The sequence below is a fragment of the Arthrobacter sp. Y3223151 genome (assembly GCF_059091125.1).
This window is the reverse complement of sequence record NZ_JBNHGI010000011.1, coordinates 1-55,418: the sequence shown is the minus strand read 5'-3', so window position 1 is coordinate 55,418 and position 55,418 is coordinate 1. Positions and strand designations below refer to the sequence as shown.

56 protein-coding genes, 2 tRNA genes and 1 other RNA gene (1 of these 59 running past the window's edge) are annotated in these 55,418 nt (G+C 67.0%); 24 read left to right on the top strand and 35 right to left on the bottom strand.

What is annotated here, in order from left to right:
• The 3 genes from AC5RUP_RS14105 to mptB all read right to left on the bottom strand — a co-directional run.
• Positions 1–278, bottom strand: partial view of an ABC transporter permease gene (locus AC5RUP_RS14105; protein WP_494153188.1) — the beginning only. The gene continues 571 nt to the left of window position 1, outside the view; only the first 278 of its 849 coding nucleotides appear in the window; it begins with the start codon at positions 276–278; its stop codon lies off the left edge, out of view.
• A gap of 85 nt (positions 279–363) precedes the next feature.
• Positions 364–792 carry a DUF3224 domain-containing protein gene (locus tag AC5RUP_RS14100; RefSeq protein ID WP_494069605.1) on the bottom strand — a complete coding sequence of 143 codons (429 nt, stop codon included), beginning with the start codon at positions 790–792 and terminating at the stop codon, positions 364–366.
• Positions 793–829: 37 nt separating this feature from the next.
• Positions 830–2,362: a polyprenol phosphomannose-dependent alpha 1,6 mannosyltransferase MptB gene (gene mptB / locus AC5RUP_RS14095; RefSeq protein ID WP_494153189.1), complete on the bottom strand. Its 1,533-nt coding sequence runs from the start codon at positions 2,360–2,362 to the stop codon at positions 830–832.
• Between the two features lie 210 nt (positions 2,363–2,572).
• Between mptB and orn the strand changes: the two genes are divergently transcribed.
• The 3 genes from orn (at position 2,573) to def (ending at position 4,096) form a co-directional block, all read left to right on the top strand.
• Positions 2,573–3,187, top strand: coding sequence for an oligoribonuclease (gene orn / locus AC5RUP_RS14090; RefSeq protein WP_494153190.1), 615 nt, complete (start codon positions 2,573–2,575; stop codon positions 3,185–3,187).
• Between the two features lie 151 nt (positions 3,188–3,338).
• A tRNA-His gene (locus AC5RUP_RS14085) sits at positions 3,339–3,411 on the top strand.
• Between the two features lie 112 nt (positions 3,412–3,523).
• The gene (gene def / locus AC5RUP_RS14080; RefSeq protein WP_494153191.1) at positions 3,524–4,096 is read left to right on the top strand and encodes a peptide deformylase; all 573 of its coding nucleotides are present in this window, start codon (positions 3,524–3,526) and stop codon (positions 4,094–4,096) included.
• Between the two features lie 68 nt (positions 4,097–4,164).
• Here the strand turns inward: def and AC5RUP_RS14075 are convergent, their stop codons facing one another.
• The 5 genes from AC5RUP_RS14075 to rnpB form a co-directional block, all read right to left on the bottom strand.
• Complete coding sequence (locus AC5RUP_RS14075) at positions 4,165–4,365, bottom strand: hypothetical protein (RefSeq protein ID WP_494012272.1); 201 nt, start codon at positions 4,363–4,365, stop codon at positions 4,165–4,167.
• Positions 4,366–4,564: 199 nt separating this feature from the next.
• Positions 4,565–6,025 (bottom strand): glyceraldehyde-3-phosphate dehydrogenase, encoded by a 1,461-nt coding sequence (locus tag AC5RUP_RS14070; RefSeq protein ID WP_494153206.1) that lies wholly within the window; start codon positions 6,023–6,025, stop codon positions 4,565–4,567.
• Positions 6,026–6,284: 259 nt separating this feature from the next.
• Entirely contained in the window at positions 6,285–7,319 is a 1,035-nt protein-coding gene (locus tag AC5RUP_RS14065; protein ID WP_494153192.1) for an acyltransferase family protein, read from the bottom strand.
• Positions 7,320–7,383: 64 nt separating this feature from the next.
• Positions 7,384–9,315, bottom strand: a complete 1,932-nt coding sequence (locus AC5RUP_RS14060; RefSeq protein ID WP_494153193.1) for a L,D-transpeptidase family protein — start codon at positions 9,313–9,315, stop codon at positions 7,384–7,386.
• A gap of 216 nt (positions 9,316–9,531) precedes the next feature.
• Positions 9,532–9,923, bottom strand: an RNA gene (rnpB, locus tag AC5RUP_RS14055) — RNase P RNA component class A.
• Positions 9,924–10,048: 125 nt separating this feature from the next.
• On the opposite strand from rnpB, the gene AC5RUP_RS14050 reads away from it, so the two are divergent.
• Entirely contained in the window at positions 10,049–10,813 is a 765-nt protein-coding gene (locus tag AC5RUP_RS14050) for a YaaA family protein (protein ID WP_494153194.1), read from the top strand.
• Positions 10,814–10,902: 89 nt separating this feature from the next.
• Here the strand turns inward: AC5RUP_RS14050 and AC5RUP_RS14045 are convergent, their stop codons facing one another.
• Together AC5RUP_RS14045 and AC5RUP_RS14040 are read right to left on the bottom strand one after the other, a co-directional pair.
• On the bottom strand, positions 10,903–11,643 hold the full coding sequence (locus AC5RUP_RS14045; RefSeq protein WP_494153195.1) for a zinc ribbon domain-containing protein: 741 nt from the start codon (positions 11,641–11,643) through the stop codon (positions 10,903–10,905).
• A gap of 74 nt (positions 11,644–11,717) precedes the next feature.
• Positions 11,718–12,761, bottom strand: a complete 1,044-nt coding sequence (locus AC5RUP_RS14040; RefSeq protein WP_494153196.1) for a Nif3-like dinuclear metal center hexameric protein — start codon at positions 12,759–12,761, stop codon at positions 11,718–11,720.
• 97 nt (positions 12,762–12,858) lie between these two features.
• On the opposite strand from AC5RUP_RS14040, the gene msrA reads away from it, so the two are divergent.
• The 5 genes from msrA to AC5RUP_RS14015 all read left to right on the top strand — a co-directional run bounded on the left by msrA (position 12,859) and on the right by AC5RUP_RS14015 (position 16,856).
• Entirely contained in the window at positions 12,859–13,383 is a 525-nt protein-coding gene (gene msrA, locus AC5RUP_RS14035) for a peptide-methionine (S)-S-oxide reductase MsrA (RefSeq protein ID WP_494069615.1), read from the top strand.
• An 84-nt stretch (positions 13,384–13,467) separates the two neighbouring features.
• On the top strand, positions 13,468–14,403 hold the full coding sequence (gene cysK, locus AC5RUP_RS14030; protein WP_494069616.1) for a cysteine synthase A: 936 nt from the start codon (positions 13,468–13,470) through the stop codon (positions 14,401–14,403).
• A 47-nt stretch (positions 14,404–14,450) separates the two neighbouring features.
• Positions 14,451–15,038: a serine O-acetyltransferase EpsC gene (gene epsC / locus AC5RUP_RS14025; RefSeq protein WP_494148979.1), complete on the top strand. Its 588-nt coding sequence runs from the start codon at positions 14,451–14,453 to the stop codon at positions 15,036–15,038.
• 48 nt (positions 15,039–15,086) lie between these two features.
• Entirely contained in the window at positions 15,087–16,073 is a 987-nt protein-coding gene (locus AC5RUP_RS14020; RefSeq protein WP_494153197.1) for a diaminopimelate dehydrogenase, read from the top strand.
• A 258-nt stretch (positions 16,074–16,331) separates the two neighbouring features.
• Positions 16,332–16,856, top strand: a complete 525-nt coding sequence (locus AC5RUP_RS14015; RefSeq protein WP_494153198.1) for a DUF1360 domain-containing protein — start codon at positions 16,332–16,334, stop codon at positions 16,854–16,856.
• A gap of 174 nt (positions 16,857–17,030) precedes the next feature.
• Here the strand turns inward: AC5RUP_RS14015 and gnd are convergent, their stop codons facing one another.
• The 6 genes from gnd to AC5RUP_RS13985 all read right to left on the bottom strand — a co-directional run bounded on the left by gnd (position 17,031) and on the right by AC5RUP_RS13985 (position 21,819).
• Complete coding sequence (gene gnd / locus AC5RUP_RS14010) at positions 17,031–18,467, bottom strand: NADP-dependent phosphogluconate dehydrogenase (RefSeq protein WP_494153199.1); 1,437 nt, start codon at positions 18,465–18,467, stop codon at positions 17,031–17,033.
• 126 nt (positions 18,468–18,593) lie between these two features.
• On the bottom strand, positions 18,594–18,806 hold the full coding sequence (locus AC5RUP_RS14005) for a hypothetical protein (RefSeq protein WP_494153200.1): 213 nt from the start codon (positions 18,804–18,806) through the stop codon (positions 18,594–18,596).
• 1,025 nt (positions 18,807–19,831) lie between these two features.
• A tRNA-Val gene (locus AC5RUP_RS14000) sits at positions 19,832–19,904 on the bottom strand.
• A gap of 192 nt (positions 19,905–20,096) precedes the next feature.
• The gene (locus AC5RUP_RS13995) at positions 20,097–20,930 is read right to left on the bottom strand and encodes an NAD-dependent protein deacetylase (RefSeq protein ID WP_494153201.1); all 834 of its coding nucleotides are present in this window, start codon (positions 20,928–20,930) and stop codon (positions 20,097–20,099) included.
• Positions 20,931–20,935: 5 nt separating this feature from the next.
• A complete protein-coding gene (locus AC5RUP_RS13990; RefSeq protein WP_494153202.1) occupies positions 20,936–21,400 on the bottom strand; it encodes a peroxiredoxin in 465 nt (154 codons plus the stop codon).
• Positions 21,397–21,819 (bottom strand): DUF3052 domain-containing protein, encoded by a 423-nt coding sequence (locus AC5RUP_RS13985; RefSeq protein ID WP_493986977.1) that lies wholly within the window; start codon positions 21,817–21,819, stop codon positions 21,397–21,399. Before AC5RUP_RS13985 ends, AC5RUP_RS13990 begins: the two co-directional genes overlap by 4 nt.
• A 385-nt stretch (positions 21,820–22,204) precedes the next feature.
• Here AC5RUP_RS13985 and aceE point away from each other — a divergent pair, with 385 nt between their 5' ends.
• From aceE to fabF, 6 genes are all read left to right on the top strand, one after another.
• Positions 22,205–24,946, top strand: a complete 2,742-nt coding sequence (gene aceE, locus AC5RUP_RS13980) for a pyruvate dehydrogenase (acetyl-transferring), homodimeric type (protein WP_494153203.1) — start codon at positions 22,205–22,207, stop codon at positions 24,944–24,946.
• Positions 24,947–25,073: 127 nt separating this feature from the next.
• Positions 25,074–26,405, top strand: coding sequence for a PucR family transcriptional regulator (locus AC5RUP_RS13975; protein ID WP_494158665.1), 1,332 nt, complete (start codon positions 25,074–25,076; stop codon positions 26,403–26,405).
• A 96-nt stretch (positions 26,406–26,501) separates the two neighbouring features.
• Positions 26,502–27,467, top strand: a complete 966-nt coding sequence (locus tag AC5RUP_RS13970) for an ACP S-malonyltransferase (RefSeq protein ID WP_494158664.1) — start codon at positions 26,502–26,504, stop codon at positions 27,465–27,467.
• On the top strand, positions 27,464–28,531 hold the full coding sequence (locus AC5RUP_RS13965) for a beta-ketoacyl-ACP synthase III (RefSeq protein WP_494154721.1): 1,068 nt from the start codon (positions 27,464–27,466) through the stop codon (positions 28,529–28,531). Before AC5RUP_RS13970 ends, AC5RUP_RS13965 begins: the two co-directional genes overlap by 4 nt.
• A gap of 111 nt (positions 28,532–28,642) precedes the next feature.
• Complete coding sequence (locus tag AC5RUP_RS13960; RefSeq protein ID WP_127514824.1) at positions 28,643–28,888, top strand: acyl carrier protein; 246 nt, start codon at positions 28,643–28,645, stop codon at positions 28,886–28,888.
• 105 nt (positions 28,889–28,993) lie between these two features.
• Positions 28,994–30,229: a beta-ketoacyl-ACP synthase II gene (gene fabF / locus AC5RUP_RS13955; RefSeq protein ID WP_494069627.1), complete on the top strand. Its 1,236-nt coding sequence runs from the start codon at positions 28,994–28,996 to the stop codon at positions 30,227–30,229.
• A 110-nt stretch (positions 30,230–30,339) separates the two neighbouring features.
• Here the strand turns inward: fabF and AC5RUP_RS13950 are convergent, their stop codons facing one another.
• From AC5RUP_RS13950 to AC5RUP_RS13920, 7 genes are all read right to left on the bottom strand, one after another.
• A complete protein-coding gene (locus AC5RUP_RS13950) occupies positions 30,340–30,843 on the bottom strand; it encodes a DUF3145 domain-containing protein (protein WP_493977382.1) in 504 nt (167 codons plus the stop codon).
• 250 nt (positions 30,844–31,093) lie between these two features.
• Positions 31,094–32,047: a tyrosine recombinase XerC gene (locus tag AC5RUP_RS13945; protein WP_494131675.1), complete on the bottom strand. Its 954-nt coding sequence runs from the start codon at positions 32,045–32,047 to the stop codon at positions 31,094–31,096.
• 91 nt (positions 32,048–32,138) lie between these two features.
• Entirely contained in the window at positions 32,139–33,335 is a 1,197-nt protein-coding gene (dprA, locus tag AC5RUP_RS13940; RefSeq protein WP_494153682.1) for a DNA-processing protein DprA, read from the bottom strand.
• Between the two features lie 47 nt (positions 33,336–33,382).
• The gene (locus AC5RUP_RS13935; RefSeq protein WP_494153681.1) at positions 33,383–34,921 is read right to left on the bottom strand and encodes a YifB family Mg chelatase-like AAA ATPase; all 1,539 of its coding nucleotides are present in this window, start codon (positions 34,919–34,921) and stop codon (positions 33,383–33,385) included.
• The gene (locus AC5RUP_RS13930) at positions 34,921–35,277 is read right to left on the bottom strand and encodes a YraN family protein (RefSeq protein WP_494153680.1); all 357 of its coding nucleotides are present in this window, start codon (positions 35,275–35,277) and stop codon (positions 34,921–34,923) included. Before AC5RUP_RS13930 ends, AC5RUP_RS13935 begins: the two co-directional genes overlap by 1 nt.
• A 520-nt stretch (positions 35,278–35,797) precedes the next feature.
• On the bottom strand, positions 35,798–36,535 hold the full coding sequence (locus tag AC5RUP_RS13925) for a DUF8548 family protein (protein ID WP_494153679.1): 738 nt from the start codon (positions 36,533–36,535) through the stop codon (positions 35,798–35,800).
• Positions 36,536–36,563: 28 nt separating this feature from the next.
• A complete protein-coding gene (locus AC5RUP_RS13920) occupies positions 36,564–36,767 on the bottom strand; it encodes an ATP-binding protein (protein WP_494153678.1) in 204 nt (67 codons plus the stop codon).
• Positions 36,768–37,047: 280 nt separating this feature from the next.
• Here AC5RUP_RS13920 and AC5RUP_RS13915 point away from each other — a divergent pair, with 280 nt between their 5' ends.
• Positions 37,048–38,196, top strand: a complete 1,149-nt coding sequence (locus AC5RUP_RS13915; RefSeq protein ID WP_494153677.1) for an NAD(P)/FAD-dependent oxidoreductase — start codon at positions 37,048–37,050, stop codon at positions 38,194–38,196.
• A 66-nt stretch (positions 38,197–38,262) separates the two neighbouring features.
• On the opposite strand, the gene AC5RUP_RS13910 is transcribed toward AC5RUP_RS13915, so the two are convergent.
• Positions 38,263–40,737, bottom strand: a complete 2,475-nt coding sequence (locus AC5RUP_RS13910; RefSeq protein ID WP_494153676.1) for a GcvT family protein — start codon at positions 40,735–40,737, stop codon at positions 38,263–38,265.
• 144 nt (positions 40,738–40,881) lie between these two features.
• On the opposite strand from AC5RUP_RS13910, the gene AC5RUP_RS13905 reads away from it, so the two are divergent.
• The 8 genes from AC5RUP_RS13905 to AC5RUP_RS13870 all read left to right on the top strand — a co-directional run bounded on the left by AC5RUP_RS13905 (position 40,882) and on the right by AC5RUP_RS13870 (position 48,099).
• A complete protein-coding gene (locus tag AC5RUP_RS13905; RefSeq protein ID WP_494153675.1) occupies positions 40,882–41,502 on the top strand; it encodes a TetR/AcrR family transcriptional regulator in 621 nt (206 codons plus the stop codon).
• Positions 41,503–41,667: 165 nt separating this feature from the next.
• Positions 41,668–42,231: a helix-turn-helix domain-containing protein gene (locus AC5RUP_RS13900; RefSeq protein ID WP_494153674.1), complete on the top strand. Its 564-nt coding sequence runs from the start codon at positions 41,668–41,670 to the stop codon at positions 42,229–42,231.
• Positions 42,232–42,301: 70 nt separating this feature from the next.
• A complete protein-coding gene (locus AC5RUP_RS13895; protein ID WP_494153673.1) occupies positions 42,302–43,423 on the top strand; it encodes an ABC transporter substrate-binding protein in 1,122 nt (373 codons plus the stop codon).
• A complete protein-coding gene (locus tag AC5RUP_RS13890) occupies positions 43,423–44,352 on the top strand; it encodes an ABC transporter permease (RefSeq protein ID WP_494153672.1) in 930 nt (309 codons plus the stop codon). Before AC5RUP_RS13895 ends, AC5RUP_RS13890 begins: the two co-directional genes overlap by 1 nt.
• Positions 44,349–45,146 (top strand): ABC transporter permease, encoded by a 798-nt coding sequence (locus tag AC5RUP_RS13885; RefSeq protein WP_494067019.1) that lies wholly within the window; start codon positions 44,349–44,351, stop codon positions 45,144–45,146. Before AC5RUP_RS13890 ends, AC5RUP_RS13885 begins: the two co-directional genes overlap by 4 nt.
• Positions 45,136–46,248 carry an ABC transporter ATP-binding protein gene (locus AC5RUP_RS13880; protein ID WP_494153671.1) on the top strand — a complete coding sequence of 371 codons (1,113 nt, stop codon included), beginning with the start codon at positions 45,136–45,138 and terminating at the stop codon, positions 46,246–46,248. The genes AC5RUP_RS13885 and AC5RUP_RS13880 overlap by 11 nt, the downstream gene beginning before the upstream one ends.
• Positions 46,249–46,259: 11 nt before the next feature.
• On the top strand, positions 46,260–47,663 hold the full coding sequence (locus AC5RUP_RS13875; protein ID WP_494153670.1) for an NAD(P)/FAD-dependent oxidoreductase: 1,404 nt from the start codon (positions 46,260–46,262) through the stop codon (positions 47,661–47,663).
• A 73-nt stretch (positions 47,664–47,736) separates the two neighbouring features.
• The gene (locus tag AC5RUP_RS13870) at positions 47,737–48,099 is read left to right on the top strand and encodes a cupin domain-containing protein (RefSeq protein ID WP_494091229.1); all 363 of its coding nucleotides are present in this window, start codon (positions 47,737–47,739) and stop codon (positions 48,097–48,099) included.
• Between the two features lie 4 nt (positions 48,100–48,103).
• On the opposite strand, the gene AC5RUP_RS13865 is transcribed toward AC5RUP_RS13870, so the two are convergent.
• From AC5RUP_RS13865 to AC5RUP_RS13815, 11 genes are all read right to left on the bottom strand, one after another.
• Positions 48,104–48,427 carry a DUF2469 domain-containing protein gene (locus AC5RUP_RS13865; protein WP_493999960.1) on the bottom strand — a complete coding sequence of 108 codons (324 nt, stop codon included), beginning with the start codon at positions 48,425–48,427 and terminating at the stop codon, positions 48,104–48,106.
• A 33-nt stretch (positions 48,428–48,460) separates the two neighbouring features.
• On the bottom strand, positions 48,461–49,159 hold the full coding sequence (gene rnhB / locus AC5RUP_RS13860) for a ribonuclease HII (protein WP_494067023.1): 699 nt from the start codon (positions 49,157–49,159) through the stop codon (positions 48,461–48,463).
• A complete protein-coding gene (gene lepB / locus AC5RUP_RS13855) occupies positions 49,156–49,977 on the bottom strand; it encodes a signal peptidase I (RefSeq protein WP_494154895.1) in 822 nt (273 codons plus the stop codon). The genes rnhB and lepB (AC5RUP_RS13855) overlap by 4 nt, the downstream gene beginning before the upstream one ends.
• Positions 49,978–49,982: 5 nt before the next feature.
• A complete protein-coding gene (gene lepB / locus AC5RUP_RS13850) occupies positions 49,983–50,612 on the bottom strand; it encodes a signal peptidase I (protein ID WP_494154896.1) in 630 nt (209 codons plus the stop codon).
• Positions 50,613–50,725: 113 nt separating this feature from the next.
• Positions 50,726–51,085, bottom strand: coding sequence for a 50S ribosomal protein L19 (gene rplS, locus AC5RUP_RS13845; RefSeq protein WP_493941266.1), 360 nt, complete (start codon positions 51,083–51,085; stop codon positions 50,726–50,728).
• Between the two features lie 233 nt (positions 51,086–51,318).
• Positions 51,319–52,188, bottom strand: a complete 870-nt coding sequence (gene trmD, locus AC5RUP_RS13840; RefSeq protein WP_494158663.1) for a tRNA (guanosine(37)-N1)-methyltransferase TrmD — start codon at positions 52,186–52,188, stop codon at positions 51,319–51,321.
• Positions 52,189–52,737, bottom strand: a complete 549-nt coding sequence (gene rimM / locus AC5RUP_RS13835) for a ribosome maturation factor RimM (RefSeq protein WP_494154844.1) — start codon at positions 52,735–52,737, stop codon at positions 52,189–52,191.
• A gap of 110 nt (positions 52,738–52,847) precedes the next feature.
• Entirely contained in the window at positions 52,848–53,087 is a 240-nt protein-coding gene (locus AC5RUP_RS13830) for an RNA-binding protein (RefSeq protein WP_494154845.1), read from the bottom strand.
• Positions 53,087–53,515 carry a 30S ribosomal protein S16 gene (gene rpsP / locus AC5RUP_RS13825; RefSeq protein ID WP_494067028.1) on the bottom strand — a complete coding sequence of 143 codons (429 nt, stop codon included), beginning with the start codon at positions 53,513–53,515 and terminating at the stop codon, positions 53,087–53,089. Before rpsP ends, AC5RUP_RS13830 begins: the two co-directional genes overlap by 1 nt.
• 229 nt (positions 53,516–53,744) lie before the next feature.
• Complete coding sequence (locus AC5RUP_RS13820) at positions 53,745–54,230, bottom strand: hypothetical protein (RefSeq protein WP_494131690.1); 486 nt, start codon at positions 54,228–54,230, stop codon at positions 53,745–53,747.
• A 69-nt stretch (positions 54,231–54,299) separates the two neighbouring features.
• Positions 54,300–55,187, bottom strand: a complete 888-nt coding sequence (locus AC5RUP_RS13815) for a VOC family protein (RefSeq protein ID WP_494091222.1) — start codon at positions 55,185–55,187, stop codon at positions 54,300–54,302.
• Positions 55,188–55,418: the final 231 nt, after the last annotated feature.

Here is a 55,418-nt window from a genome sequence, read left to right as displayed (position 1 = left end):
AACACGCCGATCACCACATACATCGGGAAGTTCTCCGGCCGACTGTCCCCCTGCAAGATACCGAAGATCGCGCCGTACAGGAGAGCGTTCAGTGTGGGTTTGATGAACACCCAGAGCATGCCCAGTCGGTTGCGCTGGTTCGACGCCTCGATCTTGCCCCTCGCCATGGCGATGGCGAAGTCACGACGGGCCCATGCTTCCGCGAGGTAGCGGAAAAGTGGTGGCCGGGCACCGACTCGGTGGAGGCGGTTTTCACTCGCATATTCGGCAAGGCTCATGCCAGGTAGTTTCCCTTACTTACAGGTGTATGGCGGCGTCGCCATCCCTGAGGGACCGGCGGTGCACCTACCGAGTTTAGATGATTCAGCCCCGAACCGTGGATTCGCCCTCCCGGAAGAACACGCGCAGTTCAAGGCTGTGTTGGCCCGCGGCGTCCTGGACGTAGATGGCTTTCCCCCCGATTCCCTCCAGCGCTCCCGTGCCCGAGCCTGGAATGATGTGCCCGTCACTCGCGGCGGCCTCGCCCTCCGCGAGGCCCCAGTGCTGGATCACCATCGTGCCTTCGCGGCCGTCCACGGAGCCCGTGAACACTTCGGATGCAACGTATCCGGCACCGGTGCTGTTACCGGCCATCAGCAGTTCTGCCCGGCTGGTGCCTGTGATCAATCCGTCAAATACTTTGGTTACGCGGACCCGGCTCAGGTCCGAGCTCGTTCCCTCGACTTCGTAGGGTTCCGGCACCCAATCGGTGACGTCGAAGTCGGCGGCGATGATGTGTTCGGCGTCGGTCATGATGCCCTGTTTCTCCTAGATCGGTTAGCCGAGCGCGTCAGAAGAGTCGCTGGTCATGCGAGTCGGCGTATTTCTTGCGGAAGAGTTTGCGGGTTTTCGGATCCAGAAACACCAGGTAGAGCGCGAAGGCGACCGCCACGATGCAGGCGAGGAGCCGCGCCATGTCGAGGTCGAATTCGATGTAGGGGAAGATGTCCAGCTGATCGGTGATCGCGTAGATCATCAGGAAGGACGTCACGGCGTAGACGGTCCGTACTTGCCAGTCGTTCCGGATCCCTGTGGCCGCAAACAGCGGCAGCAGCCACACGATGTACCAGGGCTGGATCATCGGACCAAGCAACACCACTGCCGCCAGTGCCAGCGCGAGCCGACGAACAATCCGGTCGTAGCTGCCGCGGAACATGGTGTAGAGGACAATCAGCACGGCCACGATCCTGCCGCCCGTGAAGACGGCAGACTGCACCATCGCGCCGTCGAGCCCCAATCCTCCCGAAACCAGTCCCAGGAAGATCCCCAGCAGCCCGACCGGGGCATACCAGATCATCAGGCCGGCTCCCTGCTGGCTGAGGGCCCCGACCCAGCCGAATCCCAGCCCGTTGATCACCCCCAAAACAGCCAGCAGCCCGAAGGAAATTCCGGCCGTCAGCGCCCAGTAGCCGAATTTGCGCGGCCAACTGGCGCCCTTGCCAGCCCACAGCAGGCCGACAAACGGCAGGAAGATCAGGGTGATCGGTTTGATGCCAATGGAGAGTGTCACCAGCAGGATGCCCAGCAGGACCCGTCGGTTCGCCGCGTAGTAGAGACCTGCAAGTGCCAGCCCCAGCATCAGGGCGTCGTTGTGGATGCTGGCGATGAAGGTGGTCAGGAACAACGGATTCGCGCAGGCCAGCCACAACGCCCGGTTGGGGTTGATGCCGTGCAGTTCGGCGAGCTTCGGTCCGTAGTAGACGCACAGTGCGGCACCGGCGATGGCGAGGATCCGGAACATGATGATGGAGTATTCCGGGTGGCCGCCGGTGAGCCAGACGATGAATTCTTCCATCCAGAGAAAGATCGGCCCATAGGGCGTGGGGCTGCGTGCCCAGAGGTCGTCGGCTCCGGTCTGCAGATAGTTCTGCAGTTGGTCGTACCCGTCCACGTACGGATTGAGGTTGTTGACCATGACTTTGCCTTGGGCAATATAGGCGTAGACGTCACGGCTGAACAGCGGGATACACAGGGCCATCGGAGTGCCCCAGGCAACGATGGCGGTGAGCGTTGCCCGCCGCGCGGACTCGCCCCAGACGGTGAACTGCTGGCCGAGGCGCAGCCAGGCCCGGACCAGGATCATGCCTCCGAGGGCGAGCAGGATCACCGAGAGGATCACACCGGCCAGTTCCACCCGCAGGAAGATCAGCAGCGGCCAGCGCCTCAGTTCGGACACCGAGGCCAGCCACCCCACCCCCAGCGACCCGAGGAACATCATGATCGAGCCGATGGCACCCTCGAGGATGCTCCGGGTAGACCGTTCCTTGACGACGCTTCCGCTGCGTGAGCTGGAAGGTTCAGTCGCGGGTCTCTGGGCAGTCATCTTCTCGGCGGTCCAATCACTCCGGGGTCAGTACACCTGGTCCGGTGCGGCGCGTGCCGCGGGGGTGGTCTGCACGCCTCGGAACGGTCAGTCGAAGGCAGCGTGGGAGGCACGCCTGCTTGAGGTGCTCTCTGCATGTTAGCACCGGGCCGGCGGCATTCCCTGCCGCCTGGCCCGCGCGCCAGCACGCCGACGCGATACATTTATCGGGTGCCAATCTCTAATGAACATATTGTCTGGATCGACTGCGAAATGACCGGACTGGATCTCGAAGCCGACGCGCTCATCGAGGTCGCCGTCCTGGTCACAGACTCGGAACTCAACATCCTGGGGGAAGGAGTCGACGTCGTCATCAAGCCCACCGCCGAGGCCCTCGCCCAGATGAACGACTTCGTCCGCACCATGCACACCACCTCCAAACTGCTGGACGAACTCCCGCACGGCATGACGATGGCCGAGGCCGAAGACAAGGTGATGGAATACATCACCGCCTGGGTTCCCGAACCCCGCAAGGCGCAGTTGGCAGGCAACTCCGTTGGCACGGACCGGACCTTCCTGGCCCGCGACATGCCCCGCGTCATTGATCACCTGCACTACCGGATCATCGACGTTTCCACGATCAAGGAACTCTCGCGCCGCTGGTTCACCCGGGCCTACTTCCAAGCGCCGGCCAAGAGCGGCGGACACCGGGCACTGGGCGACATCAAGGACTCCATTAATGAGCTCCGGTACTACCGGCAGGCCGTCTTCGTCCCCTCCCCCGGCCCGGATTCGGCCACCGCGAAGAAGATCGCCGCAAACATCGGCGCCACATCCGGGGACTAGGATGTTAGCTGCGCCACTTTCGCTGCGGGAATCGCCCAAAGTGGCAAAAGCCAGATGAAAAGCATGTAAACTAGTCTGCGTTGCCTTACTGGTTGGAGACCGGCAGGAACCGCTGGAGCGGGGCCCGTCGGGAGGAACAAGAGGGCACGTGGTGGGTATAGCTCAGCTGGCAGAGCGCCTGGTTGTGGTCCAGGAGGTCGCGGGTTCAATCCCCGTTACTCACCCGAAGGTCCGGCAGCAGCCGGCAGGCAGAGCCGTCCCGACGCCGGGGCGGCTCTTCGCATGTCCGGCCGCGACGGCGGCGCCCCGCGCTGACATCCTGAGCGAAGGAGAGAAATGACCGTCCGCCCCGTCACTATCACCGGCGAGCCCGTGCTGCACCGCCGTGCAGCCAAGGTCGAGAATTTCGACGATGAGCTCCGCGCGATCATCGCTGACATGTTCGAGACGATGGACGAGGCCCACGGCGTGGGACTGGCGGCTCCGCAAATCGGAGTGGGACTGCGGATCTTCACCTACGAATTCGCCAACGACGACGACGTCCCACCGCGGGGCGTGCTGGTCAATCCCACCCTGGTTCTCGGCAAGGTTTCCGGTGCGGAACCCGACCCCGACGAGGAAAACGAGGGCTGCCTGTCCGTGCCCGGGCACAGCTATCCCCTGAAGCGGGCCGAGTGGGCCCGCGTCCGGGGGTTCGACGCAGACGGCAGCCCCGTGGATTTCGAGGCGACCGGCTGGTTCGCCCGGGTGATGCAGCACGAGTACGACCATTTGGACGGCAAGCTGTACATCGACCGGCTCAACGACCGGTGGGGCAAGCGCGCCCGCAAGAACATCAAGAAGGAAGGCTGGGGTGTCCCCGGCAACACGTGGCTGCCGGGAGTCGACCCGGACCCGTTCGGCCACTAGCGTCCGCCCTGTGGGGAAGCGAGATCTTTATCCTTCGAGGTCTCAAGCCCCCAGCGGCACGATTCGGGTCAGCTGTCCGTGAGACTGGACCGGTGATCCTTTTCGCAGCGGTGCAGATCTTCCAGCGCGATGTCCCGAAGCCGTTTGAGTTCGTCGATGCGCTTCGACGTCACATTGCCGCGGGCGTACGCGTCGTGCGCCGCGTCCAGCAGCCGCTGGGCCTCCTTGTAATTGACCTGCGCCCGTTCCCAACGCGTCATCTCTACCATGCGGCCATTGTAGGAACGGCGTCGCCGCAAAGCCATAGCGGCGGCGGCAGTGCGGGCGCCCACAGCCGGCTTGGCTGTTTGGATCGCTACGCACACAAAACCAGCATGAGGTTCCCGAAGCCACCGGCCGGTTAACGACGGAAGCCGGGGGCATTCGCATGCCGCCGGCCCCGCCGTCGTTAGTGCCGTCTCAGGGCGATCAGACCGTCTCGGCCACCGGTTCCAGAACGGCCGGGAAGATCTTCGGGTTGACGCCCGCGATCTCCTCGAGCACGCGAACCACCTGGCAGCTGTAGCCGAACTCGTTGTCGTACCAGACGTAGAGCACGGCGTTCTTGCCGCTGGCAATCGTGGCCAGGCCGTCCACGATGCCGGCACGGCGGGACCCGACAAAGTCGGTGGAGACGACCTCGGGCGAGTCGATGTAGTCGATCTGCTTCCGCAGGTCCGAGTTCAGCGACATGCCGCGCAGGTACTCGTTCAGGCTCTCCTTGGTGGCGTCCTGTTCCAGATTGAGGTTCAGGATGGCCATGGAAACATCCGGAGTGGGGACGCGGATGGCGTTGCCGGTGAGCTTGCCTTCCAGTTCCGGCAGGGCCTTGGCCACTGCCTTGGCCGCGCCGGTCTCGGTCAGCACCATGTTCAGCGCGGCGGAGCGGCCGCGGCGGGAACCCTTGTGGAAGTTGTCGATCAGGTTCTGGTCGTTAGTGTAGGAGTGCACCGTCTCCACGTGGCCGTGGGCAATGCCGAACTTGTCGTTCAGCGCCTTCAGGACCGGGGTGATGGCGTTGGTGGTGCAGGAGGCGGCGGAGACGATCTTGTCCTCGTCGGTGATGTCTGCATGGTTCACGCCGTGCACGATGTTCTTCAGGCCGCCCTTGCCGGGAGCGGTGAGGAGCACGCGGGATACGCCCGGGCACTGAAGGTGCTGGGACAACCCGGCCTCGTCGCGCCACTTGCCCGTGTTGTCCACCACGATGGCGTCCTTGATGCCGTACTGGGTGTAGTCGACGGATGCCGGGTCGTTGGAGTAGATGAACTGGATCAGGGTGCCGTTGGCCTGGATGGTGTTGTTTTCTTCATCCACGGAGATCGTGCCCTCGAAGGGGCCGTGCACCGAGTCGCGGCGCAGCAGGCTGGCGCGCTTGACCAGATCGTCGTCGCTGCCCTTGCGGACGACGACGGCGCGCAGGCGCAGGCCGTGGCCCCCGCCGGCGTGGCCGACCAGGATCCGGGCCAGCAGCCGGCCAATGCGGCCGAAGCCGTAGAGCACCACGTCGGTGCTGGTGCGCTCGTCGGCGCCGCGCTTGCCGACGATGTCCGCGAGCTCGGTGCGCACGAAGTCCTTCAGCTCGGCGCCGTCACCCTCGTTCTTGAACTTCACCAGCAGGCGGGCCAAATCCACCGAACCCGCGCCGAGGTCCAGTTCGCTCATCGCCTGCAGCACGGGGAAGGTCTCTTCCAGCGGCAGTTCGGCGTCGTCAATCTGGCGGGCGAAGCGGTGCGCCTTCAGGATGCCCACCACGGACTGGTTGATTAGGCTGCGCCCGTGGATGGAGGTGACTACGTTGTTTTCGCGGTACAAGCGCCCGATCACGGGAATCATCGCTTCGGCAAGTGCCTCGCGGTTGGTCCACGTATCCAGGGCCGACTCTGACATCTGGTTCACAGAATTACCTTCCTACATCAGCCGGGTTCTCCCTCGAGCCCGGTTGTCACCGCCGTGGATTTTCACGACGACGCCGGTTGGCTGGACAGTCTGTCCGGCCGCACGGCACGCCACCGCCAAGTGCCGGCGGGAAGCTTGCGGATCTGCTGGTTTCCGTCGCCGACTTCTTGATCGGCGGCGGCTCACGCCTATCCGTTACCCATTCTAGAGACTACGCGGAGCAGGGACGCACCGTTACAGGTGAACTGCCTCACGTTCGGATGCGTTGGCCTTTTGGGCCGCTGGTCTCTTCGACCGTCCCTGAGTAGCCCCTAACGACATGTGCGGATGCGCGTAGAATGGCGTTCTCGAAGGCGGGCAAAGCCAGCAACATGACGGTTGCTGCGGTCACCGCAAGGCTGAGGGCCAAGACCCCGATGCTCCCCCACACCCCTTGAAGCGGGGGAAGGAACGCTCCTGTGGCCAGGACAAGGAATCCGTGCAGCAGATAGATGGCCAGGCTGTGCCGACCCCACCGTGCGAGCGTGCCGTCCCGATCCGCGGACACGCTGGCGAGGGCACATATTGCCACGGCCGCCACAAGAAGTAGTCCCATTCTCGTCGCGATCCCTGCGGCATCCCCGACTTCCAGCCTTGCGAAGCCGAAGGAGCCGTAGAACCACTGGTGCGGAATCTCCAGGCTGTACACCAGCCACCAGCCGGTCAGGGCTGCCAGGAGCGCAATCCCTTTCCACGCCGTCGGCGCCGCCGCCAGCGCCGCCACCAGACGCTTGCCGTAGGCAGCGCCCAGGACGAAGAACGGCAGGAACACCAGCGTCCGGGATGCCGACAGGGTATATCCGAGCTCGTCCAAGCTTCCGGCACACACTGCAATGGCGATCGCCGAAAGGACCGCAGCCCGGGGGAATCGCAAAACAACGGGGAGGAGCAGAAGCCACCACACCATGCCCAGCAAAAACCACAGGATCCAGAACGGAGTATCAAGGGAGAAGTTCCGGTCGAGATCCAGCAGCCGGACGAAAACAAAATACGCGGCCTGGAAGGCCACCAGAATCACCGCGAACGTTCCAAGGCGCTGACCCAGCCGCGTGGTCTTGGCCGTCACGCCGGCCAGGAACACGAAGGCCTGTATGTGGAACATATAGATCCCGGTCAGCGCCAAGCGCGTCCCGTCCGCGCGCCAGCTACCGGTAGCTTCCAGGAAGTGCCCAAGAACTACTGCGAAGATCAAGAGTCCCTTGGCCGTGTCCAGTCGGTGGTCTCGCAAAGGCGGCGTGGCAGGCATCCGGACATCCTACAGGCGGTGTTCCCTCCGCTCAGGGACGCACCACCGTCGACCGTTTCAAAAATCAGGCTTTGAAGATGTCCTGCCGGACTCCCATGATGATTCTGTCGCCGGGGTCGGCGGTCTTGAGGTAGCGGACCACGTTCTGGAGGTCCAGGGCGATGCAACCCGCCGTCGGAACCGGGTTGGCGTGCAGGAAGATGGCGAACCCCGCGCCCTGCTTGATGGTTTGCCCCGGTCCGCGGTTGTAGTCGATCACAGCGCCTTGGCGGTAGTCGCCGGTAGGCAGTCGCATGAAAAACCACATGTTTTCGTCCGGCCACCGTTCGTAACCCACAGAACGGGCCTCGTAGTACTTGTTGTAGGAGGAGCCGGGCGTACCGGACCATCTGGACCGTTTGTTCAGCTTCTTGTACTTTAGGTCGGTGCCGGGATTCCCCTCGCCGAATGCTTCATGGACAGTGAAACTGCCCTGTGGGGACCAACGGTACTGGGTGTGTCCAGAAGCCACTCCCGGCCGCCTGAACCCCTTGAGTCCCACCGTCGCCTTGCCCGTTTTCCATTCCTGCTTATAGACGGATCCAACCCGCACGCAGTTGATGAAGCTGGCCTTGGAGGTTCCGTACTTTTCGGCGATGGTGAAGGAGATGCGATTGGCCCAGTTGTGGGTGTAGCGGGTTTTATGGGCGCCGATCGCCCAACATTCATTCTTTGGGTACATCTCGGCGCCCACCCGAGCCGCCACCAAAGAGCCGCCCTGGAAAACCTGCGTGGTCTTGCCGCTGCGTTTCACAGCGTCTTGTAGGGGGTAGCCCAGACTACCGTTCTGGCTGCCGCGGGCCTTCCAGCTGTCATTCATCTGTGCAGTGAGAAATTTGGCGCCCGTAGAGGGCGAGTACGCGATCGTCCCCTTTTGGAAGAACTGGACACATCCCTTGGACTTGAGGCCGCATTTCGGGTCGGCCGTCGGGTAGCCCATAATTCCACGTTCATGGCTTGCGGCCGCGAACCTCTTGTAGATCGGGTGCTGGAGGTCGGTGCTTCGCGCACCGGTTTTCGCCGTCCAGTAGATGCCGATGCGCTTGGTGCTCCTGGATGACGGCTTGTAGGTACGGACACACCCGTTGTCCACCAGGCGGCAGTTGAAGTCGTTGACGGCAATCAGGTTGTGCAGCTTCGCCTTCGCTTCGATGGCCTTCTTGCCGGCGACGATGTGCGGGGGCGTGTAGCTGATGGTGCCGCCCTGGAATTGCTGCGAGGCGCTCTTGTCGGAGGCAACTTTCATATCTGCGATGGGATAGCCGTACTTGCCGTTTTCGTACTTGGCCGCTTGGAATGCCTTGTAAATCGGGTGCTTAAGGTTTACGGCGTAAGCTCCCGTTGCCGACGACCAGTAGATACCAATCCGCGCCGCCCCACCGCTGTCCGTGTAGGTGCGGACGCAGCCGTTGTCCTTAAGCGTGCAGCGGAAGTCATTGACCGGGCTGAGCTTCAAGGCCACGGCCTTCGCGGCGATTTCCTTCTGCCCTGCTGCTGCAAGCGGCGGCTCTGCCACCGGCTCTTCTGTCCCGGGAGTTTCCTGCGGGTCGCTCTGCTGCACGAGCGTCTTGGAACGCTCCCCTGGTGCTTTGCCCGATTCTGTGGGTAGCACCGACGGCGTCGGGGTCGCGGGAACGGCTCGCTCCTCGGACGCGCCGTCGGACGGGTCCGCCGGAGTCGAAGGCGAAGAAACGACGTTGGTTGGTGTCGGCTGGGGTTCCGGACTCGTTTCGCCGCCCGGGGCCTCGGTCGGGACGGGGCTTTCGCCGTCGTTCGGCAAGGTGTCCGCTGTTGGATCAACGGGAGCGGGTACTTGGGAAGACTGGACGGCCGGTGCCGCCTCCCCGGAAGCGAAGGCTGGCAGCGTCGAAGCGAGCAGCGTCGTGAGGACTGCTGTTGTCAGGCCAACGCGCAGCATGGAGCGCAGCGAAGCAGGCGACAGCGAAGGGCGGTTCATAGTTCCCCCGGCGAGAGATGCAGGCTGGCGATGGAACCAGCTGAGACTGTACCGACCACTGTCGTCTTCGGCCCGCGATATGTAAGGAGAACGCCCTTGAAGTGATCTCGGGCTGCGACAGCCACTCGCTCTGGCTCTGGAAGCCCGGCCAACAACCGGGGGCGAGCGGGCCGGGAACCGGGCCTGAAGCATCTCCCCCAGCGCCTACCAGGGGGTGGGACGGGTTGGTCTGTAAGCCGGGTTCTGTCACCTGCAGCAGTTGCCCGCCGCAGGGTGGCGATCATCCATCTAGGAGCACCGTTGCCGGTACCCTCAAGCGGCCTACCCGGACACTCGGGCGAGCAGCCCTCGATCGTGCCCTGTCTGGCCTTGCTCCGGGTGGGGTTTACCTAGCCGTCCCGGTCGCCCGGGTCGCTGGTGGTCTCTTACACCGCCGTTTCACCCTTACCAGGCCCTGCCGGAGCAGTCCTGGCGGTCTGTTTTCTGTGGCACTTGCCTGCGGGTTTCCCCGAGTGGGCGTTACCCACCACCCTGCCCTGTGGAGCCCGGACTTTCCTCGGCGGACTCGTCCTCGCGGACCAGCCCGACGCGATCGCCCAGCCAACCCGTCCCGCCTTCAGGATACGGCCTGCCTGCCCGCCACCCGTAATCTGCCACACCTGCCGGTTCCCTTCGGGGGCGACGGCGGGGGGGCCTTTCGTTGGGCGGCGGCGTCCGACGGTAGGCTCTTACGGTGCTGATTCTTCTTCCGCCTTCCGAAGGGAAGACCGCTGCCGTCAAGGGACACCCGTTCGAGCTGCAGGACCTGCAGTTTCCGGAGCTGAACCCGGCCCGCGAGGAGGTGCTGGCGGCCCTGGCCCATGTGAGCCGGAGCCCGGAGGCCCTCGCCCGCCTGGGCGTGGGAGCCTCGCTGGCCGCGGAAGTGGAACGCAACACCCGGCTGCACGACGAACCGTCCGCCCCGGCACACACCGTCTACTCCGGTGTGCTCTACGACGCCCTCGGCTACCGATCCATGACCGCGGCACAAAAACGCAAGGCGGACGCCGCCGTCGTCATCATCTCGGCGCTGTGGGGCGCTATTGGTTTTGCCGACAGCATTCCCGCCTACCGGCTGTCCATGTCCGTGGGCCTGCCGGAAACAGGGAAGCTCGCCTCCTATTGGAAGAAGCGACTCCCCCAGGCGCTGGCCGCCCATGCGGAGGGCCATCTGCTGGTGGACTGCCGCTCGAGCACCTACGCCGCCGCGTGGACTCCCGACCCCGCCCGGACGGTCGTGGTCAACGTCTTCCAAGAGCGGAAGGGCAAGCGCACCGTGGTCTCGCACTTCGCCAAGCACACCCGTGGCGAACTCGCCCGGCACTTGGTCACGAGGCGCGGCAGGGCGCCCGAGACGCCGGCCGCCTTGTTGAAGGCAGCGCAGGAAGCCTGGCAGGCGGAACTCGTCGAAGGCACCGACCGGAAGGCGCACGCGCTGAACATCGTGCTGAGCGAGTAGACCGTTGTGGCAGCTTTGACGCGTTGGCTTTGTCAGCGGCGTCGCGCAACCTCTGGCAGGGAGCAGCGCCCCGCCTCCCATAGCAGGGGCTAGCTGCCCCACTCCTCCGAGCGGATCAGGATGCAGCCGGAGTCGGGGCAGAAGACGATGTCGTCCGGTGCGGCCTTGCGGATGTCGGCCAGGTCGCCGGGGCTGAGCTGCATGCCGGAGCCCTCCGACTTGCCGTGGAACAACCGGGCGGCGCCGATGCCCCGGTGGGCAAGAGTCTTTTCGTACACGGCCAGCAGGGAGGCCTCGAAGCTGCCGGCCACTTCCTGGCGTTCAGCGGCTGCGGCGGCACGTTCGCTTTCGATGCCGGCGAGCTCTTCGTCGCGGGCGCGCTCCAAGCCGGACAGTTCTTCGCGCAACTGGTCGTTGGCCTGCTGGTGCTCGGCGTGGCGGGTGCGGAGCCCCTCCAGGCGCTCCATCACTTCCAGCTCCACGTCTTCCAGGTCGCTGCGGCGCTTGTTCAGCGATACCAGTTCGTGCTGCAGCGCGGTCAGGTCCTTGGGCGAACCCGCTCCACTGTCCAGGCGCTTCTGGTCGCGTTCGATCCGCGACTGGACGGTCTCGACGTCGCCTTCGGCGCGCTTCAGCTCGCGTTCGGTGTCCGCGATCTCCGTGCTGAGGGCAACCAGGGACGAGTCCGCAGCGGCAAGCTTCTCCGCCAGCGCGTCGATGTCGGCATTCTTGGCGGTGGCTGCAGCGCGGCGGCTCAGTTGGGTGAGCTTGCCGTCCAGTGCCTGCAGGTCGAGCAACCTCAGTTGCTCGGAAGCCGGTGCCTTCGCCATGTACGTCCTTTCAAAACGCTGCGGAACCACTGCGGTTCAGCCTCGTCCAAGCCTACAGTCCGGACGACGCGCTGCTACCCCGGCGTCAGGACGAAATCCCACGGATCGGTGTTGGTAACGCTGACCTTGACTTCCACCGAGTAGCCCTGGTCGGCCAGGACATTGTCCAGCGCCACGGACGCCGGCGTCAGCCACAACCATTCGCTGCCGAAATGCGAGACGTCGATGAGGTACGGCCGGCCGTCCACGGCGCCTTCGCGTGCCTCCGATGCCGGATGGTGGCGCAGGTCGGCCGTGACATAAACGTCCGCCCGCGAGGCGCGGACCTGATCGAAGAGCGAGTCTCCGGCGCCGCCGCACACGGCCACGCGGCGGATGATTCCGTTGCGGTCGCCGGCCACCCTCACTCCCCCGGCTACGGCCGGCAGGATGCTGAACACGTGCTCGGCAAACTCGCCCAGCGTCTTGGCGTCTGCCAGTTCTCCCACCCGGCCGATGCCTTCTTCCGGCAACCCGTTGTCAGCGGGCGAGAGCGGCCGCACATCCCGCAGCCCGAGCGCGTCGGCGAGCACGTCGGAGACGCCCCCGACGGCGCTGTCGGCGTTGGTGTGAACCGTGACCAAGGCGCAGCCGCTTTCGATCAGCCGGTGCACGGCGTCTCCCTTGAAGCTGGTGGTTGCGACCGAATTGACCGGCTTCAGCAGCAGCGGGTGATGCGTGAGCAGCAGGTCGGCGCCCCACTCGATGGCCTCGGCGATCACTTCGGTGGTCGGATCGACGGCGAACATGATCTTCTGCACGGCGGCGGAGGGCCTGCCGACGACGGGGCCCACCGCGTCCCATTGCTCGGCCAGCGATTCCGGCCAGAGCTCTTCGATGGCCAGGAGCACATCGCCCAGGACCGGCGTTTTCGGCCGCGCCTCGTCCTGCACGAAGGTCTCGGTTCCCCCGGCGGCTTCGGGCCCCTCGGCGGCTTCCTTTCCTTCGGGAGTTGCGCTTCCCTCGGAGGCTTTGGCGCCTTCGGATGTTGCGCTTCCCTCGGCGGCTTCGGTGCCGGGGGCTTCGGTGCCTGCGGGGGCTTCGGCTTCCCCGGTGCGGAGCTGTTCGTCGTCGACCATGAATCCTTTTCTACCCCATCCGTGCTGGTCCGCCCACCAACCGCCGCCCGCGTTCGCGGCCCGGGAACATTCGAGGGGTCCGTGACATTGTTAAGCCATGAAGACTTTTGTGCTTGGCGGTGGCTGCTTTTGGTGCCTGGACGCGGTCTACAACATGACGCGCGGTGTCACGGAGGTGGTTTCCGGCTACACCGGCGGCCATGTGAAGAATCCCTCCTACGAGGCGGTCTGCACCGGGACGACCGGGCACGCAGAGGTGGTCGCCGTGACGTTCGACGAAACGGTGGTGCCCGACGACGTCATCCTGGGGATGTTCTTCGCCTCGCACAACCCCACCACCCTGAACCGCCAGGGCTACGACGTCGGGACGCAGTACCGCTCGTCCATGTTCTACGTCGACGACGACCAGAAACAAACCTTCGAAGCCGCCATCGAGCGCGCGCAGGCCGACTGGCAGGACCCCATCGTGACCGAGGTTGTGCGGCTGCCCGAGTTCTACCCGGCGGAGGAATACCACCAGAACTTCTACGCCAAGCATCCCGACGCTGGCTACTGCCAGGTGATCATTAATCCCAAGCTGGCCAAGGCCCGAAAATATTACGCCGAATGGCTCACCGCTTAGCCCACCACTCGCCGCGCTGGCTAGTGTGGAAGAAGTTTTGTTACTCCCATCTGTAACGGCCGAACGGCCAGAAGGCAGGAAAACATGGCCCCGATTTACGACGACGTCACCCAGGTTGTGGGGCGCACCCCGCTGGTGCGCCTGAACCGGCTCACCGAGGGTTTGCCGGCCCAGATCGCGGTCAAGCTGGAGTTCTACAACCCCGCCAACTCGGTCAAGGACCGGATCGGCGTGGCCATCGTCGACGCCGCCGAGAAGGCCGGAGCGCTGAAGCCCGGCGGCACCATCGTGGAGGGCACCTCCGGCAACACCGGCATCGCGCTGGCTATGGTCGGTGCAGCCCGCGGCTACAAGGTGATCCTGACCATGCCGGAGACCATGTCCACCGAGCGCCGGGTCATGCTGCGTGCGTTCGGTGCCGAAATCGTGCTCACCCCGGGTTCCGAGGGCATGCGCGGCGCAGTGGAGAAGGCCAAGGAAATCGTGGCCAACACGGAGAACTCCATCTGGGCGCAGCAGTTCGCCAATGAGGCCAACCCGCTGATCCACCGCAACACCACCGGCGAGGAAATCTGGGCCGACACCGATGGCCAGGTGGACATCTTGGTGGCCGGCATCGGCACCGGCGGCACCATCACCGGCGCCGGCGGCCTGCTGAAGGAGCGCAAGCCCGGCGTCCAGATCATCGCCGTCGAGCCGGAAGACTCCCCCATCCTCACCGGCGGCAGCCCCGGCCCGCACAAGATCCAGGGCCTGGGCGCCAACTTCGTGCCGGAGGTGCTGAATACCAGCGTCTACGACGAGGTCCTGGACGCGCCGACGTCGGCGTCGGTCGCCGTCGCCCGCGATCTGGGCATTAAGGAAGGCATCCTCGGCGGCATCTCCTCAGGCGCTGCCGTCTGGGCGGCGCTGGAAGTGGCAAAGCGCCCGGAGAACGCCGGTAAGCTGATCGTGGCCGTGGTGCCCGATTTCGGTGAGCGCTACATTTCCACGATCCTGTACGACGACATCCGCGGCTGACCAGCTTTCCGTGCCGCCGAGCGGCGCTGTTCAATGAGAAAGAGCACATGGGTTTCCTAGCGCGACTGCGTGAAGACCTCGAGGCCGCCCGGTCGCACGACCCGGCGGCCCGGGGCCACGTGGAGAATTTCCTGGCCTATTCCGGGCTGCACGCCATCTGGATCCACCGGCTGACGCACAGGCTGTGGGCCAATCCGTCGCTGCGGCTGCCGGCCCGGCTGATTTCGCAGGCGGGACGCTTCCTGACCGGCATCGAAATCCATCCCGGCGCGACCATCGGCCGCCGGTTCTTCATCGACCACGGCATGGGCGTGGTGATCGGCGAGACCGCCGAAATCGGCGACGACGTGATGCTCTACCACGGCGTCACGCTCGGCGGCCGTTCGCTGGACAAGGTCAAGCGCCACCCCACCATCGGCGACCGGGTGGTCATCGGTGCCGGCGCCAAAGTGCTGGGCCCCGTGGTCATCGGGGCTGACAGCGCCGTCGGTGCGAACGCCGTGGTGGTCAAGGACGCTCCGCCGGAATCGATCATCACCGGCATCCCGGCCACCTTCCGGCACCGCGATCCGATGCGCGAAACCAAGCCGGCCGTCGACCCGGCCGAATACATCGACCCGGCGATGTGGATCTAACCTTCCACTGCTGCCTGATAAACGTTGAACCTGACGAGAGGACAAGCCGTGGGCGAATCGACCCGCATCGGCATAGCCGGCTACGGAAACCTGGGCCGCGGCGTGGAGGCCGCTGTAGCGAAAAATGTCGACATGGAACTGGCCGGGGTCTTCACCCGCCGGTCCCCCGGCGACCTTGCCACGCTGCGCGAGGACACTGCCGTGTACGCCATGGACGACCTGGCCGCCCACGAAGACAGCATCGACGTGCTGATCCTGTGTGGCGGTTCCAAGGAGGATCTCCCGCAGCAGGGACCGGTCATGGCGGCCCGCTTCAACACGGTGGACAGCTTCGACACGCACGCGCGCATTCCCGAATACTTCGACGCCGTTGACGCGCCGGCGCGGGCGGCGAGCAAGACAGCGCTGATTTCCGCCGGCTGGGACCCGGGCATGTTTTCCATCAACCGGGTGTACGGCGAAGCCCTCCTGCCCGACGGCGACACCTACACCTTCTGGGGCCGCGGGCTGAGCCAGGGACACTCGGACGCCGTCCGCCGGGTGCCCGGTGTCGCAGCCGGCGTGCAGTACACGCTGCCGTCGGAGGCCGCGATTGAACAGGTACGCGACGGCAGCCGCCCGCAGCTGGAGACGCGCCAGAAGCACACCCGTGAATGCTTCGTGGTGCTGGCAGACGGCGCCGACCCCGACGCAGTCCGCGAGGCCATCGTGACCATGCCGCATTACTTCGACCAGTACGACACCGAGGTCCATTTCGTCACCGCCGACGAGCTGGCCCGCGACCACAGCGCCATGCCGCACGGCGGGATGACCATCCGCAGCGGCAACACCAGTGACGAACACGCCCAGGTCATCGAGTACGGACTCTCGCTGGAGAGCAACCCGGAGTTCACCGCCAGCGTTCTGGTGGCCTACGCCCGGGCCGTGCACCGCCTGCACCAGCAGGGCCGGTTCGGCGCAGTCACCGTCTTCGACGTACCGCCCGGCCTGCTCTCCCCCAAATCGGCGGCCGAACTGCGCGCTGAGTTGCTGTAGCACCTCGGGCCAGCTGGCTCAGCCCGCACTCCTAGAAGGTGCAGCTCGGGCAGCGGGCTACCGCGCTTCAAAGCTATAGCAGGAAGCAGACCTGAAAAATCGGCCCCTCCTCAACTTTCCGAGGAGGGGCCGATTTCCGCTTAACGGTGCGGTTTTAGCCCATCAGTCGTGCCGTTCCACGGGTGTCCCGCCCTGTTGCGTCCCCCATGGCGCCGATAAACTCGCCCCAGGGCACCAGACGGGGAGGGCAAGCAACAGATGTATCAGGAAAAAGCTCAGACATTACGGGCCCTGCTGCGGCGCGAGAAGGATGAATACACCCACGGAGAGCACCGGCCGCTGGGCTCATTCCTGTTGCTGATGGGTGTTCACGGCGCAGGACTGGCCTTGGGGACAGCCGCCGTTCACCGCTCCCGCCGCACCCTGCCGGACGCGCCCCGGTGGAGCGACCTGGCGCTGATCGCTATTGCCACACACAAGCTCTCCCGCCTGCTGACCAAGGCCCCGGTCACCAGCCCGCTGCGGGCTCCCTTCACTACCTTTGAAGGGCAAAGCGGAGCAGCCGAACTGGCCGAAGACGTACGCGGCACCGGGCTACGGAAAGCCATCGGCGAACTGCTGACCTGCCCGTTCTGCCTAGGCCAATGGGTGGCCAGCGGCTTTATCTTCGGCCTGCTGCTGGCTCCGAAGCCAACCCGCTGGACCGCCGCCCTGTTCAGCGCGGAATTCGGGGCCGACCTCCTCCAGTTCTTCTACTCGAAGGTGCAGAAGTCGGCGGCATGAGTTCCGACGCAGCGCTCCAGGCCTCCTGAGTCCCGGACGAAACCGGGTTGAAGCCGCCGGAGCCGTCGACCGAACAGGAGTTGAGTCGCGGCAAGACGCCTAATACTCACCGTGCAAACAGCGAACGCCCCGCATCTGCTTGTGCAGGTACGGGGCGTTCGCCACAGTTAAGTTTCAGTGCGTGTCGACCGCGGAAACCTCGGACTTGTCGCCGCTCCAAAGGGTGTGGAAGGTGCCTTCGGCGTCCGTCCGCCCGTAGGTGTGGGCGCCGAAGAGGTCGCGCAGGCCCTGGGTCAGGGCGGCAGGCAGGCGCTTACGGCGCAGCCCGTCGTAGTAGGCCAGCGAGGATGCGAACACCGGTACCGGGATGCCCAGCTGGACGGCGGTGGCCACCACGCGGCGCCAGGCGGGGACTGCCGCGCCGATCGCTTCGGCGAAGGCCGGGGCGAAGAGCAGGTTTTCCGGCTTGGAGTCGCCGGCGTAGGCCTTCATGATGTCGTCCAGCAGTTCTGCGCGGATGATGCAGCCGGCGCGCCAGAGCGAGGCGATCTCGTCCAGCTTCAGGTCCCAGCCGTACTCGCCCGCGGCGGAACCGAGCATGTCGATGCCCTGGGCGTAGCTGACCAGCTTGGACGCGAACAGCGCCTGGCGGACGTCCTCGACGAAGCTCTGGGGGACCTTAACGTCCTCTTCGTGCCCTGAGAGCACGTCCTGGGCAATCGCCCGCTGGCCGCGCTGCGAGGAAAGGCCGCGCGCGAAAACCGACTCGGCAATGCCGGAGACCGGCGATCCGAGCTCCAGTGCGGAGACGACGGTCCAGCGCCCGGTGCCCTTCTGCCCGGCGGAGTCCACCACCACGTCGACGAACGGCTTGCCGGTCTTGGCGTCGGTGTGCGCGAGCACCTCCGCGGTGATCTCGATGAGGAAGGACGAGAGCTCGGTCTTATTCCAGGCGGTGAAGATCTCGGCCTGTTGCTGCGGCTCCAGGCCGGCACCGGTGCGGAGCAGGTCGTAGGCCTCGCCGATGACCTGCATGTCAGCGTACTCGATACCGTTGTGCACCATCTTCACGAAGTGGCCCGCGCCATCGGTGCCCACCCAGCTGCAGCAGGGTTCGCCGTCGTACTTGGCGGAGATCTTTTCCAGCATGGGGCCGAGTGAATCGTAGGACTGCCGGGAACCGCCGGGCATGATGGACGGTCCGAGGAGCGCCCCTTCCTCGCCGCCCGAGACCCCGATGCCCACGAAGTGCAGCCCCTTCTCGGCCAGGGCGGCCTCACGGCGCCGGGTGTCCTCGTAGTGCGAGTTGCCGGCGTCGATGACGATGTCGCCCTCTTCCAGCAACGGCACCAACTGCTCGATGACCGAGTCGACCGGCTTGCCGGCCTTGACCATGATGAGCACGCGGCGGGGCTTCTGCAGGTTGTCCACCAGCTCCTGCAGCGACTCGGTGCGGATGAAGTCGCCCTCGTCGCCGTGGGCGGACAGCAGGGCGTCCGTCTTTTCCACGGAGCGGTTGTGCAGGGCGACCGTGAAGCCGTTGCGGGCGAAGTTCCGTGCCAGGTTGGCGCCCATGACGGCCAGACCTGTCACACCGATGTGTGCGCTCATTGAGTCTCCATGTGTGCGGTCCCCGCGGTCAGGGACGTCAGCGTACAGCCCGAGCGGGCCGAGGTTCCTCCCCAAGCCTAATCCCGACCGGCGGCACCGGCTAAGCGGGCTGGCGTTAGCTGTGACTCATTCGCCGGCGGCAGCCGAGGGACGGAAGCGCAGCCAGGCGTCGATTGCGGCATCGTCCGCGTCGTCCCCGTCGGGAGAGCCACGGCCGGACAGCGCGCCGGGAATGCCACTGCCGGCGACGGCGTCCGTGCCGGGATCCGGGCGGGGAGTCGATGCACGAGGCGTTGCCGCGGTCAGCTCTGCTTCATCCAGCACGTCCTGCCCGGGCATCCGGCCGGCGTCTTGTCCCGAGCAAGGCCGGCGGTGCGTGCCGGAGCAAGCACAGAGCCGTGCCGAGAAGGAGCGCGCAGGGATGAAAGTGTGGCCTGCACTACGGCAGAACTTCTCCATTGTTGCCCCTCACGAAAGCCGGCATGACCGCTTCAGCCTTGCAGACCCAAGGCCCGTTGTGGAGGGTTTGGAGACGCCGTTGCTTAACCGTTATTGCACGACTCAGCAGCTGCTCTGTCTTGGCTTAAGATCGGCGCAATTGGGGCCGATTGCGCCCATCTGCGGGTCGCGGATGGTATGGCCCAGTGCCGGCTTTTGGCCCGGAAAAGCGGATATTGAGTGACACGTTTGCCAGATCAATCTTGGTGGTTGAGAAATGCCCACGGGTCATGGCAGACTGTGGCTTGGCGGTGGCATTGAACGCCCGGGAGCCCCCATCTCCCGGTTGCTGCACCGCTTATCCCCTGGCAGTTCCGTTGATCCCCCATCTAACGGCTGCCCCGAAAGGCACTGTCCCTCACGGGACAGTGCCTTTCCCTTTGGACCTGTGAATGGACGGCGATCCGGGGGACGAAGATCCTCACGACCGGCGAGTATGGCTGGCAGCTTTTTCCCATTTCCGGCCGGAAGCCTCGCGGCAGGTCGGTGCCGCTTGCCGGGCAGCGTGGAAGACCCGGTTGGGGACCTGGGAGCCCCCTTGCATCGGGGGAAGAGTTCCGACGTGGTCGGAGGCTGGGCGCGGACTAACACCTCATCCGGCATCCCCAACTCCGAGGGACAGCCCCGCCCATCCCCCAACAGCGGGCGGGGCCGTTACCTCATCCATCCGGCTCCCCTGCCCCCTGCAGCGGCTACCGGGAGCCCCACGATACACCGGCAGCCGTCCGCTGAACCCCAAGATTCGCTCAGGAATGGGGGGCCCGCTACCCGGGAACCGGAAACTGCGGCTCGGCGCATGCGGGGGCATGGGCACGAAAAAACCCCGCGCTCCCAGGCGACTGGCCTGACAGTGCGGGGTTTGTTCGTGGGTCCTACCGGGATCGAACCGATGACATCCACGGTGTAAACGTGGCGCTCTACCAGCTGAGCTAAAGACCCGTTGTAATGTCGAAAGCGGGACCGCGGAGCGTTATCCGCCGCAACATCACGAGGATTTACTCTACCGGATAAACCGGCGTGAACGCCAACCAAATTCACGTGCGGATCAACACGATGCAACCTGTAACCTGAGACCTTCCTCAGGGGGAGCAGCCGGCGCCCGGATGGGCAGCACGTCCTCCTGGCAGCGCCTCAGGCCGGCTTGGGGAGCCGGCCCGGCAACTCCGCAGCCAAGTGGCCGAGAGCCTCGGAGACGCCCGTTTCCAGCTTCAGGTCGGCCAGTTCGTCGCCGCGGGTGGCGCCGCGGTTGATGATCACTACGGGTTTGCCCTGTTTGGCGGCGTGCCGGACGAACCGCAGGCCGCTCATCACGGTGAGCGAGGACCCGGCAACCAGCAGCGCCCCGCCGTCGTCCACCATGGCGTAGGCCGCCGCCACCCGGTCCTTGGGGACATTCTCGCCGAAGTAGACGAAGTCCGGCTTGAGCATGCCGCCGCAGACCAGGCAGTCGGCCACGACGAAGCGGGAGGTGTCGGCGACGTCGGCATCGGCATCCGGAGCGACGTCGCCGGCATCGCCGGCGGCGGCGTAGGCGGGGTTGAGTTCCTCCAGCCGCACCGCCAGCGAGGAGCGACTGGTCACGTCCCCGCAGGCCAGGCAGATCACCCGGTCGAAACGCCCATGCAGGTCAATGACGTTCACGCTCCCGGCGTCCTCATGCAGCCGGTCCACGTTCTGCGTGATCAGGCCGCTGAGCAGGCCGTTCTGCTCCATCGCTGCCAGCGCGTAGTGGCCAAGGTTGGGCGCGGCGTGGTGCATGTGCCGCCAGCCGACGTGGTTGCGCGCCCAGTAGCGGCGGCGCAGGTCCTCGTCGCCGACGAACTGCTGGTAGGTCATCGGTGCGCGCGGGACGGAGGTGGGGCCGCGGTAGTCCGGGATGCCGGAATCGGTGCTGAGGCCCGCGCCGGTCAACACGGCCAGACTGCGTCCAGCCAGGATCTCGAGCGCCGGCCGCAGCAACTCCATGGCGGCTAGAGCTCTTTCAGCACGCGGTGGTATTCCTGGATGTCGCGGGCCTGGCTGCGGGGATTGCGGATTACGTGCCGCAAGATCCCTTCGGCGTCGATGATGAAGGTACCGCGCAGCGCCATGCCGGAGTCGTCGTCGAACACGCCGTAGGCCTTGGCCGCATCGCCGTGCGGCCAGAAGTCGGCCAACAGGTCGAACTCGTAGCCCTCCTGCTCCGCGAACGCGCGCAGGGCGAACTTATGGTCGACGGACACGGCCAGCACGCGGGCATTCTCGCTGCGGAAGAGGCCCAGATCGTCGCGCAACTCACACAGCTCGCCGGTGCAGATGCCGGAGAAAGCGAACGGGTAGAAGACCAGCACGACGTTCTCACCGCGCAGGGCGGAGAGCCTGACGGGTTCGCCGAACTGGTTGGCCAGCTCGAAATCGGGTGCGGGCAGCCCGGTCCGGGGTGCGTCCGCGGTCACTTGTTGGTCCGCTTGCTGACCAGCCGGGTGGCGGCCCAATCGCCGGATACGCCGGCGGAAGTGGTCACGTGCAGGCCGGCAGTAGGCGCCGCTTCCTGGACGTCGGCCGGCGGCACGTAGCCGTCCCGGCCGGACTTCGGCGTCAGCACCCAGACCACCCCGCCCGGCCCGAGGGTTGTCTGCGTGTCGACCAGCGCGTCCACGAGGTCGCCGTCGCCGTCACGCCACCACAGGATCACTGCGTCCACCACGTCGTGGTCGTCCTCGGTCAGCAGTTCGGAGCCGGTGAGGTCCTCGATGTCGTCACGCAGATCGAAGTCCACGTCCTCGTCATAGCCGAATTCCTGGATCAGGTCCCCGTCTTTGAAACCCAAATTGCCTGCCACATTCTCTACCGCGGCGGCTTCGGCCTCGCCCACTGTGCTCCTCCTGTATGGAACGTATTGATTCATCCCACCGATGGCGATGGGCGTGTTGCTAGTTACAAGCCAACACCCTAATCGCCCTCGCTTCAAGCCACCCGCAAGACGCTGCCGGTTTTTGCCGCGCCGCGGCGCCGCTTTACGCCTCTTTCTTAAGGGACGACGGCGGGGGCCCTACGGAAACGGTGTCCGTGCGTCCGGCAACGGCGTCGGCGGTGCGGCCTCCGCCGTCGTCGTAACAAGTGGCACGGCCGGCTCCGGCTGCGTTGTAATGCCGTGAACAGTTAGAGTGGCACTGAAGAATATCTCCCGGCCGGACCATGCGCCGGGTCGCTATGCCACGTAAGGCGCAGACACAATCTGCACGTATGAGAGGTTGGACGTGAGCGCAGGAGAAGATACCTCGCACATCCTGAGCGGGCTGACAAGCCAGCTGCCGGATCGCGATCCCGAAGAAACCGCCGAATGGATTGAGTCCTTCGACGGTCTGGTGGAGAGCCAGGGCACCGAACGGGCCCAGTTTATTGTCCGCTCCATCCTGCAGCGTGCGGGTGCGCAGAGCGTCGGCGTGCCGATGGTGACCACCACGGACTACGTCAATACCATTCCGGTCGACCAGGAGCCGGAGTTCCCGGGCGACGAGGAGATCGAGCGCCGCTACCGCGCCTGGATGCGCTGGAACGCGGCCATGCTGGTGCACCGGGCCCAGCGTCCGGACATCGGCGTGGGCGGACACATCTCCACGTACGCCGGCGCGGCCACCCTCTACGAAGTGGGCTTCAACCACTTCTTCCGCGGCAAGGACCACCCCGGCGGCGGCGACCAGATCTTCTTCCAGGGCCACGCCTCCCCCGGCATGTACGCGCGCGCCTTCTTGGAAGGCCGGCTGTCCGAGGAGGACCTGGACGGCTTCCGGCAGGAAAAGTCCCGCGAAGGCCATGCCCTGCCCTCCTACCCGCACCCGCGCTCCATGCCCGAGTTCTGGGAATTCCCCACCGTCTCCATGGGCATCGGCCCGGCCAACGCCATCTACCAGGCGCAGCTCAACCGCTACCTGCAGAACCGCGGGATCAAGGACACCTCCGACCAGCACGTCTGGGCCTTCCTGGGCGACGGCGAGATGGACGAACCGGAGTCGCGCGGCTTCCTGCAGCTGGCTGCCAACGAAAAGCTGGACAACCTCACGTTCGTGATCAACTGCAACCTGCAGCGCCTCGACGGGCCGGTGCGCGGCAACGGCAAGATCATGCAGGAGCTCGAGGCCTTCTTCCGCGGCGCCGGCTGGCATGTCATCAAGGTGACCTGGGGCCGGGAGTGGGACGAACTGCTCGCCAAGGACCATGACGGCGCGCTGGTGGACATCATGAACTCCACCCTCGACGGCGACTACCAGACCTACAAGGCCGAATCCGGCGGGTTTGTCCGCGAGCACTTCTTCGGCAAGACCCCGCAGACCAAGGAAATGGTCGCGGACATGACCGACGAGCAGATCTGGAACCTCAAGCGCGGCGGCCACGACTACCACAAGGTCTACGCCGCCTACCGCGCCGCCACCGAATTCAAGGGCAAGCCCACGGTGGTCCTCGCCCAGACGGTCAAGGGCTACGGCCTGGGCACGCACTTCGAGGGCCGCAACGCGACCCACCAGATGAAGAAGCTGACCCTGCAGGACCTGAAGGACTTCCGCGACCACCTGCGCATCCCGATCTCGGACGAGCAGCTCGAGGCCGATCCGTACCGGCCGCCGTACTACCGGCCGGGCCCGGACACCCCGGAGATCAAGTACATGATGGAACGCCGGGCCGCGCTCGGCGGCGCCGTGCCGGAGCGCCGGACCGCGCACCAGCAGCTGCACCTGCCCGAGGACAAGGCGTACGAGGTTGCCAAGCGCGGCTCCGGGAAACAGCAGGCGGCCACCACCATGGCGTTCGTGCGCCTGCTGAAGGACCTGATGCGGGACAAGGAATTCGGTGCCCGCGTGGTCCCGATCATTCCGGACGAGGCACGGACCTTCGGCATGGACTCGTTCTTCCCGACCGCCAAGATCTACAACCCCAAGGGGCAGAACTACCTCTCCGTGGACCGCGATTTGGTCCTGGCGTACAAGGAATCCCCACAGGGACAGATCCTGCATACGGGCATCAACGAATCCGGCTCCACCGCCGCCTTCACCGCCGTCGGCACCTCCTACGCCACCCACGGCGAGCCCTTGGTGCCGATCTACATCTTCTACTCGATGTTCGGCTTCCAGCGCACCGGTGACTTCTTCTGGGCCGCCGCCGACCAGATGGCCCGCGGCTTCGTAATCGGCGCTACCGCGGGACGGACCACCCTGACCGGCGAGGGCCTGCAGCACGCGGACGGGCACTCCCCGGTCCTCGCCTCCACCAACCCGGCGGTCGTCACCTACGACCCGGCCTACGGGTACGAGATCGGACACATCATCCGCGCCGGCCTGGAGCGCATGTACGGCGGGAACCATCCGGATCCCAACGTGATGTACTACCTGACCGTGTACAACGAGCCGATCGTCCAGCCCGCCGAACCGGAGGAACTGGACGTCGAGGGCCTGGTCAAGGGCATCTACCTGCTGGCTCCGGCCAAGGTCGACGGGCCCCGCACCCAGCTGCTGGCCTCCGGCGTGGCCGTGCCGTGGGCGCTGGAAGCCCAGCAGCTGCTGGCCGATGACTGGGGCGTCTCCGCCGACGTCTGGTCGGTGACCAGCTGGAACGAACTGCGCCGCGACGGCCTGGCCGCCGAGGAGGAGGCGTTCCTGAACCCCGGCGCCGAGCCGCGCAAGCCCTTCGTGGCCCAGCAGCTCGAAGGGGCGACCGGCCCGATCGTGGCGGTCAGCGACTACATGGCGGCCGTGCCGGACCAGATCCGGCAGTACCTGCCCAACGAGTTCGCGACCCTGGGCGCCGACGGCTTCGGGTTCTCCGACACGCGGGCCGCGGCCCGGCGCTTCTTCAAGATCGACAGCCACTCGATCGTGGTCCGGGCACTGCAGATGCTGGCCCGCCGCGGCGAAGTCGATCAGAATGTGCCGCGGGACGCGTTCGACAAGTACCGCCTGATGGACGTCAACGCGGGCACCTCGGGCAACGCCGGCGGCGACTCCTAGCCGCGGCAACACGCCACCCGACGGGCGGCGGACCCGGCGCTTTGCGGCCGGGTCCGCCGCCTGTTTTAGTAGGAACCACACAAAAGCCGGAATGGAGCTTGCCCGGGCAAGTGCGTATGCTCGTTGCATGCCCCACGCCCGGACCGAACCTGCCAAGACGGCTGCCCCACCGGGCACGACGGCCGCCAAGAAAACCACGGCACGGCAGGCGACGCCGTCGACCTCCGCCGCCGGCGGGCGCCGCGCCGGCGCAGGGCGGAAGGGCGACCGGGCCGCCACTGGCAACCCGGCAACCTTGGAGCGGCTGCGGACCAAGGTCGGGGCGCTGGCGACGGTGACCCTGAAGCGGCTGGAGTCGGACCTGCCCTGGTACCGCGGGTTGCGGCCGGACGAACGCTCCGCCCTCGGTTTGGTGGCGCAAAAGGGCATCGCGTCGTTCGTGACGTGGTACGAACGCCCCACGTCCCCGGCCTGGGTGATGAACGACGTCTTCGGCACCGCCCCCACCGAGCTGACCCGCTCCATTAGCCTGCAACGCGCCCTGCAACTGATCCGCGTGGTGGTCGAAGCCGTCGAAGACGAAGTGCCGGACCTTGCCGGCGAAAGCGACGAGGCCCAACTGCGCGAAGCGGTGCTGCGCTATTCCCGGGAGGTCGCCTTCGCTGCCGCCGACGTGTACGCCCGCGCCGCCGAGACGCGCGGCTCCTGGGATACCCGGCTCGAGGCGCTGGTCGTGGATGCGATCCTCCGCGGCGAAAGCTCCGACGCCCTGCGCTCCCGGATCGCCGCGGTCGGCTGGAAGACCACCGGGCCCATCACGGTGATGGTGGGCGGCTCCCCCGGTGAACCGGGCCCCAGCTTCGTGACCGAACTGCGCCGCGCCAGCTCCCGCTACGCCGCCGACACACTGGTGGGCATCCAGGGCGAGCGGCTGATCCTGGTGCTGGGCGGCCTGTCGGACCAGGACACCGCCTTCGTGCGCCTGGCCGAACTCTTCGGGCCCGGGCCGGTGGTCTACGGCCCGGAGGCCCGCTCGCTGGTGGACGCCAGCACCTCGGCCCAGGCCGCCTTCGCCGGGCTTAACGCGGCCAAGGCCTGGCCGGCCGCGCCGCGTCCCGTGGCCGCCAACGACCTGTGGCCCGAACGGGTGATGTCCGGCGACGACGCCGCGCGCCGCGACCTCTACAAGTACATTTACGTGCCGCTGCTCAACGCCGGCAACGGGCTGGTCGAAACGCTCTCCAGCTACCTGTCGCTGGGGCATTCGCTGGAAGCCACGGCGCGGGAACTGTTCGTCCACGCCAACACGGTGCGCTACCGGCTGCGCCGGGTCTGCGACGTGACCGGCTGGGATCCGCTGCTGCCGCGGGAGGCCTTCGTGCTCCAGACTGCCCTCGGCGTGGGCCGCCTGATGGCTCCCGCGCGGAACCCGAAGGACCGCGCGCCGGCTCGGCAGTAGTCCGCGGCACCTTGTAGACTTCCTACAAAGCGGTTCGGCGAGCTTCGTGTGCCGAAACACCGTGGAAACCGCCTCCTCTTTGGAAAGCTTGAATACGTGCTTGCAATAGTCTGCCCGGGCCAGGGTTCCCAGACGCCCGGAATCCTCAATCCCTGGCTCGAGGTCCCCGGTGTGCCCGAACACCTCGGACTGCTCAGCGACATCGCCCAGCTGGACCTTCTCACGCACGGCACCGTGTCCGATGAGGAGACCATCAAGGACACCGCCGTCGCCCAGCCCCTGATCGTGGCCGCCGGCCTGCTGGCCGCCCGCGCCCTGACCGCCGATGAGCCGCTCGACCTGTCCACCGTCGTGGCCGGCCACTCCGTGGGTGAAATTACGGCGTCCGCCATCGCCGGCGCGCTGACCGAGAACGATGCCATGAACTTCGTGCGCGAGCGGGCGAACGCCATGGCGCGCGCCGCCGCGCAGACCCCGACCGGGATGAGCGCCGTGCTCGGCGGGGACCCGGACGACGTGCTCGCCGCGATCGAAGCGGCCGGGCTCACCCCGGCCAACGCCAACGGCGGCGGCCAGACCGTGGCCGCCGGCACGCTCGAGCAGCTGCAGGCGTTCGCCGCGAATCCGCCGGCCAAGGCGCGGGTGATCCCGCTGAAGGTCGCCGGCGCCTTCCACACCGAACACATGGCCCCGGCGGTCAGCGCGCTGGAAACCCTGCGTCCCCAGCTGAAGCCGGCCCTGCCGTCGCTGACCCTGCTCTCCAATTACGACGGCGAACCGGTCTTCGGCGGCGACGAGAACCTGGACAGCCTGATCGCCCAGGTGTCGCGCCCGGTCCGCTGGGACAAGTGCATGGAGAAGCTGGTGTCCGTCGGCGTCACCGGGCTGCTGGAGCTGCCGCCGGCCGGCACCCTCGCCGGGCTGGCCAAGCGCGGCATGAAGGGCGTAGCAACCATGGCCCTGAAGTCGCCGGAAGACCTGGAAGCGGCCCGCGCCTTCATCGCCGAGCACACCGAACAGACCCCCGTCCTGAACCGCACGTCTGGAGAATCCGAGCAGTGAGCACACCCGTCATCCAGCAGACCCCGCTACGCGACTTCACGCGCATCCTGGGCATCGGAGCGTACCGTCCGGACGTCATCGTCACCAACGACGACGTCTGCCAGTGGATCGATTCCTCCGACGAGTGGATCCGCCAGCGGACCGGAATCGTGACCCGTCACCGGGCGGGCGCCAACACGTCCGTGCTGGACATGGCCGAAGGCGCCGCCAAGGAAGCGATGGCCCAGGCCGGCATCACCGGCGACCAGCTCGGGGCCGTCCTCGTCTCCACCGTCTCCCATCCCTACGCCACGCCGTCGGCCGCCGCGGCCCTGGCCGACCGGATCGGCGCCACCCCGGCTCCCGCCTTCGATATCTCCGCCGCCTGCGCCGGCTACTGCTACGGCATTGCTCAGGCCGATGCCCTGGTCCGCTCCGGAACCGCCGACTACGTGCTGGTGGTCGGCGCGGAGAAGCTCTCCGACGTCATCGACAACACCGAGCGGACGATCTCGTTCCTGCTGGGCGACGGCGCCGGCGCCGTCATCGTGGGCCCGTCCGACACGCCGGGCATCAGCAAGCCGGTCTGGGGCTCCGACGGCAGCAAGTGGGACACCATCAGCATGACCCACTCGCTCAACCACGTCCGCGAGCTCTCGCTGGCCGCAGAGGCCGCCGGCTCGCTCTCGGCCGTCTCGGACACCTTCGACGAGAATGACCACAAGCTCTGGCCCACGCTGCGGCAGGACGGCCCATCCGTGTTCCGCTGGGCGGTCTGGGAAATGGCCAAGGTAGCCAAGCAGGCGCTGGAGGCGGCCGGCCTGCAGCCCGAAGACCTCGCCGCGTTCGTGCCGCACCAGGCGAACATGCGCATCATCGACGAGATGGTCAAGCAGCTGAAGCTGCCCGAGAGCGTGGTCGTGGCGCGGGACATCGCCGACGCCGGCAACACCTCGGCGGCGTCCATCCCCTTGGCCACCCACCGCCTGTTGCAGGAGAACCCCGCGCTCTCCGGAGGATTCGCCCTGCAGATCGGCTTCGGCGCCGGCCTGGTCTTCGGCGCGCAGGTCATCGTCCTGCCGTAGACTGCCTTGCGGTAGTCGGGCCTCCCCTACATTCCCACCAGAACCAGGCCGCAGACCGCGGTTTGACACCCCGTCCGGACACCGTCCGGCAGCACAAGAAAAGGAGCCACCATGGCTAGCAACGAAGAAATCCTGGCCGGTCTGGCCGAGATCGTCAATGAAGAGACCGGCCTGGCCCCGGAGGCTGTCGAGATGGACAAGTCCTTCACCGATGACCTGGACATCGATTCCATCTCGATGATGACCATCGTGGTCAACGCCGAGGAAAAGTTCGGCGTGCGCATCCCGGACGAAGAGGTCAAGAACCTCAAGACCGTCGGTGACGCCGTCAACTTCATCGTCAACGCCCAGGCGTAGTTCCGCGCCGCCCGGGGGCTCCCGGGACTCGGCGGCCGGCGGGTGACCCCCGGTCCGGCCGCCGCACCGGATTTATTGCCCAATCACTATTGAGAGAATGAATCAATGGCACGCAAAGTAGTCATCACCGGCCTCGGCGCCACCACCCCGATCGGCGGCGACGTCCCCACGATGTGGCGGAATGCGCTCAAGGGCGTTTCCGGGGCCCGTACCCTCGAAGATGATTGGGTAGCCCAGTACGAGCTGCCGGTGACGTTCGCCGCCCAGGCCAGCAACCGCCCGGACGAAGTACTGACCCGGGTCGAAGCCAAGCGGATGGACCCCTCCACCCAGTTCGCCGTGGTGGCGGCCCGTGAGGCCTGGAAAGACTCCGGCATCGAAGAGGTGGACCACGACCGCCTGGCCGTGGCTTTCGCCACCGGTATCGGCGGCGTGTGGACGCTGCTTGACGCGTGGGACACCCTGCGCGACCGCGGGCCCCGGCGGGTGCTGCCGATGACAGTGCCCATGCTGATGCCGAACGGCCCGGCCGCGGCCGTGAGCATGGACCTGGGAGCCCGCGCCGGCGCCCACACCCCGGTCTCCGCCTGCGCTTCCGGCACCGAAGCCATGGCCTTGGGCATCGACCTGATCCGCGCCGGCAAGGCCGACGTGGTCATGACCGGCGGCGCCGAGGCCGCGATCCACCCCATGCCCATCGCGGCGTTCAGCGCGATGCAGGCCCTGTCCAGGCGCAACGACGACCCCGAGCGTGCTTCGCGCCCGTACGACCTGGACCGGGACGGCTTCGTGATGGGCGAAGGCGCCGGCGCGCTGGTGCTCGAGGCCGAGGAACATGCTTTGGCCCGCGGTGCCCGCATCTATGCCGAGCTCGCCGGCTCCGGCGTCACCGCCGATGCTTACCACATCACCGCCCCGGATCCCGAGGGGCTTGGCGCCACCCGCGCGCTGAAGGCCGCACTGTTCGATGCCCGGGCACAGGCGACCGACGTGGTGCACGTCAACGCCCACGCCACGTCCACTCCTGTCGGCGACAAGCCGGAATACACTGCCTTGAAGGCCGCGCTCGGGGACCATGTCGGCAACGTTGCCGTCTCCGCGACCAAGTCGCAGACCGGCCACCTGCTCGGCGCGTCGGGCGCCGTGGAGTCCGTGATGACCGTGATGGCCGTCTACGAACGCCGCGCTCCGGCCACGATCAACCTGGACAACCAGGACCCGGAGATCCCGCTGGATGTGGTCACCTCCGCCCGCGACCTGCCGCAGGGCGACATCGTCGCGCTGAACAACTCCTTCGGGTTCGGCGGCCACAACGCCGTCGTCGTGTTCCGCAACGTCTAGCAGTTCACCGTTCACCATGTGCTTGCCTGCGGGCAACACGAAAGGGAGGGCGGCCGGTTATTACCGGTCGCCCTCCCTTTTGCGTGGATGGAGGAGGGAGTGAGCCGGCGTCAGCCGACCTGGTGCAGCCAGCGCACGGGGGCGCCTTCGGCGGCGTGGCGGAAAGGCTCGAGTTCTTCGTCCCAGGCCTCGCCCAGGGCGAGGGACAGTTCGTGGTAGACGGCAGCGGGATCGCCGGCACCGGCTTCGTAGGCGTAGCGGATGCGGTCCTCGCTCACCATGATGTTTCCGTGGACGTCGGTCATGGCGTGGAAGATGCCGAGTTCGGGCGTGTGCGACCAGCGGCCGCCGTCCACCCCGGCGCTCGGCTCTTCGGCGACTTCATAGCGCAGGTGGGCCCAGCCGCGCAGGGCGGAAGCCAGCATGGCGCCGGTCCCCTGCGCGCCGACCCACGACAGCTCGGCCCGGTACATTCCGGGCGCGGCAGGCTGCGGGGTCCACTCGAGATCCGTTCGCTTGTCCACGACGGATCCGACGGCCCACTCGATATGCGGGCACAGTGCCGAAGGTGCTGAATGCACAAACAGCACTCCACGCGTCATCACAACAGACATCCCATCCTCCATTTGCTGTAGGTACGTCTTCCCCAACGACCTTCAGCCTGTCAACGGATGGAACTTGTCAGTACTGCTGTTTCCGACGCTTCGTTCCTCATTGTGCCGTACGGCATCGAATTGCGCCAGTGTAACTACCAATGTGTTATGGCGTGTCGCCGGTTCCGCCGCTGCACGCCGGTCCAGGGGCTCCCCCAGCGGCCGTGTTCCGGGCGGAACGGCCTGGTTCCGCCCTCCCGTGTCTCCGGGATCAGGCCCGCGGGTGCGCCTGCTGGTAGCTGCGGCGCAGCCGGTCCACCGAGACGTGGGTGTAGAGCTGGGTGGTCGCCAAAGTGCTGTGGCCGAGGATTTCCTGGACTGCCCGGAGGTCCGCTCCCCCGTCCAACAGGTGCGTGGCGGCGCTGTGCCGGAGGGCGTGCGGCCCGGTGGCCGAGGTGTCGCCGAGCAGGCCGAAGAGCCTCGCCGCGACGGAGCGCACCTGGCGCGGGTCCACCCGCCTGCCCCGTTGGCCCAGGAACAGGGCCGGACCGCTTTCCGCGCGGGCGAGCCTGGGCCGACCGCGGCGCAGCCAGTCGTCCATGGCGACGGCGGCCGGCAGGCCGAACGGAACGGTGCGCTCCTTGTTGCCCTTACCGAGCACGCGGATGGTCCGGCGTTCGTTGTCCACGTCGTCGATGTCCAGGCCCGCGAGCTCGCTGACGCGCACGCCGGTGGCATAGAGCAGTTCGATCATCGCCCGGTCCCGCAGGGGCATCGGCTCCCCCTCGGCGGCTTCCTCGGCGAGCGTCCGGAACAACTCGTCGACCTGGGCCGGGCGCAGCACGGTGGGCAGCGAGCCGTTGCGTTTGGGCGCCTTCAGCCGGAGCGACGGATCGGTGTGGATGAGCTCTTCCCGCAGCGCCCAGCCCATGAACGTGCGGGCGGTGGCCGTGCGCCGCGCCAGCGTGGATCTGGCCATGCCGGCTCCGTTCATCGCGCCCAGCCAGGACCGCAGGGTGCCGAGCATGATGTCCGGCAGCTCCCGGGCACCGCTTTCCGCTGCGTAGCCGAGCAGGTGCCGGACGTCGGTCACATAGGCGCGGATGGTGTGTTCCGAGCGAGCCCGTTCCGCCTTCAGATAGCGGGCGAAGCCATCAAGGGCCGCGTCGAAGGCCTGTGGGAGCGGCCCGGTGCCCTGCTCTTCGGGTTGGTCTGCAGAGCTCATCCCCTCACTTTGCTGGCCCGGCCCGCCGAACTCAAGGAGGCGCACGGGAACGGGGCCGAATTGCCGCCGCGCCTCCTTCCCTGCGTCCTACTCAGTCCCTGCGCCCGCGGCGCCAGCCGGTGGCGTCCTGGAGGGCCAGTCCTGCCGCTTCCAACCGGCCGAGTCCCGCGAGGACGGTGCGGACCGGGATCCCCGCGACGGTGGCGAGCTTGTCCACGGTGCTTCCCCGGCGAACCGGCAGCGCGTCGAGCAGCAGCAGGTCGTCCACACCGAGTCCGTCGTGGTCGGCGAGCACCTCTTGACTCCCGGCCTGCACTGTTCCCAGCGGTCCCGCGAGCTCGGCCGCCTCTGCGGCATCCGTGACGGCAGTTGCGCTCCCGTCGCGCAGCAGCCGGTGGGTACCGGCCGAGTTCGCGCTGTAGACGGATCCGGGAACGGCGCCCACGCCGCGGCCAAGCCCTGCGGCGTGATGGGCGGTATTCAGTGCCCCGGAGCGCCAGTGGGCCTCCACCACGATGGTTGCGGCGGCCAACGCTGCGATGAGCCGGTTTCGTTGCAGGAATCTCCAACGTGTGGGTGCGGCGCCGGGCGGCACTTCCGCCAGCAGGATCCCCCGGCTGGCGATGGCGCGGAGCAGTTCTTCGTTTCCGGCCGGGTAGTACCGGTCCAGGCCACCGGCCATGACCGCCATGGTGGCGACATGTTCGGTCTCCGCCGCCAGGGCCGACCGATGGGCCTGCGCGTCGATCCCGTAGGCCCCGCCGGAAATCACGCAATAGCCGCGCTGTGCGAGTCCGCTGCTGATGTCGCCGGTCACCTGGTTGCCGTAATTCGTGCTGTCCCGGGAGCCGACAACGGCCACCGTCGACCGGACGTCCGGGATGCCGTCCGTGAACCTTCCCCGCGCCCAGAGGCAGAGCGGTTCGCCCAGCCCGAGGTCCGCCAACGACGCCGGCCACACGGCATCTCCGGGAATGAGCACGGTGCCGCCGAGCCTGCCGATCACGGCCAGGTCGCGTCCCGGCGCAAGGTCCTTAATGCGCGGCGCCCATCGTTCGAGGGCGTCGTTGAGCGGCTGGGCGTTGCAGGCAGTGGGTTCGCGGTCAAGGGCGCGCAGCAATTCCGCCTGCAAACCATGCCCGGCCTTGATCTGGCCGGTGGCGACTCTCAGGGCGTCGTGCGCGCCGGCAGCGGCGACCAGTGCCTGGCCGATCCAGTCAGACGGCTCCATCAGCCGGGACAACGCCGCCCTGGCAAGGCGTTCATCGGTGGACGGCAGTTGCGTCATTCTGGTTATCTCCTCCTGGCCGGCGGCCGCAGATGGCGAAGGCATGGTCAGGCCGCCTTGACCTGTTGGCGGAAGGCCAGCGCCGTACCGACGCAGTCCCGGTCCGGTCGGTCCAGGCCGGACAGGTCGGCGAGCGTCCACGCAACGCGCAGGACACGCGAGTAGCCACGGCCGGTCAGCACTCCGCATTCCATGGCCCGGTCCAAATCCCTGGTGATAGCGGCCGGCAGTCGCAGCTTCCCGGTCAACAGTTCGCCGCTGATCTCCGCGTTCAACCCGATGCCCCAAGGCTGCAGCCTCACCCGCTGGGCCGTCCGTGCCACCGCTACCCGGGCGGCGACGGCCGCGCTGTCCTCCCGCCGAGCACCCGCGGCCATCATCCCCACCGTCAGCCGTGGCAGAGTCAGCTGCAGATCGATGCGGTCGGTCAAGGGGTTGGAGAGCTTGCCAAAGTAGCGGCGCCTCTGGTCGGGCGTGCAGGTGCATTCCAAACCCTTGCCCCCGGAGAGCCCGCACGGGCAGGGGTTCGCAGCCATGACGAGCTGGAAGCGTGCCGGGTAGGCTGCGCTGCCCGCCGCCCGGTGTACCACCAGCCGCCCGCTCTCAAGCGGCTGGCGCAACGCGTCGAGCACCTGCCGGTCGTATTCGGGTGCCTCGTCCATGAAGAGCACCCCGCGGTGTGCCCGCGAGGCCGCTCCCGGGCGGGGAATGCCGGAGCCGCCCCCGATGATGGAAACCGCCGTTGCCGTGTGGTGCGGGCTCTCGTACGGTGGCCGCCGTACCAGTTCGGTCAGCGGGGCCGCCGTGGCACTCAGGGAGTGGATGGCGGTGACCTCCATGGCATGGTGGTCGGGAAGATCTGGCAGGATGCCCGGCAACCGTTCGGCGAGCATCGTCTTGCCGGCACCGGGCGGGCCGACGAGCAGCAAATGATGGCCGCCCGCAGCCGCGACTTCCAGCGCGGCCCGGGCTTCATGCTGCCCGGCCACGTCCGCCAGGTCGGGGGCGGGTGCCGGAGGAGCTGAGGCCGGCACGGACGGGGCCAACCGCTCTTGTGGGGCGAGATTTAGGCGGTTCGCGTCGGCGCCGAAGGCCCTGAGGACCTCAACCAGGTTGCCGAAGCTGCGCACTTGGGCGCCGGGCACCAGCGCGGCCTCGGCGGCGTTGGCGTCGGCAACGACAACATGCGGATACCCGGCTTCGACGGCCGCCACCACCGCCGGCAGTACACCCCTGACCGGCCGGAGCCTCCCATCCAGACCCAGCTCGGCCAGGAAGATGTTGCGGCCGCTGGGCCGGACGTCTCCCGCCGCCTGGAGCGAGGCCATCAGGATGGCCAAGTCAAAGCCGGAACCCTTCTTCGGCAGCGAAGCAGGGACAAGGTTGACGGTGATCTTCCGCCTGCTGAGCGGGACCCCCGCGTTCTTCGCAGCGGCCTTGATCCGTTCCTTGGCTTCGGTCAGGGCCGCGTCCGGCAGCCCCAGAAGAATAAAAGCCGGGAGGGTTTGGCCGATGTCCGCTTCTACCTCGACGATATGCCCGTTCAGCCCCACCAGCGCCACCGAGAACGTCCGTCCGAGTCCCATCAGCCGACGTCCTTCAGGTACTCGATCACAGGCCAACGCGCCTGTCCGTAGAGCACCGCGACGGCGTCCACCCTCATCGCCGTACCGGTCATGCCGTGGTCGAGCAGCCACTGGTGCCCCAGGGAGTGGAGACGGCGGACCTTCGCGTCGTTGATGGCTTCAAAGGGGTGGCCGTAGTCGGTGCTGCGCCGGGTCTTGACCTCGGAGACCACGATGGTCGCCCCGTCCACGGAGACGATGTCCAGTTCGCCGTCGGGGCTGCGCCAGTTTCGGTCGATGACACGCTGGCCGGCGCCGGAAAGATAGGACGCAGCCATCTCCTCACCGCGTCGGCCCAGTTCGTCTTTCGCTCTCATGCCCTCCAGCGTGGTGGCGGGCAGCAGGTGGAAGCTTCGCGAGACCCCGGGATGTGGACAGCCCGCCCCGGCCGGCAGCCTGTGCAGGGCGAGGCGGATCGGCCTGTCCAACCGTCGCCGGGGCCGGACAAGCGGGGCATGAACGGCGGGATCTACGATTCACCTAGACAAGGGCCTTCATCCTTAATCTAGGAGTACGTGAACGGCGCAGCTCATGTGCGTGTTCCACGGCAGACGGAAGCCGTGGGTGGATGGCAAGCCGTAGTGGCGACATTGGGATCACAAATGAGGCAGCGGAACATATAGATGGGCATGAAGAGGAGGATGTCTGTTTTAAGGACCTGAGAGCGTCAAGGAACGGCTATTGACTGAGGGGGTATGAAATCAGACGGCCTGAACAGGGAAGATCGTGAGACTAGTCGCTGTCCTAGCCCATAGGCTCCACGACAGTCCACCTAACGCAACGAAGTAAGTATGAAGGTCAAAAGCAGGGCTGCACCGTGAGTTGGAGGTTTTCTAATCAATCGACGATTGCGGGAGAGGCAAGCTCATCAGCGAGGAATATGTCCCTTCGCGACATATGCCGCCAGATGACATGATCGAGTCGTCGCGGCTCGGTGGGGTATCGAAGAGCGGCTTCCTTGATCAACTCTGCTGCCTGCATCGGAGTCAGACCCTTGCCGACTAAGCCGGTATGTTCCTCCACGAAGCTGATGATCCTGCGGTCCGGTTTCACAGACTGGAATCCGGAAAGAATCAGCAGGTAGTTAAAAGTGACGCCAGACGATTGGCTTGGAAGCTTCAACCACGCCTTCTTTACCCGTTCGAGCGACTCGTCCTTGGCTGCCTCTTCATGCAGCTTTGCTCTGGTCGTGATACCCAAGGACCTCAGCATCTCGGCCGCCTGGCGGATGACTTCCGCCTTAAGCAGTGCGTCCGCCTTCGTATGCGCTGGCTTGTGGTTCTTCACCATGGCCGCCCAAGCGCTGCTTCCGCCTAACTCCTCGAAGGTCTGCAGCAGCTCACTAGCCCCATCGTGGTAAGCATCAGCGCCTTGGGCTTCCCTGTAAGCCACATACTTTTTAACGACGTTTATGACGCTTTGGTAGTGCGAATTAGTCGAGTAGATCGAATCAATGATGGCGAGGGCAAGGCTGTCCAAATAACCATCGGCAGTAATCCACCGGGCCTCGTCGTCGAAGAGTTCGCGGCACTTTTCGGCCAGAATGTCAGCTTCAGCGCTGAGGGTATACGTCATATGGGAACTGTAGCAACGGGCGCTGTAGTCATCGCTTAAGGACGCGGTAGGCACCCGCCGTGTTCGAGACGGCAGTGGCCGCGTGGTGCGGACTCTCATACGGCGGACGCCTGACCAGTTCCGTTAGCGGCACCGTTGTGGCGCTGAGGGAATGTTTAGCGGTAACTTCCGTGACCTGGTAATCCGGGTGGTCAGGCAGGATTCCCAGCAGCCGGTCAGCGAGCATCCTCATTCCTGCATCGGCGGACAACGAGCAGCAGATGATTGCGCTGTCCGCTTCGACACGCGGTCACGTTCGGCAGTCAGGGCGGACCGCCAAGCGGAGCATCAGTGGGCGCGTCACCGCAGCCTGCACAGGGCGGGGCCGCAGCCTCCGTTACCCTGAAGAAGTGATGCGCAGCACGCCCTGGCCTGCGCTCCCTATCAGCAACCGGTTCAGCCTCTCGTCGCGGGATGCGGGGGCCGGCATGCTGCAAGGTACAGGAACGGTTCAGGCCCAGGAAGGACTCGCAGTGAGGATAACTGTCGTCGGAGCCGGCGCGTGGGGATTGCCGGCAGCGGCCGAATTGGCCGGCCGCGGCCATCAGGTCACCCTGATCGACCGCTTCGGCGTATCCAACCCCCTGTCGTCCTCGTACGGGCCGACCCGCATGTGGCGTATTGCCGACCCGGATCCCGGCCGGGTCCGGCTGTCCAGGCTGGGGCTGGAGGCCATGAAGCGGCTCTCGAGCAGGGCAGGGACACCCGTTTTCCTCCAGAAGGGCCTGCTGTGGCGCGACACGATGTCGCTGCCACGCCTGCGGTCGACCCTCCTCGCCGAAGAGGTGCCCTTCGAGGAGGTCTACGCGAACAACGTTGCAGAGTTCCTGCCCGGCTTGAGGCCGGACGGCCGGGACGCCGTCTGGCAGCGGGACGCCGGCGTGGTGCTGGCCGACGTGAGCCTGCAGGCGCAGTTTCGGCTGTTCTCCGCGGCCGGCGGCACCTTCCTGCACGGGGTAACGGTCTCGGAGGTTTCGGCAGCTTCGGGAACCGTCAGCGCTTCCCTCTCCGACAGCAGGCGCGTCGATGCGGACGTGTTGGTGGTTGCGGCCGGTCCGGGGAGCGGCGCCTTGCTCGCACAGCTTGGGTTGCCCGCGCCGCTTCGGCCGTACCTGGAGCAGGTGGTCCACTTCGGCGACGCGCGACGGCGGGGCGCCACCGACGACTACCCCTGCTTCTTCGACGGCCCCACGGATGAAGCGCCCGGCATCTACGCCATGAGCAGCCCCGGCACAGGCTACAAGGTCGGCCTGGACAGTCCGCTGCGGCACTACACCGAGGGGGACGTGGACAGGTCCCCGGATGAGGTGCGCACCCGCATCATCTGCGAACGGGTGCGCCGCGACCTGTTGTCGCTGCACCCTGATGTGCTCGATGCACAGGTCTGCGTGTGGACCGATACCCCCGACGGCAGGTTCGTCGTCGATTCGCCGATCCCCGGCGTCGTCGTTGCCTGTGGGGATGCCGGCGAGGGCTTCAAGTACTCGGCGCTGATGGGCATCATTGTCGCCGACCTGGCCGAGGACAAGCAGCCCGAGGCTGACATCCGCCCCTTTCGGTTGGGCCGCTTCGAGGGCGCGGATAGCGCCGACTGGGGTGTTCCGACCGCGCTGGGCCGCTGACCGGGCGGTCGGAACACCGCGGCACACTCGGTCGAGCAGGTCATGCCTCGACCGGCAAGCCGGCTGCTAACCGCGCAGCCGCTCCCCTTTCGGATCGTAGAACGGGCGACGTGAGACCGTGGCCGCGACGAGCCGGCCCCTGCATTCGACCGTGAACCTCCCGGAGAGGTCCGCGTCCGCGGCGACCGAGGCGAGCCCGACGGCGCGTCCCAGCGTGTAGCCGTAGCTGCCGCTGGTCATGCGGCCCACCGGCACGCCGTCGCAGAACACGGTCTCGTCGTGCACGAACAACGGCTCCGGGTCCTCCAGCGCCACATACACGGTCCGGTACGCGGGCGCCGCCGGATCCAGCTTCGCCACCGCGTCCCGGCCCACGAAGCCGCCCGGCTTGTCCAGCGCCACGGTGAAGCCGAGTCCTGCCGAGTACGGGTCGTCGGCGGGCCCGATGTCATGCCCGAGATGGCGGAAACCCTTCTCGCTGCGCAACGAGTCGAGGGCGTGGTAGCCGGCCAGCCGTACGCCGAGGTCCTGGCCGGCCTCCCACAACGCGTCGAACACGTTGAGGGCCGTGTCCGCGCCCGGGTACAGCTCGTAGCCGAGTTCGCCGACAAAGCTCACCCGCAGGGCGTAGGCGAAACCGTCCGCAACCTCCACGGTCCGCCCCTCGGTGTAGGCCTGGGCCTCGTCCGACCAGTCCGCGGGCGAAACCCGACGGAGCAGTTCCCGGCTCTTCGGTCCCATGACGCCGATCGTCGCCAGGCCGGCCGTCGCATCGAAGACCGCGGCCGCCTTGCCCTGCGCCAGCCGCCGCAGGTACCCCAGCGTCTTGTCCTGGCTGAAGGCGGGCGTCACCACGAGGAACCGGTCTTCCGCCAGCCTGGTGACGGTGCCGTCCAGCTCGATCCCCCCGGCCTCGTTGAGCATCAGGGTGTAGACGGCCTTGCCGACGCGGACGTCGACGTCCGCCGTGCAGGCCTGCTGACAGACCGCCAGCGCGTCCGGACCTGCCACTTCGATCTTCGCGAAGGAGCTCAGGTCGAACAACACCACCCCTTCCCGTGCGCCACGGTGCTCCCCGCCGACGCGGTCGAACCAGTTCTGCCGGCCGTAGCTGTACTCATACTGCGGCGCGGTCCCGGGGTCGCCGTACCAGTTGGCCCGTTCCCAGCCGTTGAGCTCCCCGAAGCAGGCGCCGAGTTCGGCGAGCCGGACGTGCAGCGGCGAGCGCCGCACGTTCCGGGCCGTGGCCGGCTGCAGCTGCGGCCAGTGCATGGCGTAGAGGCGTCCCAGCCCCTCCCGGGTCCGGGCATGGAGGTAGCGCCGGTTGCTCTGGTGCCGCGAGAACCGCTGCACGTCCACCGCGGCCGCATCGAAGCCGGGCGATCCGGAGAACACCCACTCGGCCAGTTCCCGGCCCGCGCCGGGGGCGAAAATGATGCCCTGGGAGTTGAAGCCGGCCGCCACAAAGAGGTTGCGCACCTCGGATGTCTCCCCGAGGACGAAGTTGGAATCGGGGGTGAAGCTTTCCGGGGCGTTAAGGAACCGGTCGTACCGGCTCCGCGCCAGTGCCGGCACCGCCGCCTCGGCCTTGCCGCGGATTGTCGCGAAATGTTCCCAGTCGGGCTCAAACTCCGCGAAACCGCCCGTGCCGATCCCGCTGACGGGCCGCGGCAACCCGTCCGGCTCGAAGGCACCGACCAGCAGCCGCCCCGACTCGTGCCGGATGTAATAGCTGTTATCCAGGTCCCGGAAGACCGGCAGCTCAGGCACGGCGCCGTCGATCTCCCCGGTCCGCACGTGCACGTGCTCGGCGGCATACAGCGGCACGTGCGCCCCGGCGGTCGCTGCCAGGTCGCGCGTCCACAGCCCGCAGGCGAGGATCACCCGTTCGGCCTCTATGGTCCCCTGATCCGTGACGACGCCCGTCACCCCGCCCCGGCTGTGGCGGATGCCGGTGACGGACACGTTTTCGCGCAGGGCGGCGCCGAGCCCGTGGGCGAGCTTGGCGAAGGACAGCGCCGCGTAGCCGGGGTTGATGTGCCCGTCGTCCGGCAGGTAGAGCGCGCCGAGCACGCCGTCGGTCCGGGCCAGCGGCCACAGCCGGCCCAGCCCGGCCGCATCCAGGATCTCCGCCTCGGTGCCGTTGTGGCGGGCCACGTCGCAGGCGTAGTGCATCTCATCCACCCGGCCCGTGGTCCGCGCCACCATCACCGAGCCGGATGGCTGGAACGAGACGTCGAGCCCGGAGCGTTCTTCGAGCGTGCCGTAGGTCTCGAGGCCGTATTTGGCCAGCTTGGTCATCGCCGTCGTCGTCCTCCCGCCGGTCACCAGGCCTGCCGCGTGCCACGTGGTGCCGCTGCCCAGGACGTTGGCTTCGAGCAGGAGGACGTCCGTCTCCCCCGAGGCCGCCAGGTGATACGCAATGCTGGCCCCGATGATTCCCCCGCCCACGACGACGGTGCGCGCCCGGGCGGGCAGCGGCCCGCGGGCCTCTGCGGTGAAGGCGGACGCGCTGATGGTGCGGTCTACGAGCCGGTCCATGGGTTTCCTCGCTTCTGTTGGCGGCAGGTCACGGGCCCGCCGCGCGGCCACCGGGGCCCGCGGTGGATGGGGCTCCCGGCCCGCTGTCCTTCGCGTTAATAATGAATTATTGTGAACGGTATCACAGCACATCGAAGGGAAAACATGAGCCCCGTTGCCGCCCCGGGCCCGGCGCTGCCCCTCGAGGATCAGCCGCGGCGCATGCTCATCCTCGAGGCGGCGGAACGCCTGCTGGCAGCCCGCGGATTTGACGGAATCCGCCTGCGGGACATCTCCACGGAAGCCGGGATCTCCATCGGAATGATCCAGCACTACTTCCCCAGCCGGGACGCCGTGGTCCGCGACATGCTGGTCGCCGCGTGTGAGCGCAGGGCGACGGAGTGGCAGCTGCCCGCACTGCGGCAGGAGGACCCGGCCGCGAAGGTCCGGGCGCTCCTCGCCGGCGCGGTCACGGATCCGGAGCACTGCACCGTCTGGCTGGAATCCTGCGCGGCCGCCAGCAGGCACGGGGAGGTGCAACCCGTTGTGCTGCACACCAACACCCTGTGGCGGAAGGCGCTGGCCGAAGCAATTGCCGCAGGCACGGACGCCGGCCGCTTCACCCCCGCGATCCCGGTGGAACAGATCGTGGACACCCTGGTCGCACTCATCGACGGCCTGATCATGGCCGTGGCCACGAAGGACCCCAAAATCACGCCGGACTACACCGAGTCGCTGCTGCTGGCGGCGGCGCGCCTTCAGCTCGGCGCCGACCTCGGCGAGTGAGCGACCCAGGGACGCCGACCGGTGTTCCGGAGCCCGGTCCGAGACGCGGCTCACAAAAGGATCGGTGAAACGCTTGTTTCGGCTGAACACCCGGGCTAAGGTCGACTAAACACGGTGATAAGTGAGATAAATCACTGCGTTAGGGAAGACTAAAGGAGGTGTTCGATGAGCGGTGCAGCGGATAACGAGCAGCCGATCGGCCAGCGCATTCGTGCGGCCCGGGAACTGCGAAGCATCTCGCTGCGCAGCCTGGCTCAGCTGACCGGCGTCAGCTCGGGTTTCCTGAGCCAGCTGGAAAACGCGCACTCGAACGCCAGCGTCGCCACGCTCAAGAAAATCGCGGAAGCCCTCGGAACGACGACGGCGGAGCTGATCGACGGCACCAGGCCCGAGGGCCGGGTACTGCGCAAGGCCGACCGGCCTGTTTTCCATGCCGGCGACGGCCTCAACAAATACCTGCTCACCGGCTCCCCGCAGCGGAATCTGGAGGTCTACACCGGCGAGCTCGACATGCACGGCGGGACCGGCGAGGAGCTGTACGCCCACGGAAATGCGCAGGAGGTCCTCGTCTGCCTGAAGGGGCGGGTGGAGGTCCGCCTCTCCGGCGAGTCCCATGTCCTGGAAGGCGGTGACAGCGTCGAGTACCTCTCGTCCACGCCGCACGGCCTTCGGAACCTGGCCCACGGCGCGTCCGAGGTCATGTGGATCATCAGCCCTCCGACCATCTAAGGCAGCCAGTCCGGACGACTCGACAGCCGGCGCTTCCGCACTCAGCGTTCCACACGAAAGAGGAGAAATAATGTCAGCAGTTACCACATCCCGCCGCCGGCGGGCCGTCCCGGTCGGAATGGCGGCAGCAGTTGCCCTGCTCGTGTCGGCCTGCGGCGGCGGGGGCAGTGCCGCCTCCGCCGACATCGACCTGGGCACCGGTCCCGCGGAGGCCGGCACGGTCAAGCCCGGCGCCTTGGACGGCCTGAACATGACCTTTGCCTCGTACGGCGGGCTGTACCAGGACGGACAGATGGCGGCGGCAGTGACGCCGTTCGCCGAGGAGTCCGGGGCGAACATCTTGTCCGATGGCCCCATGGAGTACGCAAAAATCCAGGCACAGGTGGAGTCGAACAACGTGACGTGGGACGTCGTCGACACCGATTCGAACTGGGCGGCCGGACAGTGCGGGAAGCTCCTGCAGAAGCTGGACTTCTCGATCATCGACACGTCCAACGTCCCGGAGGGCCTGACCAGCGACTGCTACGTGCCCGCCATGCAGTACGCCACGGTCATGGTGTACAACACCGAAAAGTTCAGCAACGCACCGCAAAGCTGGGCCGATTTCTTCGATACCGAAAAGTTTCCCGGCAAGCGGGCCGTCCAGGGCGCCGACGTCGGAGGCGGCCTTCTGGAGGGCGCCCTGATCGCCGACGGCGTGGCCGAGGAAGACCTGTACCCGCTCGACGTCGAGCGGGCGCTGAAGAAGGTGGACACCATCAAGGACAGCCTCGTGTATTGGACCACGGGCGCCCAGTCGCAGCAGATGCTTGAGGCCGAGGAAGTGGACATGGCCCTGATCTGGTCCGGCCGCGCCTACGGAGCCGTGGAAAACGGCGCCCCGTTCGAGCCGGTCTGGGAGACCGGCGTCGTGGTCATGGATGTCCTGGCCGTTCCCACGAACGCGAAGAACCCGAAGGCCTCGATGGCCCTGATCAACTACGCGCTCGGCAAGGAACAGCAGGAGAAGCTCACGGAGGAAACCTCGTATTCCCCGGTCCACGTGGACGCCAAGCCGGCGGTGAATGAAAACGGCAAGAAGTTCCTGATCACCGAGCCGGAGATCGCCGACAAGGTCCTGGTCTCCGACTTCGCATGGTGGGGCGAGAACTACGCCGCGACCCTGGAACGCTGGACGGCCTGGGTCTCCTAATGAGCAATGCAGTCAAAGACCCCGTCCGGCCGGCAGACCCGGCCGGCCGGACGGGGAATGGCGAGGCCGGCGCGGCCCCGGCGGCCGGAAGGCGCCCGCGGCTGAGTCCGCTGTTGTTGTTGCTCCCGGCGCTGGCGCTGATGGCCGGCGTGTTCGCCTATCCGCTGGCCGAGGCCATGTGGCGCAGCGTGGCGGACCCCGTGCCCGGCACGCAGAACTACGAGTGGTTTGCCGCCAACGCCGGCAACTGGGCCGTGCTCGGCCGGACCCTGTGGGTCGCGCTGCTGTCCGCGGCCATCTGCCTGGTGCTGGCTTACCCGTATGCGTACTTCATGGTGATTTCGGGCCCGAAGGTGCGCGCCGCGCTGGTGGTCATTGTCCTCATACCGTTCTGGACGTCGCTGATGATCCGCAGCTTCGCGTGGATCATCCTGCTGCAGGACAACGGCCTGATCAACGGCATGCTCGGGTTCCTGGGGCTGGGGCCGTTCGAGCTGATCCGCAACACCACCGGCGTCCTGATCGGCATGGTCCAGGTGCTGCTGCCGTTCATGGTGCTGCCGCTGTATGCGTCGATGCGGAACGTGGACCTGCGGCTGCTGCAGGCCTCCAGCAGCCTGGGCGCCGCGCCCTTCGTCTCCTTCACCCGGATCTTCATGCCGCTGGCCATGCCCGGCGTGGTGTCCGGCTCCCTGCTGGTCTTCATCCAGGCGCTCGGCTTCTACATCACCCCGGCGCTGCTCGGTTCGCCGTCCGAGATGCTGATCTCGCAATACATCTACGTGCAGGTCAATGGCCAGCTCCAGTGGGGTCGCGGCAGCGTACTGGGCGTCATCCTGCTTCTTGCCACGCTGCTGCTGCTGGGCCTGTTGGCGCTGCTGCTGCGCAAGAGCAAACGTGCCGCCGGTGACGAAGGAGGACTGCTGTGAAACATTCCGTGCTGACCCGGTCCCTGCTGCTGGTCTATGCGGGCCTGGTGGCCGCCATCTTGATCGCGCCGACCTCGATCGTCATCCCGCTCAGTTTTACGGACAAGGCCTCGCTGAGTTTCCCGCCGTCGGGCTGGTCGCTGCGCTGGTATGAGAATTTCTTCACCGACCGGGCGTGGATGTCCGCCCTCGGCAATTCAATACTGATCGCCGTCATCGTTGCCGTCGCGGCGACCGTCATCGGCACCGCGGCGTCGATGGGCCTGCAGAAGTTCGTCCGGCGCCGGGCCGCCAAGACGCTGCAGGCACTGCTGCTGGCCCCGATCGTGGTGCCGGCGATCATCCTCGCCATCGGCGTCTACGCGATCTTCCTGCGGCTGCAGATGCTGGGCACCCTGACCGGCTTCGTGCTCGCCCACACGGTCCTGGCCGTGCCGTTCGTGGTGGTCTCCGTCACGGCGGCCCTCAGCGGTTTCGATCAGCGGCTGGCGACGGCGGCCGCCAGCCTGGGCGCGAACCGGTGGTCCACGTTCCTGAGGGTCATCCTGCCGTCCATCCTGCCCGGCGTCGTATCGGGCGCGCTCTTCGCCTTCGTGACCTCGTTCGACGAGGTCGTGCTGTCCATCTTCATTAAAAGTCCGTACCTGGAAACGCTGCCCGTCAAGATGTATTCGTCCGTCACCAGGGACACGGACCCAACCATCGCGGCCGCAGCAACCTTGATCATGCTCTTGACGACAATCATCATTGCCGTCGGGCTGCTCAGTATGCGTAGGAGGAAACGTGTCCAGTAAGCTCACCGGGGCCGGCACCCGGATCGACATCCAGAATGTCACCAAGCGCTATGCCAAATCCACCGCCGTGGACGACGTCTCGCTGAGCATCGAGCCGGGTGAATTCATCACCCTGCTCGGCCCGTCCGGCAGCGGCAAGACGACCACGCTGAACCTCGTGGCCGGCTTCACGGACCTGACCAGCGGCTCGATCGAAATCGACGGCCAGCGCGTGGACAACGTGCCGGCGCACAAGCGCGGGCTCGGCGTCGTTTTCCAGCACTACGCCCTGTTCCCGCACATGAGCGTCGCCGAGAACATCGCGTTTCCGCTGCAGCAGCGCAAGACCCCCAAGTCCGAACAGCAAACGCTGATTGCCGAGGCACTCAAGACCGTCGGCCTGTCCGGCTATGAGGACCGCTACCCGCGCGAACTCTCCGGCGGCCAACAGCAGCGCGTCGCCTTCGCCCGCGCCATGGTCTTCAACCCCCGGGCGCTGCTCATGGACGAGCCGCTGGGCGCGCTGGACAAGAACCTGCGCGAGAAGCTGCAACTGGAGATCAAGCGGATCCACCAGGAAGTCGGCCGCACCTTCGTCTTCGTCACCCATGACCAGGAAGAAGCCCTGATCCTCAGCGACCGCATCGCCATCTTCAACAACGGCAGGATCGAGCAGGTCGGTACGAGCGCCGAGCTCTACGAGCGCCCCTCCAGCCTGTTCGTCGCCAAGTTCATGGGCGAGTCCACCATCTTCCGTGCCGACGTCGATACGGCCGGCCCGGAGTGGTCTATGGACTTCCACGGGGCCACGCTCCGCGGCCCCGCCGGCCGGAGCGTCTCCGGCAAGGGCGCCCTGGTCCTGCGGCCCGAGCAGCTGCGCGTCGCGCCGAAGGCAGAGGAAGCCCCCGGCGGCGCCGTCACCGTCCCGGTCAAGGTGGTCCAGAACATCTATCTGGGCTCCGGCCACAAGTACGAACTGCAGCTGCCCGACGGCTCAACCGGCATCGTCCGCACCCCCCTGTCCGAAAGCAACGGCCTGCGGCCCGGAGACGATGCCGTCGTCTACTGGTCCGCCCGGGACGGCGTGCTGCTCGAAGACTCCGACCTCGTCTCCACGACCTAGGAAACCCCACCATGAGCAAAAAAATGATCAACGAGACGGCCTCGACGGTCAACGGCAACGTTTCCTTCTGGTTTGCTGAGGACGGGCTGCCCGCGCCCCGGCCGGCCCTGGCCGGCGACACGACGGCCGATGTCGCCATCGTCGGCGCCGGCTATACCGGGCTGTGGACGGCGTACTACCTCAAGAAGGCCCGGCCGGAGCTGGACATCGTCGTGCTCGAGAGCCGCTTCGCCGGCTTCGGCGCCTCGGGCCGCAACGGCGGCTGGTTGACCAACAGCATCACCGGCGGCCGCGGCCAGTACGTCAAGGCGCACGGCCGTGCGCTGGTGGGCCGGTTCCAGACGCTGCTGAACGAGACGGTGGACGAGGTCATCGCGGTCGCCGGCGCGGAGGGCATCGACGCCGGTGTCCGCAAGGGCGGCGAGCTGAATGTGGCCCGCAACCAGGCCCAGCTGGAACGGCTCAAGGCCCTGGCCGCAGCCGAGGCCGAGTGGCCCGAGGCCGGCGTCCGCCTGCTGAGCGCGGCGGAAAGCAACGAGCGGGTCCGGATTGCCGGCACGCTTGGCGCCGTCCACCAGCCGCACTGCGCCCGGATCCACCCGTCCAAGCTGGTGCGCGGCCTGGCGGAGAGGGTGGAAGCCTTGGGCGTGCGCATCTACGAGGACACCACCGTCACCGAGATCAGCCCCCGGCTGGCGCGGACGGAGAAGGGTGACGTCCGGGCCGAGTACATTCTGCGGGCGACGGAGGGCTTCACCGCGAACCTGAAGGGCTCGCACCGCGAATGGCTGCCGATGAATTCGTCGATGATCGCCACCGAGCCCCTCGGCGACGACGTCTGGGCGGCGATCGGGTGGAATGAGTTCGACACCGTGGGCGACATGGCGCACGCCTACATGTACGCCCAGCGCACGGCCGATAACCGGATTGCGCTCGGCGGGCGCGGCGTGCCCTACCGGTTTGGCTCCAAGACGGACACGGACGGGGCCACCCAGCCCGAGACCATCCAGAATCTGGCCGCGATCCTGCACGACATGTTCCCGGCCACCCGCGGTGCACGGATCGACCATGCCTGGGCCGGTGTGCTGGGCGTGCCGCGCGACTGGAAGGCCACCGTCGGGCTGGACCGGGAGACCGGCATCGGCTGGGCCGGAGGGTATGTCGGCACCGGCGTGACCGCGACAAACCTGGCCGGCCGCACCCTGCGCGACCTGGTGCTGGACACGGAGAGCGAATTGACCACCATGCCGTGGGTGAACCGCCGGGTGCGCACTTGGGAAGTGGAACCCCTGCGCTGGATTGCCGTCCAGGCCATGTACGCGGCGTACTACGCCGCGGACAAGTCGGAAAACTCCGGCCGCACCTCAACCTCCCCGATCGCCAAGGCCGCAGACCTTATCTCCGGCCGCGCCTGAAGTACTCCGCGCTGGTCGGGCGGCGCGACCATGCCCGCCCGACCAGCGCGCTCGCCTGATGAAAGGATAAACCATGTCCATTGACACCATTCACCTGCCGGCTGCACCCCACGTCACGCTGGGAACACCCGAGCCCAAGCCCACGGCGGTCACCAAGGGCCAGCACGAGGCATCGCGGGAGCTCTGGAGCGCGGACAGCCTCAACGTGGGTATCTGGGAGTGCTCCCCCGGTTTGTTCACCGCGGTGCGGGACGGCTACCACGAGGTCTGCCAGATCCTGGCCGGGCGGGTAACCATCACCGCCGAGGGGCAGAATCCGGTGGAAGCGGCCGCCGGCGACACCGTCGTCATGCCCGCCGGTTGGAAGGGCACGTGGGAAGTCCACGACACCGTCCGCAAGACCTACATCACCTTGGACGGGGTCGGCGGCCAGTAGCCGGTCAGCCGCCGAGCCCGCCCTTGGGCAGGGTGAGGTCGTCGTTCTTGGCCAGTTCCTCGACGTTGACGTCCTTGAACGTGATCACGCGGACGGATTTCACGAACCGGGCGGAACGGTAGACGTCCCACACCCATGCGTCCTGCAGGGTCAGGTCGAAGTAGATCTCGCCGTCGGCAGAGCGCGCCTGCAGGTCCACGTGGTTGGCCAGGTAGAAGCGGCGCTCGGTCTCCACGACGTAGCTGAACAGGCCGGCGACATCGCGGTACTCCCGGTAGAGCTGCAGCTCCATGTCGGTCTCGTAGTTCTCAAGGTCTTCGGCGCTCATGTATCCATCCTGCCCCAGATTGCCCCGCGGCGTTTACTCCGCGAGTTCGACGGCGGGCATCAGCGGTTCCTCGGGGGTCAGCCGCCAGCTTCGGCGGTGCAGCTCCGAGGGACCGATGCCCTGCAGGGCGGCGCGGTGCGCGGCGGTGGCGTAGCCCTTGTTGATGTCCCAGGCGTAGTCCGGATAGTCCGCGGCGTAGCCGGTCATCATCGCGTCGCGCTCCACCTTCGCCAGCACGCTGGCCGCGGCCACGCTGAGGCACTGCAGGTCCGCCTTGATCCTGGTCCGGACCGGCGCGTCGCAGCCGGGCTGCGCGACGTCGTCGAAAAGCGACGGCTCCCCCGCCGACAGCCAGTCGTGGTTGCCGTCGAGGATCACGATGTCCGGGCGCGCGGTGGCCAGCACCTGGCCCCAGGCCCGCGCGCCGGCCAGCCGCAGGGCCGCCATCAGGCCCAGCGCATCGATTTCGGCCGCGCTAGCATGCCCCACACCGTAGGCCGTCGCCCACTTGTGGATCTTGGGCACCAGGGCCACCCGGTCCGCCGGGCTGAGCAGTTTGCTGTCGCGGACGCCGCGGATTTGCTTGGCCGAGGTCGCGTCGATGGCCACCATCCCTACGCTGACCGGTCCGGCCAGGGCCCCGCGGCCCACTTCGTCCGCGCCGGCTACCAGCCGGTGTCCCGCCTCTGCGAAGGACCGCTCGAAGCGTAGCGTGGGGTTCCTGCCGGTCACGGTGTCCCGTCCCGCCGGGCCAGGGCCGGCTTCCCGCTGCCGGAGGCTTCGGACGGTTCCGGGACGCCGTCGAAGACCTCGGGGTAATTGCCCAGGAAGCCCAGCCGGTCCAGCGGCCAGGCGATGACGCTGGCCTTGCCCTCGACGGACTCGAGGTCCACGAAGCCCCTCGACGCCTCGTCCTGGTGTTCGCGCGAGTCCGCGGAATGGTTCCGGTTATCGCCCATGACCCAGATTTTACCCTCGGGCACCGTCACGTCGAAGGGAATCCGGGTGTTGTCCGAGCCCGGGGCCAGGTAGGGATCCTCGTCCAGCGGCTCCCCGTTGACCGAGATGCGGCCGTCGGCGTCGCAACAAACCACCTGGTCACCGCCGAGGCCAATAACGCGCTTGACCAGGTGCTGCTGCGACGCATCCGGCATCAGCCCGACGAAGGTGAGGATCTGCTGGAACCAGTTGCCTTCCTCCACCCCGTTCGGCGGCAGCCAGTTGAGCTCGTCCTGGAAAACCACCACGTCGCCGCGGCTGAGCTCAAACGGCTGCGGGACCAGCAGGTTCACGAAGATCCGGTCGTCGACCTCGAGCGTGTCCTCCATGGAGGTGGACGGGATGAAGAAGGCGCGGAAGAGGAAGGTCTTGATCAGGAACGAAAGGACGACGGCGACCGCGACGATCGTGGCGATCTCCTTCAGCCACGACAACAGGGAGTTCCGGCCGGCGCTCTTGCGGTCGCTCTGCCGTTCGCGCTGGCGTTCGCGCTTTCGCGGCCCGGAGGCATCCGGCTGATACCCGCCAGTGTCCTTCGGGTCCTGGTCCATACTCACTATCCTCGATTCTCCGCTGGCTGGGCATCCAACTGTATCCGGTCCAGCCCGGACACCCGGTCGAGCGGCCAGATGATGCTCAGCGGGCGGCCAAGGACGCGCTCGACGGGGACCATGCCGCCGCCCGGCGCGCCGAGGAGGGCCCGCGAATCGGCCGAGGCCGACCGGTGGTCCCCCATCAGCCACAATCTATCCTTGGGCACCTGGACCGAGAACTCCACCTCGCTGGGCGCGTCGCCGGGAAAGAGGTAATCCTCCTCGATCGGCTCGCCGTTGGCCAGCAGCCGCCCATCCGGGCCGCAGCACTCGACCGAGTCGCCCGGCAGGCCGATCACGCGCTTCACGTAGATGGTGTCGCTGCCGGCGATGCCCAGCCACTGGCCGGCCTGCTGCGCGGCGTCCACGAACGGGGACCTGCCGCTGTTGAAGGGCGCGAACGAGCCCCGCCCGTCGAAGACCACCAGGTCGCCCCGCCGGATCCCGCCGAAGTGGTAGTCGGTGCGGGACACCAGGACACGGTCGCCGGTCTCCAGCAGCGGCTCCATCGAGCCGGACGGGATGTAGTAGACGTCCAGCAGCGTGGCGCGCACGACGGCGCTGAGCACCACGGCGCAGGCGACGACGGCCAACACAAAACGCCAGCCCGGAAGTCCGGGCCGGCGTCTTGGTTGTTCCCCCGAGGCTTCGGGGAAACCAGGGAGGTGCTGCACTGGTTAGGTCAAGAAGTTGCCGGTGGGCAACTTTACTTGGCGGTGCCGAAGTCGCGCTTCTCCTTGATGCGGGCAGCCTTGCCGTGGCGCTTGCGCATGTAGTACAGCTTGGCGCGGCGCACGTCGCCCTTGGTCACGACCTCGATGTGGTCGATGATCGGGGAGTGTACCGGGAAGGTACGCTCCACGCCCACGCCGAAGGAAACCTTGCGGACGGTGAAGGTCTCGCGGACACCATGGCCCTGGCGGCCCATGACGAAACCCTGGAAGACCTGGATACGGGCGGTCTTGCCTTCGATGATGTTCACGTGCACCTTAACGGTGTCGCCGGCGCGGAACTCGGGAACGTCGCTGCGCAGCGATGCTGCGTCAACAGAGTCGAGGATATGCATTTCTCACTCCTGGTGAACGCCACAGGTCATTCACTTTGGTCACGGCAGGACGGTCAGGCGATGCCTGCAACAGTCGCTGCCGAAATTCAAGAAACCGGCCATCCGGGAATCGGCGGCCGGAGAGTCCGGCTGTTGGCGACGCTCCCCCTGTGGCAGGAACGTGCCCAGCGGACACAATCCTCTATTTTGCCACACGGCAGGGCCCAAGCTCTAATTCCGCAGCGGACCAAGCCCTAATTCCGGCGCGGCTGAAGCTCCGGGTGGGCCGATTCCGGCAGGACCCGCTCGGGCGTGACGGTGTAGCCGAGTCCGGCCAGCGTGGCGCGGTCCTGTTTGTCCAGGGTCTCCGGATCCAGGGCCAGGACCAGGTCAGGGCGGCGCTCGGCGGTGCGGCGCAGCTGTTCGTCGCGGCGGTGCCGGGCAATCTTGGCGTGGTTGCCGCTGAGCAGCACGTCCGGGATACCGCGGCCGCGCCACTCGGAGGGTTTGGTGTAGACCGGATACTCCAGCAGCCCATCCGAGTGGGACTCCTCCACCAGCGAATCGGGGTTGCCGACGACGCCGGGGACCAGCCGGCCCACGGCCTCGACCATCGCCAGCACGGCCACCTCTCCCCCGTTGAGCACGTAGTCGCCGAGGCTGACCGGGCGGACCCGGAAATGCCCGCCCGCCCAGTCGAGGACGCGCTCGTCGATGCCTTCGTAGCGGCCGCAGGCGAACACCAGGTGGTCCTCGGCGGCCAGTTCGTAGGCGAGGGCCTGGTTGAAGACCTCGCCGGCCGGGGACGGGACGATCAGGACGGGCCGGGCGGCGGCCGGTTCGGGGACCGTGTCCGCGACGGGGTCCGGGCGGGCCGGCGGCTCTCCGCCGGAGCCCGCGGCAACGACCGACTCGAGCGCCTGCGCCCACGGTTCGGGCTTCATGACCATGCCGGCGCCGCCGCCGTACGGGGTGTCGTCGACGGTGCGGTGGCGGTCGGTGGTGAAGTCGCGCAGGTCGTGGACCTGCAACTGCAGCAACCCGTCCTGGCGCGCCTTGCCGATCAGCGACAGGTCCAGCGCGGCCAGGTACTCCGGGAAGATGCTGACGACGTCGATGCGCACCTAGCGCTCCCCCTCGCCGTCGTCGGGGGTCTCCTGCGCATCCGGCGAGTTCAGCTCGAACAGCCCGGCCGGCGGCGTGAGCCGGACATAGCCCGCCTCCACGTCCACCTCCGGCACGATCTCCTCGACGAACGGCACGAGGACTTCCCCGCCGTTCAGGTCCTCCACGATCAGCAGGTCCTGGGCGGGCATGGTGTTCAGGCCGGAGACCTTGCCGACCACGTCTTCCCCGATGCGCACGTCGAGGCCGACGAGCTCGTGCTCGTACCAGGCGTCGTCGTCGTCCTCGACGTCCTCGGTGTCGACGAAGAGCCTGGCGCCGCGGAGTTCTTCGGCGCCGTTGCGGTCGGCGACTTCATGGAAACCCAGCAGCAGGATGTCCTTGTTCCAGCGGGCACTGCGCACCGTCAGCGGCCCCAGGCCGGCCGGCTCCACGGTCAGCTCGACGTCGGGGACAAAGCGATCGGCGGGAGCGTCGGTCAGCACCTGGACCGTGACCTCGCCCCGGATGCCGTGCGGCTTGCCGATCCGGGCAACTTGTACCTGCATGCAGACTCCTTTGGAAGAAAAACGTCCGGCCCCTGGACCATTATCTGGTACAGGGGCCGGAGGTTATGGAATGGGTGCCCGGCTCGATGCCGGGCAGGCGCCGATCCGGATCAGCGGCGGCGGTCGGTATCGACCACATCCACGCGGACCTGGTCATCGGCCAAGGCGTTCACCACGGTGCGCAGTGCGCGGGCGGTGCGGCCCTGGCGGCCGATGACGCGGCCCAGATCCTCCGGATGAACACGCACCTCGATGATGTCACCGCGGCGGCTGCTCTTCTGCGTGACCTTGACGTCGTCAGGACTGTCAACGATCCCGCGGACCAGATGATCGAGCGCTTCGGCCAGCATTACTCAGCCTTTTCGGCTTCGTCTGCGGCTGCTTCCTCGGCCGGAGCCTCGGCAGCTTCTTCCTTCTTGGCCTTCGGGGTGATGGCCTCGGGGACGATCACGGAATCCTTCTCGGGAGCCACGAAGGCCTCCTTGGCAGCCTTGGTCTTGAGGGTGCCTTCCTGGCCCTCAATGCCCTTGTGCTTCTGCCAGTCGCCCGTGATCTTGAGCAGAACTTCGGCCTGCTCGGTCGGCTGGGCGCCGACGCCGAGCCAGTACTGGGCACGCTCGGAGTTGATCTCGATGAACGAGGGCTCTTCGGTCGGGTGGTACTGCCCGATCTCTTCGATGGCACGGCCATCGCGCTTGGCGCGGGCATCCATGACAACGACGCGGTAGTGGGCAGAGAACTTCTTACCGAAGCGCTTAAGGCGAATCTTTACGGCCACTGTTGTGGTCACTCCTGGTTCTGAAAATGGGCGAACCCGTATGTCTGCTCCCGTGGGGCGGGCCATGGTTGGGGTTCAAAGGACAAGATACACACGCGGAGAGAGGGGCCGCGCAGATCGAGTACCTGTCTATTGTGCCAGACAGGAACCAATCCGCGCGACTTGACGACGGCGGCGCGTTGCCGCCGGTTCCGCGGCAGGCACTTCAGGCCGCCCGCCCCGGGAAACGTCAGGCTTCGGCGGTCGTGGACCAGACGTAGAGCTGCTGGCGTTCGGCCTGCTCCGCCTGCGACGCCAGCTGTGCTATCCGGCGCACGTTGTCTTCGGCGATGGCGCCGCTGAACGGCATGTCCTCTTCGGCCGCCCACCGCGAGGCGACCTCCGGAATCAGGGAGGCACCGTCGTCGTCGGTGTAGGTCAGCAGTTCGGCCAGCGACTGGACCATGGCATCCGGGGCCACCATCAGGTAGTCGCTGGAGACGTCGGCCATGTCCAGCGCCTCGCCGCCGGCGGCGCCGACGGCCTTGGCAGCCAGGCCGCCGAGAATTTCGATCTCCAGGTCGGTGACTCCGTTGAGGCGGAGGCTGGGCGCATCCCCGACCTCGGTCATCGGCCCGTCGGTATCCCCGCGGGAGTCGACACTGGCCTCGAGCTCGGCGGCGCGCCGGACGGCGGCATCGTGGGTGGCGACGAAGATTTCGGTGGTTCCGGACATCTGCAGGTCCTTCCGCGGCTAGACCAAGTGGTACCTCTTCAGCCTAGCCGCACCGGGCGGGATTCCGCCTTAGCCGACGGCGACGCGCAGCTGGTTGCGCCACGGGTCCTCGAAGCGCAGCTCGGCGCCGGTGTGGTGGTGGGCGATACCGGCGCTGGTGAGGCGTTCGGTCAGGGCGCCGACCTCGTCCTCGGTCGGCACGTGGATCAGCACCTCGCCCAGGCCGAGCGTGTCCTTGCGCGGCCCGGCCCCGCGGCTGTTCCAGACGTTCATGGCCATGTGGTGGTGGTAGCCGCCGGCGGCGACGAACAGTGCCTGGCCGTGCCAGCCGGCGGTGCGTTCGAAGCCGAGGGTCTTCACGTAGAACTCCTCGGCGACGTTGGTGTCGCCGACCTGCAGGTGCACGTGACCGATTCCGGCGCCGGCCTCGCGCTGGCTGGAGAGCGACTCCTCGGTCAGGTGACTCTGCAGGTAGGTCTGGGGGTTGAGGGCCAGGCTGTCCATGTGGACCTCCTTGCCGCCGGCGGTCTCGTTCCAGGACCACTGGTCGCGCGGGCGGTCCCAGTAGAGCTCGATGCCGTTGCCCTCCGGGTCGGTGAAGTAGAACGCCTCGCTGACCAGGTGGTCGGCGCTGCCGGCGAACCGGGAGGGGTCGGTCTGCGCCGCGGTGGCCACGGTGGCGGCCAGGTCCGACTGGTTCTCGAACAGGAAGGCGGTGTGGAACAGGCCGGCCTCGCCGCGGGACGGCAGCTGCAGCCCGTTGGCCGGGGCCAGGTGGAGCAGCGGCGTGGTGCCGCGGCCCAGGTAAACCCCGCCGAGTCCCTCGGAGACCGGGTCCAGCCCCAGCGCCTGCTGGTAGTAGTTGGTCATGTTCTTCATGTCGCCGACCTTGAGCATCACGGTGCCCATGCTGAGGTCGGCCGAGAGCAGGTCCTGGGGGTTTACTTGAATGTTCATGCAATTAACAATACTTGAAGCTTCATGTTTATTCCAGTCCGAGCGCGTGCCGGTGTATCCGTGGTCAGCGGCGGCGCCGGTAGGCCAGGTAGCTGCCCAGCGCCACGTCTCCGGCGGCCTGCAACACCAGCCCCAGCGCGCCGGCCCGCAGGAACCGGGAGTTTGCGGGCCGGCGTCCGGCGGCGCGGAACAGCAGGGCGGCAGCATCTTCGCCGATACCCACCGCCGCGA

What these genes read in the sequence shown, in the direction of transcription:
- AC5RUP_RS14100 (WP_494069605.1), bottom strand. Translation starts at nt 792, where the DNA reads ATGACCGACGCCGAACACATCATCGCCGCCGACTTCGACGTCACCGAT.
- mptB (WP_494153189.1), bottom strand. Translation starts at nt 2,362, where the DNA reads ATGACTGCCCAGAGACCCGCGACTGAACCTTCCAGCTCACGCAGCGGA.
- def (WP_494153191.1), top strand. Translation starts at nt 3,524, where the DNA reads ATGACCGTCCGCCCCGTCACTATCACCGGCGAGCCCGTGCTGCACCGC.
- AC5RUP_RS14075 (WP_494012272.1), bottom strand. Translation starts at nt 4,365, where the DNA reads ATGGTAGAGATGACGCGTTGGGAACGGGCGCAGGTCAATTACAAGGAG.
- AC5RUP_RS14070 (WP_494153206.1), bottom strand. Translation starts at nt 6,025, where the DNA reads ATGTCAGAGTCGGCCCTGGATACGTGGACCAACCGCGAGGCACTTGCC.
- AC5RUP_RS14065 (WP_494153192.1), bottom strand. Translation starts at nt 7,319, where the DNA reads ATGCCTGCCACGCCGCCTTTGCGAGACCACCGACTGGACACGGCCAAG.
- AC5RUP_RS14060 (WP_494153193.1), bottom strand. Translation starts at nt 9,315, where the DNA reads ATGAACCGCCCTTCGCTGTCGCCTGCTTCGCTGCGCTCCATGCTGCGC.
- AC5RUP_RS14045 (WP_494153195.1), bottom strand. Translation starts at nt 11,643, where the DNA reads ATGGCGAAGGCACCGGCTTCCGAGCAACTGAGGTTGCTCGACCTGCAG.
- AC5RUP_RS14040 (WP_494153196.1), bottom strand. Translation starts at nt 12,761, where the DNA reads ATGGTCGACGACGAACAGCTCCGCACCGGGGAAGCCGAAGCCCCCGCA.
- msrA (WP_494069615.1), top strand. Translation starts at nt 12,859, where the DNA reads ATGAAGACTTTTGTGCTTGGCGGTGGCTGCTTTTGGTGCCTGGACGCG.
- cysK (WP_494069616.1), top strand. Translation starts at nt 13,468, where the DNA reads ATGGCCCCGATTTACGACGACGTCACCCAGGTTGTGGGGCGCACCCCG.
- epsC (WP_494148979.1), top strand. Translation starts at nt 14,451, where the DNA reads ATGGGTTTCCTAGCGCGACTGCGTGAAGACCTCGAGGCCGCCCGGTCG.
- AC5RUP_RS14015 (WP_494153198.1), top strand. Translation starts at nt 16,332, where the DNA reads ATGTATCAGGAAAAAGCTCAGACATTACGGGCCCTGCTGCGGCGCGAG.
- gnd (WP_494153199.1), bottom strand. Translation starts at nt 18,467, where the DNA reads ATGAGCGCACACATCGGTGTGACAGGTCTGGCCGTCATGGGCGCCAAC.
- AC5RUP_RS14005 (WP_494153200.1), bottom strand. Translation starts at nt 18,806, where the DNA reads ATGCCCGGGCAGGACGTGCTGGATGAAGCAGAGCTGACCGCGGCAACG.
- AC5RUP_RS13995 (WP_494153201.1), bottom strand. Translation starts at nt 20,930, where the DNA reads ATGGAGTTGCTGCGGCCGGCGCTCGAGATCCTGGCTGGACGCAGTCTG.
- AC5RUP_RS13975 (WP_494158665.1), top strand. Translation starts at nt 25,074, where the DNA reads ATGCCCCACGCCCGGACCGAACCTGCCAAGACGGCTGCCCCACCGGGC.
- AC5RUP_RS13960 (WP_127514824.1), top strand. Translation starts at nt 28,643, where the DNA reads ATGGCTAGCAACGAAGAAATCCTGGCCGGTCTGGCCGAGATCGTCAAT.
- fabF (WP_494069627.1), top strand. Translation starts at nt 28,994, where the DNA reads ATGGCACGCAAAGTAGTCATCACCGGCCTCGGCGCCACCACCCCGATC.
- AC5RUP_RS13950 (WP_493977382.1), bottom strand. Translation starts at nt 30,843, where the DNA reads ATGTCTGTTGTGATGACGCGTGGAGTGCTGTTTGTGCATTCAGCACCT.
- AC5RUP_RS13945 (WP_494131675.1), bottom strand. Translation starts at nt 32,047, where the DNA reads ATGAGCTCTGCAGACCAACCCGAAGAGCAGGGCACCGGGCCGCTCCCA.
- dprA (WP_494153682.1), bottom strand. Translation starts at nt 33,335, where the DNA reads ATGACGCAACTGCCGTCCACCGATGAACGCCTTGCCAGGGCGGCGTTG.
- AC5RUP_RS13935 (WP_494153681.1), bottom strand. Translation starts at nt 34,921, where the DNA reads ATGGGACTCGGACGGACGTTCTCGGTGGCGCTGGTGGGGCTGAACGGG.
- AC5RUP_RS13930 (WP_494153680.1), bottom strand. Translation starts at nt 35,277, where the DNA reads ATGAGAGCGAAAGACGAACTGGGCCGACGCGGTGAGGAGATGGCTGCG.
- AC5RUP_RS13925 (WP_494153679.1), bottom strand. Translation starts at nt 36,535, where the DNA reads ATGACGTATACCCTCAGCGCTGAAGCTGACATTCTGGCCGAAAAGTGC.
- AC5RUP_RS13920 (WP_494153678.1), bottom strand. Translation starts at nt 36,767, where the DNA reads ATGAGGATGCTCGCTGACCGGCTGCTGGGAATCCTGCCTGACCACCCG.
- AC5RUP_RS13910 (WP_494153676.1), bottom strand. Translation starts at nt 40,737, where the DNA reads ATGGACCGGCTCGTAGACCGCACCATCAGCGCGTCCGCCTTCACCGCA.
- AC5RUP_RS13905 (WP_494153675.1), top strand. Translation starts at nt 40,882, where the DNA reads ATGAGCCCCGTTGCCGCCCCGGGCCCGGCGCTGCCCCTCGAGGATCAG.
- AC5RUP_RS13900 (WP_494153674.1), top strand. Translation starts at nt 41,668, where the DNA reads ATGAGCGGTGCAGCGGATAACGAGCAGCCGATCGGCCAGCGCATTCGT.
- AC5RUP_RS13895 (WP_494153673.1), top strand. Translation starts at nt 42,302, where the DNA reads ATGTCAGCAGTTACCACATCCCGCCGCCGGCGGGCCGTCCCGGTCGGA.
- AC5RUP_RS13890 (WP_494153672.1), top strand. Translation starts at nt 43,423, where the DNA reads ATGAGCAATGCAGTCAAAGACCCCGTCCGGCCGGCAGACCCGGCCGGC.
- AC5RUP_RS13875 (WP_494153670.1), top strand. Translation starts at nt 46,260, where the DNA reads ATGAGCAAAAAAATGATCAACGAGACGGCCTCGACGGTCAACGGCAAC.
- AC5RUP_RS13870 (WP_494091229.1), top strand. Translation starts at nt 47,737, where the DNA reads ATGTCCATTGACACCATTCACCTGCCGGCTGCACCCCACGTCACGCTG.
- AC5RUP_RS13865 (WP_493999960.1), bottom strand. Translation starts at nt 48,427, where the DNA reads ATGAGCGCCGAAGACCTTGAGAACTACGAGACCGACATGGAGCTGCAG.
- lepB (WP_494154895.1), bottom strand. Translation starts at nt 49,977, where the DNA reads ATGGACCAGGACCCGAAGGACACTGGCGGGTATCAGCCGGATGCCTCC.
- rplS (WP_493941266.1), bottom strand. Translation starts at nt 51,085, where the DNA reads ATGCATATCCTCGACTCTGTTGACGCAGCATCGCTGCGCAGCGACGTT.
- rimM (WP_494154844.1), bottom strand. Translation starts at nt 52,737, where the DNA reads ATGCAGGTACAAGTTGCCCGGATCGGCAAGCCGCACGGCATCCGGGGC.
- AC5RUP_RS13830 (WP_494154845.1), bottom strand. Translation starts at nt 53,087, where the DNA reads ATGCTGGCCGAAGCGCTCGATCATCTGGTCCGCGGGATCGTTGACAGT.
- AC5RUP_RS13820 (WP_494131690.1), bottom strand. Translation starts at nt 54,230, where the DNA reads ATGTCCGGAACCACCGAAATCTTCGTCGCCACCCACGATGCCGCCGTC.
- AC5RUP_RS13815 (WP_494091222.1), bottom strand. Translation starts at nt 55,187, where the DNA reads ATGAACATTCAAGTAAACCCCCAGGACCTGCTCTCGGCCGACCTCAGC.